Source organism: Bacillus sp. V26 (genome assembly GCF_034296245.1).
Classification (GTDB): Bacteria; Bacillota; Bacilli; order Bacillales; family Bacillaceae; genus Bacillus; species Bacillus halotolerans.
Genome location: NZ_JAXKQF010000002.1, coordinates 454,367 through 511,012, shown reverse-complemented (window position 1 = coordinate 511,012; position 56,646 = coordinate 454,367). Strand labels below are relative to the sequence as shown.

At 40.9% G+C, this 56,646-nt stretch carries 60 protein-coding genes, 1 pseudogene and 3 riboswitches (2 of these 64 only partly in view); of the genes and pseudogenes, 19 read left to right on the top strand and 42 right to left on the bottom strand.

The genetic code is table 11. The features are described from left to right. From UJ203_RS10020 to UJ203_RS09975, 9 genes are all read right to left on the bottom strand, one after another. Positions 1 to 26: the beginning of an HK97 family phage prohead protease gene (locus UJ203_RS10020; RefSeq protein WP_106020518.1), read on the bottom strand. 571 nt of this gene lie to the left of the window's left edge; only the first 26 of its 597 coding nucleotides appear in the window; its start codon is at positions 24 to 26; the stop codon falls past the left edge of the window. After that, complete coding sequence (locus UJ203_RS10015) at positions 19 to 1,263, bottom strand: phage portal protein (RefSeq protein WP_322010389.1); 1,245 nt, start codon at positions 1,261 to 1,263, stop codon at positions 19 to 21. Before UJ203_RS10015 ends, UJ203_RS10020 begins: the two co-directional genes overlap by 8 nt. A gap of 4 nt (positions 1,264 to 1,267) precedes the next feature. Continuing rightward, positions 1,268 to 1,471 (bottom strand): hypothetical protein, encoded by a 204-nt coding sequence (locus tag UJ203_RS10010; protein ID WP_322010386.1) that lies wholly within the window; start codon positions 1,469 to 1,471, stop codon positions 1,268 to 1,270. Positions 1,472 to 1,482: 11 nt separating this feature from the next. Continuing rightward, on the bottom strand, positions 1,483 to 3,186 hold the full coding sequence (locus UJ203_RS10005; RefSeq protein WP_322010385.1) for a terminase large subunit: 1,704 nt from the start codon (positions 3,184 to 3,186) through the stop codon (positions 1,483 to 1,485). Next, a complete protein-coding gene (locus UJ203_RS10000; RefSeq protein ID WP_017696961.1) occupies positions 3,183 to 3,656 on the bottom strand; it encodes a phage terminase small subunit P27 family in 474 nt (157 codons plus the stop codon). Before UJ203_RS10000 ends, UJ203_RS10005 begins: the two co-directional genes overlap by 4 nt. A gap of 285 nt (positions 3,657 to 3,941) precedes the next feature. Further along, positions 3,942 to 4,556: a hypothetical protein gene (locus tag UJ203_RS09995; protein WP_322010382.1), complete on the bottom strand. Its 615-nt coding sequence runs from the start codon at positions 4,554 to 4,556 to the stop codon at positions 3,942 to 3,944. A gap of 410 nt (positions 4,557 to 4,966) precedes the next feature. After that, entirely contained in the window at positions 4,967 to 5,248 is a 282-nt protein-coding gene (locus UJ203_RS09985; RefSeq protein WP_322010380.1) for a hypothetical protein, read from the bottom strand. Further along, positions 5,245 to 5,424, bottom strand: a complete 180-nt coding sequence (locus UJ203_RS09980; RefSeq protein ID WP_322010378.1) for a hypothetical protein — start codon at positions 5,422 to 5,424, stop codon at positions 5,245 to 5,247. The genes UJ203_RS09985 and UJ203_RS09980 overlap by 4 nt, the downstream gene beginning before the upstream one ends. Positions 5,425 to 5,585: 161 nt before the next feature. Then, positions 5,586 to 5,981: a hypothetical protein gene (locus tag UJ203_RS09975; protein ID WP_322010376.1), complete on the bottom strand. Its 396-nt coding sequence runs from the start codon at positions 5,979 to 5,981 to the stop codon at positions 5,586 to 5,588. Positions 5,982 to 6,070: 89 nt separating this feature from the next. Between UJ203_RS09975 and UJ203_RS09970 the strand changes: the two genes are divergently transcribed. After that, the gene (locus tag UJ203_RS09970; protein WP_322010375.1) at positions 6,071 to 6,238 is read left to right on the top strand and encodes a hypothetical protein; all 168 of its coding nucleotides are present in this window, start codon (positions 6,071 to 6,073) and stop codon (positions 6,236 to 6,238) included. 85 nt (positions 6,239 to 6,323) lie between these two features. On the opposite strand, the gene UJ203_RS09965 is transcribed toward UJ203_RS09970, so the two are convergent. The 3 genes from UJ203_RS09965 to UJ203_RS09955 all read right to left on the bottom strand — a co-directional run bounded on the left by UJ203_RS09965 (position 6,324) and on the right by UJ203_RS09955 (position 7,619). Further along, complete coding sequence (locus UJ203_RS09965; protein WP_322010373.1) at positions 6,324 to 6,578, bottom strand: hypothetical protein; 255 nt, start codon at positions 6,576 to 6,578, stop codon at positions 6,324 to 6,326. A 333-nt stretch (positions 6,579 to 6,911) separates the two neighbouring features. After that, positions 6,912 to 7,079: a hypothetical protein gene (locus UJ203_RS09960; RefSeq protein WP_322010371.1), complete on the bottom strand. Its 168-nt coding sequence runs from the start codon at positions 7,077 to 7,079 to the stop codon at positions 6,912 to 6,914. Positions 7,080 to 7,082: 3 nt separating this feature from the next. Beyond that, a complete protein-coding gene (locus UJ203_RS09955; protein ID WP_227598177.1) occupies positions 7,083 to 7,619 on the bottom strand; it encodes a hypothetical protein in 537 nt (178 codons plus the stop codon). A 2,525-nt stretch (positions 7,620 to 10,144) separates the two neighbouring features. Between UJ203_RS09955 and UJ203_RS09950 the strand changes: the two genes are divergently transcribed. Further along, positions 10,145 to 10,312 carry a hypothetical protein gene (locus UJ203_RS09950; protein ID WP_322010368.1) on the top strand — a complete coding sequence of 56 codons (168 nt, stop codon included), beginning with the start codon at positions 10,145 to 10,147 and terminating at the stop codon, positions 10,310 to 10,312. Positions 10,313 to 10,473: 161 nt separating this feature from the next. On the opposite strand, the gene UJ203_RS09945 is transcribed toward UJ203_RS09950, so the two are convergent. From UJ203_RS09945 to UJ203_RS09935, 3 genes are all read right to left on the bottom strand, one after another. Beyond that, entirely contained in the window at positions 10,474 to 10,608 is a 135-nt protein-coding gene (locus tag UJ203_RS09945; protein WP_322010366.1) for a lysogeny pheromone AimP family peptide, read from the bottom strand. Positions 10,609 to 10,654: 46 nt separating this feature from the next. Further along, positions 10,655 to 11,617, bottom strand: a complete 963-nt coding sequence (locus tag UJ203_RS09940; RefSeq protein WP_322010364.1) for an AimR family lysis-lysogeny pheromone receptor — start codon at positions 11,615 to 11,617, stop codon at positions 10,655 to 10,657. 164 nt (positions 11,618 to 11,781) lie between these two features. Further along, entirely contained in the window at positions 11,782 to 12,615 is an 834-nt protein-coding gene (locus tag UJ203_RS09935; protein WP_322010361.1) for a phage antirepressor KilAC domain-containing protein, read from the bottom strand. Positions 12,616 to 12,826: 211 nt separating this feature from the next. Here UJ203_RS09935 and UJ203_RS09930 point away from each other — a divergent pair, with 211 nt between their 5' ends. Next, positions 12,827 to 13,540, top strand: a complete 714-nt coding sequence (locus UJ203_RS09930) for a helix-turn-helix transcriptional regulator (protein WP_322010359.1) — start codon at positions 12,827 to 12,829, stop codon at positions 13,538 to 13,540. A gap of 249 nt (positions 13,541 to 13,789) precedes the next feature. Here the strand turns inward: UJ203_RS09930 and queF are convergent, their stop codons facing one another. The 5 genes from queF to UJ203_RS09905 all read right to left on the bottom strand — a co-directional run bounded on the left by queF (position 13,790) and on the right by UJ203_RS09905 (position 17,557). Beyond that, positions 13,790 to 14,287, bottom strand: a complete 498-nt coding sequence (gene queF, locus UJ203_RS09925; protein WP_003218613.1) for a preQ(1) synthase — start codon at positions 14,285 to 14,287, stop codon at positions 13,790 to 13,792. Positions 14,288 to 14,304: 17 nt separating this feature from the next. Then, positions 14,305 to 15,036: a 7-carboxy-7-deazaguanine synthase QueE gene (gene queE / locus UJ203_RS09920; RefSeq protein WP_322010356.1), complete on the bottom strand. Its 732-nt coding sequence runs from the start codon at positions 15,034 to 15,036 to the stop codon at positions 14,305 to 14,307. After that, a complete protein-coding gene (gene queD, locus UJ203_RS09915; protein WP_101860649.1) occupies positions 15,029 to 15,469 on the bottom strand; it encodes a 6-carboxytetrahydropterin synthase QueD in 441 nt (146 codons plus the stop codon). Before queD ends, queE begins: the two co-directional genes overlap by 8 nt. Before the next feature lies 1 nt (position 15,470). Beyond that, positions 15,471 to 16,130, bottom strand: coding sequence for a 7-cyano-7-deazaguanine synthase QueC (queC, locus tag UJ203_RS09910; RefSeq protein WP_024121180.1), 660 nt, complete (start codon positions 16,128 to 16,130; stop codon positions 15,471 to 15,473). Between the two features lie 128 nt (positions 16,131 to 16,258). Further along, a riboswitch (PreQ1 riboswitch) is annotated at positions 16,259 to 16,303 on the bottom strand. Positions 16,304 to 16,516: 213 nt separating this feature from the next. Beyond that, positions 16,517 to 17,557: a hypothetical protein gene (locus UJ203_RS09905; RefSeq protein ID WP_101860648.1), complete on the bottom strand. Its 1,041-nt coding sequence runs from the start codon at positions 17,555 to 17,557 to the stop codon at positions 16,517 to 16,519. A 365-nt stretch (positions 17,558 to 17,922) separates the two neighbouring features. Between UJ203_RS09905 and clpE the strand changes: the two genes are divergently transcribed. The 3 genes from clpE (at position 17,923) to motB (ending at position 21,956) form a co-directional block, all read left to right on the top strand. Continuing rightward, positions 17,923 to 20,022: an ATP-dependent protease ATP-binding subunit ClpE gene (gene clpE / locus UJ203_RS09900; RefSeq protein WP_151174976.1), complete on the top strand. Its 2,100-nt coding sequence runs from the start codon at positions 17,923 to 17,925 to the stop codon at positions 20,020 to 20,022. 361 nt (positions 20,023 to 20,383) lie between these two features. Then, positions 20,384 to 21,199: a flagellar motor stator protein MotA gene (gene motA / locus UJ203_RS09895; protein ID WP_024121174.1), complete on the top strand. Its 816-nt coding sequence runs from the start codon at positions 20,384 to 20,386 to the stop codon at positions 21,197 to 21,199. Then, a complete protein-coding gene (gene motB / locus UJ203_RS09890) occupies positions 21,171 to 21,956 on the top strand; it encodes a flagellar motor protein MotB (protein ID WP_024121173.1) in 786 nt (261 codons plus the stop codon). The genes motA and motB overlap by 29 nt, the downstream gene beginning before the upstream one ends. Positions 21,957 to 21,995: 39 nt before the next feature. Here the strand turns inward: motB and mhqR are convergent, their stop codons facing one another. Then, positions 21,996 to 22,433, bottom strand: coding sequence for a MarR family transcriptional regulator MhqR (gene mhqR, locus UJ203_RS09885; protein WP_024121172.1), 438 nt, complete (start codon positions 22,431 to 22,433; stop codon positions 21,996 to 21,998). 192 nt (positions 22,434 to 22,625) lie between these two features. Between mhqR and UJ203_RS09880 the strand changes: the two genes are divergently transcribed. Continuing rightward, entirely contained in the window at positions 22,626 to 24,146 is a 1,521-nt protein-coding gene (locus tag UJ203_RS09880; RefSeq protein ID WP_105955529.1) for a PAS domain-containing sensor histidine kinase, read from the top strand. Positions 24,147 to 24,173: 27 nt separating this feature from the next. Here the strand turns inward: UJ203_RS09880 and UJ203_RS09875 are convergent, their stop codons facing one another. Both UJ203_RS09875 and UJ203_RS09870 read right to left on the bottom strand, forming a co-directional pair. Next, positions 24,174 to 24,605 carry a hypothetical protein gene (locus tag UJ203_RS09875; RefSeq protein WP_024121170.1) on the bottom strand — a complete coding sequence of 144 codons (432 nt, stop codon included), beginning with the start codon at positions 24,603 to 24,605 and terminating at the stop codon, positions 24,174 to 24,176. A gap of 86 nt (positions 24,606 to 24,691) precedes the next feature. Continuing rightward, positions 24,692 to 24,949, bottom strand: a complete 258-nt coding sequence (locus UJ203_RS09870) for an aspartyl-phosphate phosphatase Spo0E family protein (protein WP_024121169.1) — start codon at positions 24,947 to 24,949, stop codon at positions 24,692 to 24,694. A gap of 202 nt (positions 24,950 to 25,151) precedes the next feature. Here UJ203_RS09870 and UJ203_RS09865 point away from each other — a divergent pair, with 202 nt between their 5' ends. Continuing rightward, on the top strand, positions 25,152 to 25,472 hold the full coding sequence (locus tag UJ203_RS09865) for a YkvA family protein (RefSeq protein ID WP_044156130.1): 321 nt from the start codon (positions 25,152 to 25,154) through the stop codon (positions 25,470 to 25,472). Positions 25,473 to 25,512: 40 nt separating this feature from the next. Here the strand turns inward: UJ203_RS09865 and UJ203_RS09860 are convergent, their stop codons facing one another. The 5 genes from UJ203_RS09860 to UJ203_RS09840 all read right to left on the bottom strand — a co-directional run bounded on the left by UJ203_RS09860 (position 25,513) and on the right by UJ203_RS09840 (position 29,993). After that, a complete protein-coding gene (locus UJ203_RS09860; RefSeq protein WP_322010342.1) occupies positions 25,513 to 26,049 on the bottom strand; it encodes an acireductone dioxygenase in 537 nt (178 codons plus the stop codon). A gap of 15 nt (positions 26,050 to 26,064) precedes the next feature. Next, positions 26,065 to 26,694 (bottom strand): methylthioribulose 1-phosphate dehydratase, encoded by a 630-nt coding sequence (locus UJ203_RS09855; RefSeq protein ID WP_322010340.1) that lies wholly within the window; start codon positions 26,692 to 26,694, stop codon positions 26,065 to 26,067. Then, positions 26,652 to 27,359 carry a 2-hydroxy-3-keto-5-methylthiopentenyl-1-phosphate phosphatase gene (gene mtnX, locus UJ203_RS09850; RefSeq protein ID WP_322010339.1) on the bottom strand — a complete coding sequence of 236 codons (708 nt, stop codon included), beginning with the start codon at positions 27,357 to 27,359 and terminating at the stop codon, positions 26,652 to 26,654. The genes UJ203_RS09855 and mtnX overlap by 43 nt, the downstream gene beginning before the upstream one ends. Beyond that, positions 27,356 to 28,573 (bottom strand): 2,3-diketo-5-methylthiopentyl-1-phosphate enolase, encoded by a 1,218-nt coding sequence (gene mtnW, locus UJ203_RS09845; protein WP_322010336.1) that lies wholly within the window; start codon positions 28,571 to 28,573, stop codon positions 27,356 to 27,358. Before mtnW ends, mtnX begins: the two co-directional genes overlap by 4 nt. A gap of 84 nt (positions 28,574 to 28,657) precedes the next feature. Then, positions 28,658 to 28,758, bottom strand: a riboswitch (SAM riboswitch). 38 nt (positions 28,759 to 28,796) lie between these two features. Then, entirely contained in the window at positions 28,797 to 29,993 is a 1,197-nt protein-coding gene (locus tag UJ203_RS09840; protein ID WP_322010334.1) for a pyridoxal phosphate-dependent aminotransferase, read from the bottom strand. 93 nt (positions 29,994 to 30,086) lie between these two features. Between UJ203_RS09840 and UJ203_RS09835 the strand changes: the two genes are divergently transcribed. The 3 genes from UJ203_RS09835 to mtnA all read left to right on the top strand — a co-directional run bounded on the left by UJ203_RS09835 (position 30,087) and on the right by mtnA (position 33,471). Further along, positions 30,087 to 30,866 (top strand): carbon-nitrogen family hydrolase, encoded by a 780-nt coding sequence (locus tag UJ203_RS09835; protein ID WP_322010332.1) that lies wholly within the window; start codon positions 30,087 to 30,089, stop codon positions 30,864 to 30,866. Positions 30,867 to 30,949: 83 nt separating this feature from the next. Next, positions 30,950 to 31,104, top strand: a riboswitch (SAM riboswitch). A 104-nt stretch (positions 31,105 to 31,208) separates the two neighbouring features. Beyond that, positions 31,209 to 32,402 (top strand): S-methyl-5-thioribose kinase, encoded by a 1,194-nt coding sequence (gene mtnK, locus UJ203_RS09830; RefSeq protein ID WP_322010330.1) that lies wholly within the window; start codon positions 31,209 to 31,211, stop codon positions 32,400 to 32,402. A 7-nt stretch (positions 32,403 to 32,409) separates the two neighbouring features. Further along, positions 32,410 to 33,471 carry an S-methyl-5-thioribose-1-phosphate isomerase gene (gene mtnA / locus UJ203_RS09825; protein ID WP_322010328.1) on the top strand — a complete coding sequence of 354 codons (1,062 nt, stop codon included), beginning with the start codon at positions 32,410 to 32,412 and terminating at the stop codon, positions 33,469 to 33,471. 35 nt (positions 33,472 to 33,506) lie between these two features. Here mtnA and UJ203_RS09820 read toward each other — a convergent pair whose 3' ends face one another. The 3 genes from UJ203_RS09820 to UJ203_RS09810 form a co-directional block, all read right to left on the bottom strand. Then, positions 33,507 to 33,632, bottom strand: coding sequence for a hypothetical protein (locus UJ203_RS09820; RefSeq protein ID WP_024121158.1), 126 nt, complete (start codon positions 33,630 to 33,632; stop codon positions 33,507 to 33,509). Between the two features lie 89 nt (positions 33,633 to 33,721). Next, on the bottom strand, positions 33,722 to 34,219 hold the full coding sequence (locus UJ203_RS09815) for a methylated-DNA--[protein]-cysteine S-methyltransferase (protein WP_322010325.1): 498 nt from the start codon (positions 34,217 to 34,219) through the stop codon (positions 33,722 to 33,724). Next, a complete protein-coding gene (locus tag UJ203_RS09810) occupies positions 34,216 to 36,432 on the bottom strand; it encodes a PAS domain-containing sensor histidine kinase (protein WP_024121156.1) in 2,217 nt (738 codons plus the stop codon). Before UJ203_RS09810 ends, UJ203_RS09815 begins: the two co-directional genes overlap by 4 nt. A gap of 253 nt (positions 36,433 to 36,685) precedes the next feature. Between UJ203_RS09810 and UJ203_RS09805 the strand changes: the two genes are divergently transcribed. Further along, positions 36,686 to 37,708, top strand: a complete 1,023-nt coding sequence (locus UJ203_RS09805; RefSeq protein WP_322010322.1) for an acyltransferase family protein — start codon at positions 36,686 to 36,688, stop codon at positions 37,706 to 37,708. 41 nt (positions 37,709 to 37,749) lie between these two features. Here the strand turns inward: UJ203_RS09805 and UJ203_RS09800 are convergent, their stop codons facing one another. The 4 genes from UJ203_RS09800 to htpX all read right to left on the bottom strand — a co-directional run bounded on the left by UJ203_RS09800 (position 37,750) and on the right by htpX (position 40,653). After that, a complete protein-coding gene (locus tag UJ203_RS09800; RefSeq protein ID WP_024121154.1) occupies positions 37,750 to 37,920 on the bottom strand; it encodes a hypothetical protein in 171 nt (56 codons plus the stop codon). 2 nt (positions 37,921 to 37,922) lie between these two features. Next, positions 37,923 to 38,078, bottom strand: a complete 156-nt coding sequence (locus tag UJ203_RS09795; protein WP_010333992.1) for a hypothetical protein — start codon at positions 38,076 to 38,078, stop codon at positions 37,923 to 37,925. A gap of 155 nt (positions 38,079 to 38,233) precedes the next feature. Continuing rightward, positions 38,234 to 39,583 carry a Ktr system potassium transporter KtrD gene (gene ktrD / locus UJ203_RS09790; RefSeq protein WP_095713444.1) on the bottom strand — a complete coding sequence of 450 codons (1,350 nt, stop codon included), beginning with the start codon at positions 39,581 to 39,583 and terminating at the stop codon, positions 38,234 to 38,236. Between the two features lie 173 nt (positions 39,584 to 39,756). Then, complete coding sequence (htpX, locus tag UJ203_RS09785; protein ID WP_322010319.1) at positions 39,757 to 40,653, bottom strand: protease HtpX; 897 nt, start codon at positions 40,651 to 40,653, stop codon at positions 39,757 to 39,759. A 171-nt stretch (positions 40,654 to 40,824) separates the two neighbouring features. On the opposite strand from htpX, the gene UJ203_RS09780 reads away from it, so the two are divergent. Together UJ203_RS09780 and sspD are read left to right on the top strand one after the other, a co-directional pair. Then, on the top strand, positions 40,825 to 41,526 hold the full coding sequence (locus UJ203_RS09780; RefSeq protein WP_322010317.1) for a DUF1836 domain-containing protein: 702 nt from the start codon (positions 40,825 to 40,827) through the stop codon (positions 41,524 to 41,526). A 133-nt stretch (positions 41,527 to 41,659) separates the two neighbouring features. Continuing rightward, positions 41,660 to 41,854, top strand: coding sequence for an acid-soluble spore protein SspD (gene sspD / locus UJ203_RS09775; RefSeq protein ID WP_010333988.1), 195 nt, complete (start codon positions 41,660 to 41,662; stop codon positions 41,852 to 41,854). Positions 41,855 to 41,864: 10 nt separating this feature from the next. On the opposite strand, the gene UJ203_RS09770 is transcribed toward sspD, so the two are convergent. From UJ203_RS09770 to UJ203_RS09755, 4 genes are all read right to left on the bottom strand, one after another. Next, positions 41,865 to 43,001, bottom strand: a complete 1,137-nt coding sequence (locus UJ203_RS09770) for an anti-sigma factor domain-containing protein (protein ID WP_322010316.1) — start codon at positions 42,999 to 43,001, stop codon at positions 41,865 to 41,867. Further along, positions 42,998 to 43,753: an RNA polymerase sigma factor SigI gene (gene sigI / locus UJ203_RS09765; protein WP_024121148.1), complete on the bottom strand. Its 756-nt coding sequence runs from the start codon at positions 43,751 to 43,753 to the stop codon at positions 42,998 to 43,000. Before sigI ends, UJ203_RS09770 begins: the two co-directional genes overlap by 4 nt. Before the next feature lie 263 nt (positions 43,754 to 44,016). Further along, positions 44,017 to 44,811 (bottom strand): TerC family protein, encoded by a 795-nt coding sequence (locus UJ203_RS09760; RefSeq protein ID WP_044156151.1) that lies wholly within the window; start codon positions 44,809 to 44,811, stop codon positions 44,017 to 44,019. A gap of 256 nt (positions 44,812 to 45,067) precedes the next feature. Beyond that, positions 45,068 to 45,736: a DedA family protein gene (locus UJ203_RS09755; RefSeq protein ID WP_322010314.1), complete on the bottom strand. Its 669-nt coding sequence runs from the start codon at positions 45,734 to 45,736 to the stop codon at positions 45,068 to 45,070. A gap of 189 nt (positions 45,737 to 45,925) precedes the next feature. On the opposite strand from UJ203_RS09755, the pseudogene UJ203_RS09750 reads away from it, so the two are divergent. The 3 genes and pseudogenes from UJ203_RS09750 to UJ203_RS09740 all read left to right on the top strand — a co-directional run bounded on the left by UJ203_RS09750 (position 45,926) and on the right by UJ203_RS09740 (position 51,140). Further along, positions 45,926 to 48,327, top strand: a pseudogene (locus UJ203_RS09750) (EAL domain-containing protein). A 38-nt stretch (positions 48,328 to 48,365) separates the two neighbouring features. Then, positions 48,366 to 49,301: a Ku protein gene (locus UJ203_RS09745; protein ID WP_181185736.1), complete on the top strand. Its 936-nt coding sequence runs from the start codon at positions 48,366 to 48,368 to the stop codon at positions 49,299 to 49,301. 3 nt (positions 49,302 to 49,304) lie between these two features. Continuing rightward, positions 49,305 to 51,140, top strand: a complete 1,836-nt coding sequence (locus UJ203_RS09740) for a DNA ligase D (RefSeq protein ID WP_322010310.1) — start codon at positions 49,305 to 49,307, stop codon at positions 51,138 to 51,140. A gap of 27 nt (positions 51,141 to 51,167) precedes the next feature. On the opposite strand, the gene UJ203_RS09735 is transcribed toward UJ203_RS09740, so the two are convergent. Beyond that, a complete protein-coding gene (locus UJ203_RS09735; RefSeq protein ID WP_106294338.1) occupies positions 51,168 to 52,181 on the bottom strand; it encodes a glycosyltransferase family 2 protein in 1,014 nt (337 codons plus the stop codon). Positions 52,182 to 52,193: 12 nt separating this feature from the next. Then, positions 52,194 to 53,885, bottom strand: a complete 1,692-nt coding sequence (locus UJ203_RS09730; protein ID WP_322010305.1) for a DUF6044 family protein — start codon at positions 53,883 to 53,885, stop codon at positions 52,194 to 52,196. Between the two features lie 238 nt (positions 53,886 to 54,123). On the opposite strand from UJ203_RS09730, the gene UJ203_RS09725 reads away from it, so the two are divergent. Further along, on the top strand, positions 54,124 to 54,897 hold the full coding sequence (locus tag UJ203_RS09725) for a metallophosphoesterase (RefSeq protein WP_265103694.1): 774 nt from the start codon (positions 54,124 to 54,126) through the stop codon (positions 54,895 to 54,897). Between the two features lie 22 nt (positions 54,898 to 54,919). On the opposite strand, the gene UJ203_RS09720 is transcribed toward UJ203_RS09725, so the two are convergent. Further along, a complete protein-coding gene (locus UJ203_RS09720; protein WP_268508692.1) occupies positions 54,920 to 55,471 on the bottom strand; it encodes a YkoP family protein in 552 nt (183 codons plus the stop codon). Between the two features lie 92 nt (positions 55,472 to 55,563). Between UJ203_RS09720 and UJ203_RS09715 the strand changes: the two genes are divergently transcribed. Next, a protein-coding gene (locus UJ203_RS09715) for an MGDG synthase family glycosyltransferase (RefSeq protein WP_322010300.1) crosses the window boundary here: on the top strand, positions 55,564 to 56,646 show its 5' portion. The gene runs 39 nt beyond the window's last position; the window shows 1,083 of its 1,122 coding nt (coding positions 1-1,083); it begins with the start codon at positions 55,564 to 55,566; its stop codon lies beyond the right edge, outside the window.

Genomic DNA, 56,646 nt, shown 5'->3' with positions numbered 1-56,646 from the left:
AATAATCTGATTTCAGTTTTACTCACTTCCCTCACCTCCTTCTGATGCTGAAGGTATAGGCAGACTCTTTGCTTTTGCTTTCTGAATCTCGTCCATGATTTCAATATCAACGTAATTCAGGCTCATGAATCGCTTATCTCCATTTGGAACTGATGCTATGCCGTATTGAGCCAGAGCATCGTTAAGAGAGTAAATGCCGTTCTGCAGTAATGCAATGACATTTTCTCGCTTTGTTTTTGCATCTGTTTCCCTAAATTTTCTTGTATCAAATTCAAATGTATATTGGTTATACAGAGGATAAGATAAAAGCTTATAGTTCAACTCAGCAGAGATTGCGTTAAAGTAATTTGAAAGGGTGTTGGTTAGGTAATCAAGGTTTGCTTGTTCAATTGAAGTATTGGTTTGTTCAATTCCAAGCTTATGAGGGGGTAATCCAAACGCTTTAGCAATTTGTTTTGTTCCATGATTATAATTATTGACGATTTCAAGCACCTTTGTGTTAACTTCTAGTTGTTTAAAATCCATCGTGTCATCAAGTACTAAAATGCCTTGTTGATTTTGATCACCAGAATACGTGCTTTCAAAATTCTTCTTCATGTTTTTCCTTGCAATATCATCTAATCCTGACTTTTGAACCTTTAGAATCCCACTTAGATTAGCTCCTCGTCTAAAGAAATCAACATAAAGCTTCTTACCGGCTTCTTGGCTTTCGATCTCTCTTTTAAGACTACTCAATGGTGAAACACCTGTAATCCCATTTAATGAAAAGAACTTAATGTGCAACATATTCTCTCTCTTAATGATCCGTTGTTTCCCATTACTAGGGGTATATGTGTAAATAATTTCATTTGTTCCGTTTGGTTGATCATAAGATACCTCACTATTACGCAAATGAACCAGGTCAAGAGGATTACCGTTAGAATCTCTAATGATTTCTGCATACGATTGAGCGTTCAATAAAGCATTAGCCACGAGAATGAACTTCAGAAAATATCCCGAATAAAACTCATTCGGTCTTTCATTCAATAATTTATAGAGTATGTTCATTTCATCAGCAATACCGTTATTCTTCACCATAATTGGAGAGGATGCTATATCTGAAGCAAGCGTATGAACTGCTGTAAAAATATCGCTATTCTTAATCGCATTAATTGTGGTGTATGTTTCACCATCTGCACCCATAATGATATCTATAAAAGCTTGTTCCTTTGCGCTTACGACATCTGACTCCCCTCCTGTATTCATTGATCTAAAGAATGCCAATTAATCACTTCCTTTCTTCTTTAGGATTAATGATCATTGCAATCAACACTAAGAGGACTCCCGTTGATAACAAACCCAGTAATTCAGAAAATTTATAGGCTGTGATATTAACGAATACTAGCCCAGCTAAAAATAAAAGAGTGTGCAAGTTCATAAAGATAAACTTGACCACACTTATTAATGCCGCCGTAACTTTTTCAAGCTTCATGTTTTCCTCCTTTACAAAGCAAAGTTGTAATTCGCATAGTAATCTTGATCATACTCATCTGAGTAATGATGCATCGCTTCATAATGAGCAATGATTCCAGCTATAATTGGATCAATTTTGTTTCTGTTCTTTTCTTTAACTAACCTTGTTAAATCGTTAAACTCTTTTACAATTGCGTTATTCACTGCTTCTGTTAACAATGGGTTATTATTGTGAATCAAACGCTGATCATAGACACATAACCTCAAATCCTTAACAGGCGCATTTAACTTTGTAGCTACCTGCCCTACTTCAATCTGAGGATAATCTTCTAGCTCATTTAAAACTAGACCAACTATATGTGGGTCAAACAGCAATCCTCTCACTCTCAAGTCATTTTCCTGAATATGATTCTTTATGTAGTCAATAACTTGTTGTTGATTTATGATTCCAGTTTGTTTGTCTGTAATTGTGCAATATCCTTCTACAGCCAGCTGCTTGTAATCGATTTTATCCCTTTGACACTTGGCTTCAATTCCACCTTTTGTTCCAACAAAGGAATGGCTGTCAATGTAAAAACGTTTCTTTTCATCTTCCAATGGATAAATCCATGAAACTGCAGCTAAGTCCTCAACTTTTGCCATATCCAGACCAATGTATACTTCTTTGCCCCTGATATCCGGCGCTTCTTCAACTGCACAAGCATTCCAATCATCTAAAGGAATATAGCTTTGTTCGCTTGCTTGTCTCCATACATTGAAAGTTTTTACATAAAGGGAGTTTAGATTGCGTTGTACTTTAGCTGCTTGAACATCAGTCTTAATATTATCAACCATAAAGGACGCAGCTTCTTCATCTTCTAAGCGAGGGTTTGATTTGATCCATGTCTTAGGCATATCAATTTCTTTTTCAACGTCATCTTGTTCATAAATGGCTATGAAATAATCATCCATCGTTAAATTGCCTTCTAAGACACGATCAAGCATTTGGATTTCCTTATACATAGGAACATTGGGGTTAAGTCCTGCGGTGCTCACAATAGCTAATAAGGAGCTTTTAAGACCTACTTGTCCAGTTTTCAAAACGTTGTACATTTTTAAGTCTGGACTCTCGTGGAATTCATCTATAATAGCAACAGTGGAAGCGAAACCATCCAGTTTACCGGTATCTGAAGCTACAGGATAGGCTTTGCTGTTCGAGGATTTATCTTCTATTGAATCTTTTAAAACTTTTACACTTCTTTTAATTGATTTAGACTGCTTTGATAGGATTCTAAATTGTCCTTGCATGTACTCAAAACCATGTCTAGCCTGTTTCATGGCGTTAGATGCAAACACAATCTTTCTGTTCATCTGTGGTGAGTCACCTAAAATAAACTCTTTACCACCAATTGCAGCTACAATTAAGCTTTTTCCATTACGTCTGGCCATTGAGATCATTGCACGTTTAAAGCGTCTATGACCATTGTCTTTTCTTATCCATCCAAATATAGATCCAATAATCCATTTCTGAAACATCAACAATTCTAAGCCTTCACCAGTCTCAGGATTGGATAAAGTCTCAATAAAACTAATGCTTTCTTGTGCTTCTTCAACATTAAAACAATAGTTGAATGAATCTGTTTTGGATTTCTCAATGTCATCTAAATGCCTTTGACAAGCAAGGATTATTTTTCTACAGGCAATTATCTCACCATTAACAACTTTCCTTGCGTACAGTGTAGTTTCATCAATCATGATTTACCACGCTTCTTGAACTTTTGCATTGGATCTTCTTGTTCATCATCTTCATTATTGAGTCCGACTAATCTTAACCTAGAATCCAATGATAAACCCATCTGTCCAGCAATACCCCGAATTTCTTTAGACATTGCATTCATAATTTCAACTGACGGATTTTTCTTTTTCACTTCAACGCCTTGACTGTTTGTTTCAAACATAATCTGACCATTTTGAGCAATATCCTTTAAGGCTTCACGATATTGAGCAAAACTATTACAATACATAGCTAACAATGTCCTATCAAGCTCGCTTATAGGTAGAGCTTTCAAATATGGATACAGCCTAGTCCATTCATTCTTACCCATTGTAGACAGCCAGTGTGGTGGCTTTGCGTGCAATGGTTCAAAATCCTTCAGCTTTTCCTCATTCTCTTTTCTTACTTCTTTTTGTTCATTGGTAATCTGACCTTTGAGAGTATCAGTCATCTGTTTCCTTCTCGCCAGTGCAGCCACCTCCTTTCGTCTAATTTTGAAAACGAATACTTTAGTTAATTAAAGAATTGATTCCATAAAAAATAAGCTGCCGATAAATCCATATGGAACAAGGAATCTGACAACTTTCACTTCATCAGTTATTTAGTTTAATTTGAGTCTAAAAAGCAAATTTCAAATTTCCAATCTAACAATTTTTATAAAGAAGAGGGGACGCCGATGTCTAAAAAAAATTTTGGGGAGCCCGTTTAAAGTTGGGGGGACTTATTTAATTTCCCCCTAGTTCATTTTATAAAGATCACGTAAAAACTTTTCTACTACATCAATAAATTCTACACAGAAATCTTCGTTCAATAAAATTTTATTATGTCTTCCTTCTATTACATTTTCTAATTCATTTACAGCATTCCTTACTCTTTTTGGGTTTTTAGCTTTATCTATATCACCTCCACAATGGACTATACAATTTCTTATTTGATTGGCATTCAGAATAAAGTGCCATTCCTTTGTGTCATCAGGAAAGTCATCTTTCAAAACTTTCTTTATAAACAAAGATGCTCTTTTAATACCATTCCCCTGTAGGTCTTCTAATTTGATGCTAGTCTCATCAGGCTGATCACATAGATCAATAACCTTTTCTTCTAAAAAAGAATAAACGCTGATGAATAAAGAGTTTCTCATAATAGAAGGAAAGTCATCTCGGTATTGTGATATTTCATCATAATGCCAATCCACAAACTCTTCTATTTCAATATCACTTAGTTCTTTAAACGTCTGTTCATACTTATAAAGCTCTCTTCTTAAATTGCTCTCAACATACTCCGCATATTCTTTAAATGTTTGTAGCTGTCCACTAATAAAAAAATGAAATCTAATTCCTCTAATTTCAGTCATAACCATATCTCCTTTGTTGCCAATTATAACCTATTAGGTTCCAAATGTAATCTGGTTATGATGTGTCTGACATAATACCTCAAGGTTATTCAAATCAGTCCTAGCTTCATAGTTATGTAATACTTCACTTAACTCCTTATGTTTATGGTGAACAACTAATCTTTCACTTAGGTTTCTTTTTCCTTCAGCTGCACACATAGCACATCTATAGTTTGATTCACGTTTCTTTTCTTCCCTAAGCAATCGCCATTCCTTGCTCTGATAATAAGAATACAATTCTGTGTTATCCTTGTTGTACCTTACATTCTTATTGTATTCCTTGTCCGAATGTCCTTTATGCTTATCACAATAGGACAATGACCAATCAATCAAAGCACGACATCCAGGAGCATTACAACGTTTCAAAGGCATTAAAGATCAACACCAAAAACTTCATATGCGTACTGTTGTTGATCAGTATTCAACATTGCTGTCACATTCTTTACTGTTTCCTTATAGGTTTTACCAAGCATTGAAGCTGGAAAAGGTATGCGGCCATCAGTTTTAAATTCATGTTTATCATTATCCTTTAATGACATTGTTGAGTATTCAATCTCATATCCAGCAATAAATGTTTGAAATATCTCTCCATCTTTAAGATTGGTTTCAAATATTGGATATACCTTACCTAAAACAAATTCTCCATTGTTCATTCATCTTCATCCCTTTCGTTATGCGCTTTAATCACTTTTGTCATATATACACCGATTCCACTGTCAGGATCTTCTTCAATCCGACTTTTAAATTCCTTTGAAGCTTCTTCTTCAGTATCAAAAAACAATATGAACGGATCACAATAATCATCAAACACAACGTATTTTGTTTTCATTCACTTTTGCTCCTTCTTAAATACTTGCATGTCTTCAAGTCCACATCTGTTACAAGCCATAATGATAAGCCTGTCCCCGTTCTCAAGAGTCTCATCAAGTTTTTTATTACAGAAACAGTGGTGATGGTCAAATAAAGACTTAAACAACTTTGTTAACCATTTCATACTTTTGATTTCCGATCTCTAATTGATTTAACCAACAAATTGTATTCATCAATCCATTCAGCTGAAACTTCACGATTATTGTCTAAGTATCTATTAATAGCTGCTTTAAGATCTTTTACTCTATGTTCATCATGTAACCATTTGGGTATAACACCTAAAGGCGGCTCAAAAATTTTGGATTTTAAATGATTCTGCCATTTATCAAATAACTCAACTGGAATAGCATATTGTCCTGTATATTTCTTTCGTAAGACATACTCCTTATTTTTATTATCATAAAACCATAAACAACCCTCGAATTCTTTTTTTGTTAATTCTGTTTCATCTTTCTTAAAGTACCAAGTAATAAACTCATAAGCGCTTTGTTCATCAATGTAGGTATCTTCCCTCAATTCACTGTCTCCTATTCTCTTATTATTTTTGAAACTTTTGTCATCCATTAACCGTATCTAACTTACCAACCTAAGAGGAGGTGATACTTATGGCGGGGAATACTGGAAAAAACTACAGAAAAGGTTCTGTAAAACAGAGATCTCAATTTAAAGGGCCAAATGGCAACTTTATTAAACGAGATAGTAAAACAGGGCGTTTTATGGATCAAAAAACATCTCCTGGTGGTAAATTCAAGGGTGTTAGAACAGAAAAGTAAGATTTATGAGAGCACTCAAATGAGGCTCTCTTTCCTAAAATAAAAAAGAAGATACCAGATAGCATCTTCTTAATTAGTTGATTATTTACTTTTGTAAGGTTATTTCCTCACCACGAATACTACGAATTAAGTACTGTTCATTATAAGATGCACGACTTCCATCTGTATCTTCAAATCTAATTTTTGTTATAATTACTTCTTGATCTAACAAATCATCAAATACATCTTTGATAATAGAGTCCGAAGCTTTAACAATTAATTCATCATCAAACTTTTCATAGTATCCCTCACCAATAACTTCATTGCCTTTGTTAATGACCATTTTGCTAAACTTCTGCATAATTATTCCCCCATTGCTGTTATTACTTAAATTGTAGCAGGTCTATTATCCATTGGGAATATTAGGGGACTTGAATTACTTGTAAAAACGGTTTCATCCATTTTTTTCATTAATAACCTTGATATTCATTTAATCTCAGTTTATAATTAGCCTCAGAAGAGATTTAAAAGAAGAGACCCAGCTTAGTGCTAATTATGGTCTCTTTAAAGGGTGAAGCAATTTGAAAATCACCATTGAAATCTCGGGTGAGACGGTTGTTGCAATCGTACTCACTACACTGAACTTCTTCCTCTAAGGGAGAAGTTTTTTGCTATGTATGTAATTTAAAAATTCTCACCCACCAAAATTCCTCAATTGACGTTCGATCTCTTCAATATCTTCCATTGTTTCTCTTCGTCTCTCAATCAAATAATCAAGTTCACTCATTCTGCTGTTAATGTGAAAAAGCCGTGTCTTAGCATCACGCAATTCCTCTTTAAGCTCTTCAATCTTATCGTTCATAGCCTACTCAGCCTCCACCTTGTGAGTTTTGTTATTAATGATTGATTGTACTGTCTGAAACGCACATCCATAAACACTTGCCATCTGCTTACAGAAAGCCAATTTTGCATCTTCCCAATATGTAAATGCTTCTCGAATTTCTCTCACTTGATCTTCAGTAAGCAATTTCCTCTGACTCATCTTCTCTTTAACTCGTTTATCGTACTGTAATGCCCGTGTAGTGAATTTAAGGTTTGCAAATGAGTTATTTGATTTATCCATGTCAATATGGTCAATCTCAAGATTCTTTTCTCTCCAAAAGTCCTTTGTAACTTCACACGCAGCCATCATTACAATCTCATGCATGTAATACGGTTTATTTTTTCCTGCGTCAGTTTTAAGTGCAGTCATCACATATCCAATATCATTTGGCTTTGGATTTAACCATCTATTTGAAACGGTGCTATATACTTTACCTGCTTCAATATCACAAAAATACTTAGTATGTCCTGGTACAACCTTTAGTGTGCTTAAGTCTACTTTCTCTGAAACTTTAATCAAATTTGTTTTCCTCCAATAATTTTAATTTTGTGTACAAGCAGAAAAAGCCCTTCAACCTATTCAGGCGGGCTTCATCTCTTGTATCATCTCAACTAAAATTCAATTGGAGAGGTGTCGTCACGACATGCTCATAATTCCAATTTCCAGTCACCCATTAAAAATTAATGAGTCAATGCAAAGCAGAATTGTTCTTTTGATCATCATAAGTTATAATCAAAATTAAAAATGGCATAAGTATGCTTAAATTTAGAATAAACGAGAGGGATTAAGACTGTTTAAAGGTTTCCCTTCCCCCTGAAACGTTCCTTTCCTCCAATGTTCATGTGCACCTGAACACCTTTGGCGGTCTGCAACTACCCAATAAAAAGCTTAAGGGAGATAGCGTACCGATCAATTGACCAGCACGCTGAAGATAATAAGAGGAGAAATGAATTTGAATTGGAGGTCATAGTAACCCTTCATGTGTAAATTAAGCTTTCGACCTCCCTTAAGCTTTCCTTTATGACGTTTATCTCTGAAACACTGTTGAGCCCAGTCACAGCAAGGCTTAAAGCCACCTTTTTCACTAAACTATTTCCGGCAAAACTGCTGTATCGCTTACCAGGCAAGGGATTGACGGGTTTCTAAAGGTGGTAGCAGACTTTGTTCCCTTATGACGATTATCCAAAAAAGTGCTATAACATCAGTTATGACAAGGCTTCAAGCAACCTTTTCATAACTACAAAATTTGATAAATCTTCTCTATCCCTTGGGGGAGTAAGGCTCAGGGCACTTTCTATTCTAGGACATTCTTTGTTTTCTTTTGCTATTCCCTTATGACGATTAACTATAAAGAGGCTGTCAGCCCAGTCGTATCAAGGGTTCAAAGTACTTTTTTTGATAAAATTTTTCCGATGAAAACGCCGAATCCATTGATACAACTGGGTTCAAGACACTTTTAAAACCGTTACATTCATTTCTCTCCCTTATGGCGATTATCTCCCGAACCCCCTTCAGCCCTTACGGGGCAAGGGCTCAGGGCACTTTTTCCAGCAATATTTTTTCGGTAAAATCGCTGTACCCGTTGGCGGAGTAAGGACGAAGGCAGTTTCTATTTGTCTACTTTCGATTTTTCGATTCCCATTAAATACATTTATTGTATATTTTGTTGCTATTCTTGTTCATTCCCTTATGACAATTATCTCGAAATCACCCACGAGCCTATATGTGACAATGGTTCAAGGTGCTTTTTTGTTAATTCTTTTTTGCCGAGAAACTCTGTACACTGCACCACGTAAGGCGTGAGGACTGTTTCTATTTCGTCATTTTCGTTATCCACTCTGATAAATGACGTCCTGTTTTCCTCTATACCATAACTAGAAAATTTATAAATGTCCTTCAAACCCAGTCGTATCAAGGGATTCAGCGTTTTTCTATTTCGCTACTTTTTCTATTGGCGGACATTATCCCCTCTACCATAACTAAAAAATAAATATCAAGCTTCAAAACCCTAACCAGTCAACAATTTCAGCGTTTTTCTATTTTATTAACATTTTTAGAGCGAGTCTTTCTCGTTGATTCTCTAGCCAAATTTCGTACCTGTATAGATTTAATTTCTTTAGCACAACTGGAGCAATACTTTTTCATTCCCTTAAGGTTACGTTTAGTTTGTTGATGAGCTCAGTAATACGTATCAACTATCACTCAAACATCACAGAATCCATTCTGAGAGCCCTAAATTTATTTTAGATGTATTAGGTATCTATTTAGTTAGAACCACTCAGAAACAATTCTGAAGCTATTTGTTTATCAAAAACATTATCCTTCAAGTACAAAAAATAAATGAAACATCGTGCAGGCCAGCTTGCTGGACAAACCGGACGTAAAGCGCCCTTCTTTACGGACGTATATTCTTAAAAATGTACCCTCTATTTATAAATAATTTATTTACTCTTCTCTTAAAGACTTAGGCTCTGAAAACGTTGATATGACTGGCTTTTTTTCGAAGTTTAAGAGGTTTGTTCTATTAACCATGTAGAGATGAGCCAATTTTACACCTCGTTATCTGAGATAGATGAAGACCTTGGGATGCTGACAAACGATTAACCCAGCTACGCTGTCTTAATCGTTTTTTGTCTGCACCATCCCAAACCCTTCACAGACGATTTTTTGTTATCTTTTTTATTACTTTTTAATAACACCTTTTCTTCTACAAGAGACCCCTAAAAAACCCAGTCATATCAATACTTTCAGAATCCGTTTATTGCTTTTGTTTTCATACCACCTATAAAAAAGCTGCTTATTTTTGATTCATTTTTCTTTATTTAATAAATACCCTTCCCCTTTAAGAGACAGACCCATTAAGCCCTTGATACATCTGACTTTTTTTAATGGTTTATTGCTTACTTTGCAATTAGGGTTATTTTTCACCCACTAAAGGGGGAAGGCTATTTGAAATTTTTTTCATAGTTTCCAAAGAAATTGTTATAGTTTAGCATAAAGTGAATATAATAGTAGTAGAAGACATATAGAAGGCGGTGATTATAATGCAAATGAGCGAAGCAGCTGAGTTAAGAAAAGCTTGGAAGGAAAAAGGTAATCCGCCTTGTGACCATATAGTTAGAGTGACGGAATACAATCTAGGTTCAAGTACAGGTGATAAAGTATGTGTAACATGTGGCTATGCAGATCATCCAGATGCCTTTAAGAAGTAATAAAAAGAGGACGGGGAATTATCTCCCTGTCCTTTTCTTTAGATTAATCTCCCTTAAAATAGGTAGACATCAATTTGACATCTGCCCTTCTTCATTATGTATTAGCCTAAATAACCCAATAGAAAGGAAAGCCATTGAAGGCTCCCCCTACTATGTATGACTTATGCTCCACGACCAAAACCAGCTACGTGGAATGTTTCGTCACCTGATGCAGAGTGGATACCACTTTGTTGACCAGCTACAAAACCAATTGCAAGTGCAGCTACGATTGTCAGACCGATAAATACTTTTTTCATATAGTTTTCACCTCCTTTCAAGTGATATGGTTTGACATCAAACCATTTAAAGAGCAAGCAAGTCCAATATCTGTTGATCCTCACCCATTTCCCTTAATTGATCCAAAGGTAAGCGAACACTAAATAAGTCACCGGATAGCTTAAAATGTTTAATCGATTCATAAAAGTATCTCTTATCCTGGTAAGCGAGTCCTTTTAGATAGAAATGGATACCATAATCGTTATCGATACTTGGTTGCTGCTCTAAGTTGTCCAATATTTCTTTTGCCTGTTGTAAGTTGTTTCTTTTGATGTGATAGTGTGCAATTTCTTGAATGTCTGTAATTTCATTCGAATCAGGGTTTAACCAGAAGTTCTCTTTGTTCCAATGGTTCTCCAAGAAACAAAGGCTTCTAGTTAGCTGTATCTTAGCTAAGGGGTTATTCTCAACGTGATTCAAACCTTTTAAGAAGTATTCTTTTGCTTTTTCATATTCATCAAGCAAATAAGTATTTCCCATCGTTAAATAGCTGTAAGCAATCAGTCTATCAATATTCGTTAAATTAATGCCGTAGGAGCAATAAAAACGAGCTTGAGTCATTTTATTTTGACTGAAAGCAGAAGCACCAAGCAGAGCCATCAGACGGTTATAAAAGGAGCTTTTAATTTCTTCATTGTTCTCGATTAAATCAAGATCTACAATGGTCGACATTTCGGACAGATTTGAGTATTCTGCGTTTCTGAGGTAGTAATACAACGGAATTATGTACGTAAACACTCGCATTTCTTGTGTCTTAGGATCAAGTTTCCCAATTGCTTTAAGCGCCTGATGTGCGTTTATTTCGCCTTTGTCTTGCTTGCGTTTAATCTGATACATTGCAGCCCATTCACGTTCAATTGGACAGCTACTGCTGATTAATTGTTCGATTAATGTGTCAGTCAGTTCATACTGTTCATTAATATCTGACATTTCAAGTTGCACTTTTACATCTACATTCGTTTTTTCAACTTCTCTCTCTTTCGCTAACATCTGAATAACCCCCTATTTGTCACTAATCCAGAGCAACAGGCAGTGGCAAAAGCCACTATCCTGAATCTGAAAATTCGATCTCTTTTGGTTCCAAAATAAGAACATATGATCTCATTATAATGCATCCTCCGATTGAATGATAGGTATTTTTTACTGGTTATGTATTATGCTGACTTACGAATAAGATCGGCAATGAAGTCTGCACCTTTAGCTGTGACAAGGGTAACTGATTTATTTCCTACCGGAGTAGTCTTAGTGATTACTTTGAAATAGCCACTATTTACATATCTCTGATACGGTGCATTTCCTTTCATTAACACTTTTTGTTCTCTCAGGAATCTGAAGAGTTTGATCTTACCCATTCCACAGTTCAGATTCTTAGCGAGTGTACCCATGTCCATTAGTCCATCAGCGTCCAAGAATTGATGATATTTTTCGACTTTAGGCTGATACTCAGTTACCTTCTTCTCTAATGCCTGTGACTTGTCCTGAAGCTTATTTACATTTACAAAGAGGTGTTTAACAGCTGTTTTCTGATGATCCTCTAACTCACCAAAGTATGTATTAACCATCATGTCAGCATTGGCAACATATCCACCAGTCTTGCGGATTGTTTTTAGAATTTGCTTTACTTCCTTTTTGAACTTTTTGGCAATTGATTTCCTTGACTGCATTAACACTTCGTAAAGACCGTCTTCAGTTAGAAACCATGAGTCCTGATCTCCACCAAGGGTCGAAACATTCTTTCGAACCTTTTCATCTTCGTCAACACTTTTAACCATCATATGAGTGGCAGTATGTCCAATCCAAGTTGCAACATCTTTAGCTAAGAATAAAGGTTCTTCATATGTTCCGTAAATTTTAAATTCGTGTCCAAGTAATTCTCTTTGGTCAATAATTTCGAGATGCTTATCCTCTTTTTCTTCAAGCATTGCACCTAGTAGCAACTCATGATCTCCAGTAATCCCTGTGAAATTGTCAGCATTGTAAATTGTCAAATAGCCTTCCCCCTTTTAATTTGTTTTTATGATCCTCGTTTCTTTCGAGGATATTCAAATAATATCATGAACTATAATATATGTCAAGATATTTCATTATAATATATCATGAAATATGATATTAATGAGGGTTATTATAGAAAAATGTATATTTACGCATTATTTACACCACTATATATGATATGATATTATAGTTATGAGGTGAGCAACAATGAATAGATATGTTCTTAATTTTGATGGCACAATTGGTGATTTTATAAAAGCATGGAGAAAAAGAAAAAAAATTAATTCTATTGAATTATCAAAAGAAGTTGGCAAATCAGATGCATACATTAGCCAAATTGAAAACAACAGGAATAAAAAGCCTGATTACGATACTTTGTATAAGATTTTTCAAAAGTTAGGAATTGAAGAAGACCGAATAGAAGATTACCTTGATCATTTCGGGTATTGGTCTCCTGAAAAATGGGAGCATGCAGAGGCTGAAGCTGAAGCTCAAGAAGAAAGACAAAAACAACTTTACAACGATCCAAGCTACATTGAAAGAGAGCTTAAATATTTAGATAATGATGTTGTAAGCAGTAATAGGAGTAGAATTTCTAACAATGGATTTGATTTAATCAAAGAAAAGTCTAATGAATATGTGGGAGAAGTTGCAGAAGTACTCGAAAATATTGTTTATGAACCATCAGGTAAGGGATTTGAAATTGTTAGTGGATTAAATAAACTTACCGGTGAAATGATACTTAATAAACAACTATTCAATTTTACATCAAAATTGTTCAACAGTGATTTACCAAGATTAGATGAACAGGGAATGCTAAAAGTTTTAAATACAGTCATTGAGGAAACGAATCGTATTAACAAAGAAAAAACTGCATTTGGGAAACCTAAAATAATTAAACCAGTTAAAAGTCTAGACTAAAAGTGATGTCCTTTGCAGGGCATTTTTTTGTGGATAAAAAAGAAAAGACGTACTAAATCGTACGCCTTTATCTGCTTCCGTACTATCAATTTTAGCTGCATAAAAGTCACACTTCAGGTTGCACCTCAGGTCACACTTTTTGATACAGTTCCCATGAATAGAGCCATTTTCAGGTGTGACTTTTCCCACTTTTCACTGCATAAAAGTCACGCTAGGTCATACTTTTATTGGACTTAGTGTGGGTTCTCATTAACGATTATCAATCGTCTCCGGATACAAGTCATGATTCATCATGCGGTACTCGGCCATTTTCTCATACTTCGTGCCAGGTTTTCCGTAGTTTGTGTACGGATCAATGGAAATTCCGCCTCTTGGCGTGAATTTGCCCCATACTTCAATGTAGCGCGGGTCCATTAATTCAATCAAGTCATTCATGATGATATTCATGCAGTCTTCGTGGAAGTCTCCATGGTTTCTGAAGCTGAACAAGTACAGTTTGAGTGATTTGCTCTCCACCATTTTTTCATCAGGAATATAGCTGATGTAAATTGTTGCAAAGTCAGGCTGCCCTGTTTTCGGACATAAAGATGTAAATTCAGGGCAGTTGAATTTTACAAAGTAATCACGGTTTACATGTTTATTCGGGAAGGATTCGAGCACGTCCGGCGCATATTCGAATAAATAGTTTGTTCCTTGGTTGCCAAGCAGTGTTACACCTTCTAATTCTGATTCTTTTCTTGTCGTCATGTTTATCTTCCTTTCTATTAAACTCCTCGTTTGTTGCCCCATAACAGGGTATGCAGCTGCGGAAGCACTCTGACAAGATTCAGGTCCGCATCGGCAGCTACCTGATCAACTAGCGCTTCATATTTGCCAAGCAAATGTGCAATGAGTGATTTGTCGTCTGCCGTATGCACATCATCATTACCGACTTGCAGATAAAACGGTATCCCCGGGTAGCGTTTGTGTACAGTTTTGGCAAACTCGAGATCTTCATCATTAAAAATGACAACCTTCAAGCTGACAGCATGCTGTCTGTTATTCTCTTTCAGTGATGTCAAAATGTGATCCAGCTTATTAAAATTCGTCACCATTTTCGAGCTTGGCGGTTTTGGTGAAATCGTCAGATCATCGATCAGTGTAAACCAATCCTGATAGACTGTCCCCTGTGTTTCGAGAGCTGCACGGATATTTTTTTCCTTCAGCAGCTCTATCAAAGCATCCAGCTGTTTTAACAGCGCCGGGTTTCCGCCGGAGATTGTTACGTGGGAAAACGCGTCTCCCCCAATCTCCTTAAGCTCTGAAAAAATCTCCTCGGCTGTCATCCAGCGAATATCTTTTTTAGCAGATCCGTCCCAAGTGAACGCGGAGTCACACCAGCTGCAGGAGTAATCACAGCCGGCCGTGCGGACAAACATTGTCTTCTGTCCGATCACCATGCCTTCCCCTTGAATCGTCGGGCCGAAAATTTCTAATACAGGAATTCCTTTAGCCATTCAAACCACCCTTTTTCGGACGGTATACACAATAACTGGTCGGTGTTTCACGGACAAACACCTGCACACAGCTTGGTTTATTCTCAAGTGTGTTTAAATAAGCCTGCACTTTGTCATAGATCGTTTTCGCCACGACTTCAGTTGTCGGCAGTGAATACCGGTCTTCCTTAGAAAATTCTTCATGATCATTTAAAAGCGTATGGTCATAGGAGCCGTGAACCAGCTTTTTGAGCACACTGAAATTCACGAGAAAGCCGGAATTGTCAAGCTCATCACCGGCAACGGTAATATTTACGGTATACGTATGCCCGTGAACCCTGCTGCATGCTCCCGCACTTTCCCGTGGAATAAAATGAGCAGCAGAGATTTGCATGTCCTTATTCAATTCAAATGAATAAGGATGCTGGACCTGTGGATATATTTGAGATAACAATTTATGCCCGCTCTCCTTTCATCGCCATATATTCTTCATAGCCTCTGGAGCGAAGATGACATGCCGGACATTCGCCGCAGCCGTCTGCGATGATGCCGTTATAGCATGTAAGCGTGTTGTTTTTCACAAAATCAAGCGCGCCAAGCTCATCTGCAAGCTTCCACGTTTCCGCCTTATTCAGCCACATGAGCGGTGTATGAATCACAAATGGCTTCTCCATGGCCAGGTTAACCGTCACATTGCAAGATTTAACGAATTCGTCACGGCAGTCAGGATAGCCGCTGAAATCCGTTTCGCAAACGCCCGTGATAATATGGCGGGCGCCAATTTGGTACGCCAGAATAGACGCAAAAGATAAGAACACTAAGTTACGGCCTGGAACAAATGTTGATGGCAGCTCGCCGTCTTTTGCTTCAATTTCTATATCATTTCTCGTCAGGGCGTTAGGCGCAAGCTGGTTCAAAAGTGACATATCAAGCAAATGATTTTTCACACCAAGCTTATCCGCAATCCCCTTCGCCACTTCAACTTCCTGCGAATGCCGCTGATTATAATGAAATGTTACAGTTTCCACCTCTTCAAATTCCTTTAACGCCCACAGTAAACATGTGGTACTGTCTTGGCCGCCGCTGAATACGACAATTGCTTTTTCCTTTTTCATGATTCCTCTCCTTCTCCGCTATAAAAATCTCGGCGAGAGACATCGCTACAACTGTTAAATATAAAAAAACACCTTTTCGGAAAGGTGCTCTAGAAAAACATAAAAAAGGCCGTATCCAAGGATACAGCACGTCCTTAGTTTTTTATAGAGGGTGTAGCTAGAACCTCTCCCGCATATCGAACGGATTTTCTTCAATTTTTCACTTCTGCTATCTTACCATAATGTTGTTTTTCTTGACAATAAAAAAGATAGCCGAAAAGCCTGTCTCATTTTTTCCGCCTTGATCCTTTTACACAGCGAAAATACCTAATTAAGATCCGTTTCGGGCTGGCGCAGGGTCTAACATAAACGTTTGCTTCATTATTATATATGTATCAATATTGTGATTACAAACTGCGCCGGGGGAGCTTTTTACAGACCAAAGCGCCTATGAAAGCCAGGCTCACATAGCCAAACAGTGGGTAAATGGTTGAAATGAGCTTGCCGTAGCCGATTTGACTCGTGATATAAGCCGTAATCATTATGGCCGCAAAAATATATTTACTTTTAATAGGAAGAAAGCTCTTCACTTGTTTTTCCAGCCCATAAAGGTTTCCGATCACCGATGTGAACACTTCGCCGAATATAATCAACAAATAAATCAAATGTACAGATCGCGCGAAGAGGTAAACCACTTGAGCCATCGGAATATCGTACAAAAATACATCCGGGAGCATCGACAAAGACAAAAAACTTGCGGAAAGCACAATTGTCAGCATTGTACCGCCGATGAAAGCGCCTTTTTTTATCACCTGTTCCGAAGACATTTCATTCGCCAGCGGCACCAAAACAGCCTGGGCAAGCGATAAATTCAAGGCTCCGTACGACACTGCTGATAATAGCCAGTCCCATCGATGCGGCCACACCCACTGAGCTGTATTCCGCGTCTCACTGAAAATAAATGAATCGGCCACCACAATCATAGAAAAGATAATCAAAAGCGGTACAACAAACACATTCACACCGAAAATGCCTTTTACTCCTCTTGTCATCACAATCAAACTTAATCCAATTGTGATCAGCATTCCAACCTGAGCGGACATCCCAAGCTGTTCCTCAAAAAGCGCCCCTGCCCCCGACAGCATGACAGAAGTGACACCGAGAAGAACGAACAGCATAAAGACATTGATAATCCGTCCGGCAGCCGCCCCGAACAAGTATATATTCATTTCCTGATAGGACTTGGCATTGATTCGCTTTGAAATGATCATCAGCTTTGCGCCTAAAAACGTGAACATCCCGCCGCTTATAATAATACCAAGCAATCCGAACCAGCCGAACTTCAGAAAAAACTCAACAATTTCCCTGCCAGTTGCAAATCCCGCTCCGACTACTGTGCCTACATACACAAAAGCGAGCTGATGTGCAGACCCTTTTGATTGTTCCATTTCTCCCCTCCGAACCAACCGCAGTATTGTCCTTTTAGCCTTTTTATAGCCTATGAGACAAGTTCCTTGAAAAGACGAACAAAACATGTTTTACTGTGTAAACAATTCAAAAATATTTTTGAGCAAAAGCCTTGAAAGTCAAAAAAGGTCAGAGTATACTATTAATCAAAGAAGGTCAAACCAGCCGTCTTTTTATATTATTTCATTGGTCAAAGTTAGTCAAAAACAAGACTGCTTTGAGCAAATGGTTTTGAAAGCCAGTGAACCTGGCGTATACTAATAGTCAAAGAAGGTCAAATAAGTCGGCCTTTTTTTCTGAACCGATTGGTCAAAAATGATCAAATTTTATAAGGAGGTTTTGGCAAATGCGTTGTCAACACTGTCATCAAAACGAGGCGACGATTCGCCTTAACATGCAAATAAATTCTGTTCATAAACAAATGGTTTTATGTGAAACTTGCTATCACGAACTGACCCGTAAACCTTCAATGAGCATGGGTCCTCAATCTTTCGGTTTTCCGTTTGAACAAGCATTCCAGCCGAAAGAACAAAGCGCAGCTAAGCAAAGCGAGAAAAAAGGATTGCTTGATGAACTGGCGCAAAATATTACAAACGGCGCAAAAGCCGGTCTGATTGATCCCGTCATCGGCCGTGATGAAGAAGTTGCGCGTGTGATCGAGATTCTTAACCGCCGCAACAAAAACAATCCGGTTCTGATTGGAGAGCCTGGTGTAGGGAAAACAGCAATTGCAGAAGGACTCGCTTTAAAAATCGCTGAAGGCGATGTTCCAAATAAATTGAAAAACAAAGAGCTTTACTTGCTTGATGTCGCATCCCTTGTTGCAAACACTGGCATCAGAGGTCAATTTGAAGAAAGAATGAAACAGCTGATCACTGAGCTGAAAGAGCGCAAAAATGTCATTCTTTTCATTGATGAAATTCACCTTCTCGTTGGGGCAGGCTCTGCAGAAGGCTCAATGGATGCAGGTAACATTCTCAAACCCGCTCTTGCCAGAGGCGAGCTGCAGGTTATCGGAGCGACAACACTGAAAGAATACCGCCAAATTGAAAAAGATGCTGCGCTGGAAAGACGTTTTCAGCCTGTCATGGTGCAGGAGCCCACAATTGAACAAGCGATCAGCATTCTGCAAGGAATTAAAGACAAATACGAAGCATACCATGGCGTGACATTCAGCGATGAAGCACTGAAAGCCTGTGTCACTTTATCATCACGCTACATTCAGGACAGACATCTGCCGGACAAAGCGATTGATTTATTAGACGAAGCTGGATCTAAAGCCAACCTGTTAATTGATGATTTGAATGATGAAGATGCAGCTGAACGGCTGACTGCAATTGAAGCAGAAAAAACAAAAGCGCTGGAAGAAGAGAATTACGAATTGGCAGCAAAACTCCGTGATGAAGAAATCGCACTGGAGAAAAAACTGAACAGCTCTTCTTCACATTCCGCCGTCACAGTGGAAGCTGAGCACATTCAGGATATCGTCGAACAAAAAACAGGCATTCCTGTGGGAAAACTGCAGGCAGATGAGCAAACAAAAATGAAAGAGCTTGAAGTAAAGCTTCACGAACGCGTCATCGGACAAGAAGCGGCTGTTCAAAAAGTGGCCAAAGCGGTCAGACGCAGCCGCGCCGGCTTAAAATCAAAAAACAGACCAGTCGGCTCCTTCCTCTTTGTCGGACCAACCGGCGTAGGGAAAACAGAGCTTTCTAAAACCCTGGCGGATGAATTATTCGGTACGAAAGATGCCATTATCCGTCTCGATATGAGTGAATACATGGAGAAACATGCCGTATCGAAAATCATTGGTTCACCGCCGGGATACGTCGGTCATGAGGAAGCCGGACAATTAACGGAAAAAGTGCGCCGCAATCCATACAGCATCGTGCTGCTTGATGAGATTGAAAAAGCGCACCCAGATGTTCAGCATATGTTCCTGCAAATTATGGAGGACGGCCGCTTAACGGACAGCCAAGGCAGAACCGTCAGCTTTAAAGACACCGTCATTATTATGACAAGCAATGCAGGCACTGGTGAAAAACAAACGAAAGTCGGTTTCCAATCAGAAGACAGCGTGATTGAAGAACAAACATTAATTGATTCACTCAGCATGTTCTTTAAACCTGAGTTTCTCAACCGATTTGACAGCATCATCGAATTCCGTTCCCTTGAAAAAGAGCATCTGGTCAAAATCGTCAGCCTTCTTCTTGGAGAATTGGAAGAAACATTGGCAGAACGAGGCATCAGCTTGAGTGTTTCAGATGAAGCGAAAGAAAAAATCGCTGAGCTGGGTTACCATCCTTCATTCGGTGCGCGCCCGCTCAGAAGAACGATTCAGGAATGGGTTGAGGACGAAATGACTGATCTGCTGCTTGACAATAACGAGATTGCAAGTTTTCACGTCACAGTAGAAAATGATAACATCAAAGTTCAGGCAAAATAAAAATCAGCGGCTTCCTTTTCAGGGAAGCCGCTTTTTATGTGAAATCCTTCTCTCGTCCGAGAACATGTCATTCCATCCCCTGAAGCGCTCATCTCCTTCTTTCTTAACACTTTTCATAAAGAGGGATGGAACATGATGAATATTTATTTCTATTGTTATACGAAAGCACTTTAGAGAATCAGATACGCACGTTAAAAACCGCGGCCTTTCCCCTGCTGAAAAGCCTGCGTTTGTTTATTTCTCCCTTCTATGTATCTTCCTTGAATATTTCATGAACAATTTCACAATGTCCCTAAAGTTCCAGACACTGATACCGATATTAACCATAGACAAGCTAGTAAAAAAGGATTTGGTGAAAATTATGGATAAAACTTCGATTATCGGTATTATTCTTGCTTTTGTTGCATTGAGTGTGGGAATGGTTCTGAAAGGCGTCAGTTTCGCCGCTCTTGCAAATCCCGCTGCCATTTTAATTATCATCGCCGGAACGATATCAGCGGTAGTCATTGCGTTCCCAACGAAAGAAATCAAAAAAGTGCCTGTGCTGTTCCGTGTGCTATTTAAAGAAAACAAACAGCTGACAATAGAAGAACTCATTCCTATGTTCTCTGAATGGGCTCAGCTTGCACGCCGTGAAGGCCTGCTGGCTTTGGAAGCAAGTATTGAAAATGTAGATGACGCGTTTCTGAAAAACGGTCTCAGCATGGCTGTTGACGGGCAAAGCGCAGAATTTATCAGAGATATCATGACTGAAGAAGTTGAAGCGATGGAGGAAAGACACCAGGCCGGAGCCGCTATTTTTACACAGGCGGGAACTTACGCGCCGACACTTGGGGTGCTCGGTGCTGTTATCGGACTGATCGCCGCACTTTCTCATATGGACAATACAGATGAGCTTGGTCACGCCATCAGTGCAGCCTTTGTAGCCACCCTTCTCGGTATCTTTACGGGATATGTATTATGGCATCCTTTTGCAAACAAATTAAAACGCAAGTCAAAACAGGAAGTCAAGCTCCGTGAAATTATGATTGAAGGCGTCCTGTCCGTTTTAGAAGGACAGGCACCGAAAGTGATCGAGCAGAAACTTTTAATGTACCTTCCTGCGAAGGACCGTTTGAAATTTGCAGAACGAGAAGGAGAGGCGCAAAATGGCGAGAAAAAAGAAGAAGAAGCATGAGGACGAGCACGTTGATGAATCATGGCTGGTTCCTTACGCCGATATCCTTACCCTTCTCCTAGCATTGTTTATTGTGCTGTACGCGAGCAGCTCGATTGACGCAGCTAAATTTCAAATGCTTTCAAAATCATTTAATGAAGTCTTTACAGGCGGGACCGGCGTATTGGATTATTCCAGCGTCACCCCTCCTAAAAATGAGTCAGACGGAATCGACGAAGTGGAAAAGGAAAAAGAAGAGAAAAAGGAAAACAAGAAAGAAAAGGAAAAAGCAGCTGATCAAGAAGAACTTAAAAACGTGCAGAGCCAGGTGGAAAAGTTCATTAAAAATAAAAAGCTGGAGCATCAGCTGGAAACAAAGATGACTAAGGAAGGCCTGCTGATCACGATTAAAGACAGCATCTTCTTTGATTCAGGAAAAGCGACCATCCGCCAGGAGGACATTCCGCTTGCAAAAGAGATTTCAAACCTTCTTGTGATTAATCCGCCGAGAAACATCATTATCAGCGGACATACAGACAATATGCCGATTAGAAATTCAGAATTTCAGTCAAACTGGCATTTAAGTGTGATGAGAGCCGTAAACTTCATGGGGCTTCTGATTGAGAACCCTAAGCTTGATGCCAAAGTGTTCAGTGCCAAAGGCTATGGTGAGTATAAACCGGTGGCCTCCAACAAAACTGCGGAAGGCCGAAGCAAAAACAGGCGGGTTGAGGTTCTCATCTTGCCAAGAGGCGCAGCGGAAACAAATGAAAAATAGTAAAAAAGGAAGCCTGATCTATCACAAGGCTTCCTTTTTTTACTTATTATGAAACTGTTTTGCGTTTAATCCTACTCTTTTTAACATTTCAGTGCACATTTCAACTTCTTCTTCGCTTAATACGCTGATCATTTCATCAATTTCAGCTGCATGATCAGGGAAAATATCATCCAAAAGACTGATGCCTTTTTCGGTAATTTGTGCAAATGTTACTCGTCTGTCTGTAGGCGACGCTTTCCGAATAAGGAGCTCTTTTTGCTCAAGCTTATCTACGACGTAGGTGATGCTCCCGCTAGCCAAGAGTATTTTATCCCCTATCTGCTGCAGCGGCTGATCACCTTTATGATATAACAGCTCCAGCACAGCAAATTCAGTAGGATTCAGTCCATGCTTATGAATATGCTTATTCATATGATCATTAATAGACCGATACGCGCGTGACAGCACGATAAATAACTTCAGTGATTTTTCTGTCATGTCTCAATCATCCTTTTAGAAACCGTTACAGAGAAACATTAATAAACAAATACCGAAATGTCAATAAAAATCTTTCCAATATTTCTCTTCTTTTTTATTATTCATGTGAACAACATATTTTTCTTAATTATTTTGGTTATTTTTTCTTATTAAACAAGAAGAAACAATGATATAATACCTCTAATCAGGTGTATGTTGGAGCGATGCAAATTGAAAATACTAAAAGGCGCCTGCGGGAGAATTAAGCTTTATATTGCACTAGTAGTGATTCCGGCACTCGTCATAAGCTTTTTCGTCTATGAAAAAGAAAAAGAAACAATAGCTGCAGAACATAAGCAAGAAGCCAGTGTTATGCTGAACCTTCACCGCAACAAAATAAATTATTTAATCGGGGAAACAAAAGCGAGAATGACGTCCTTGTCTATCGCTATCGACAGACCGATAGATATGAATAAAATGAAAACTGTTTTGGAAAAAACGTTTGATTCCGAACCAAGGTTTTCCGGTCTTTATTTTCTCAATGCTAAAGGAGATGTCACTGCCAGCGCAACAGAATTAAAAACTAAAGTCAATCTGGCCGACAGATCCTTTTTTACAAAAGCGAAAAAAACAAAAAAGACTGTCATTACAGACAGCTATTCAAGCAGGATCACAGGCCAGCCGATTTTTACAATTTGTGTTCCCGTGCTGGATGAAAAGAAAAATGTCACAGATTATCTTGTGGCAGCTATACAAATTGACTATCTGCAAAACCTGATTAACTTGCTGAGCCCTGATGTCTATATTGAGGTTGTGAACGAAAATAACAAAATGATTTTCTCAAGCGGACAGGCTTCTTACGCAAGAGATCAAAAACCTGTCAGCGGTTATCTTGATGATATCAGCTGGAATATGAAAGTATATCCGAATCCTGTCACAATAGAGGAGCTGAGTAAAAGCCTTGTGCTCCCTCTTTCCTGTATTATAGTCTTGCTGAATATTCTTTTTATTCTTGTACTTTATTATTTGCTGAAGCGGCGGACCCAGCTGGAGCGCACGGAAAATGAGCAGCAAAAATTAGAGCTGATCGGAACGCTTGCTGCCAGCACAGCTCACGAAATCCGCAATCCGCTCACCGGCATAAGCGGTTTTATTCAGCTGCTGCAAAAGAAATATAAAGGTGAAGAAGACCAGCTTTATTTTTCAATTATCGATCAGGAGATTAAACGTATCAACCAAATTGTGAGTGAGTTTTTAGTTCTCGGAAAACCGACAGCTGAGAAATGGGAGCTTAACTCGCTTCAGGATATTATCGGAGAAATTATGCCGATCATCTATTCTGAAGGAAATTTATATAATGTGGAGGTAGAGTTAAAATTTTTAACTGATAAACCTCTAAAAGTAAAATGTACAAAAGATCATATTAAACAAGTCATTTTGAATGTTGCGAAAAATGGCCTTGAGTCTATGCCGGAAGGCGGCAAACTCACAATTTCCTTAGGAGCCGTTGATAAAAAGGCCATTATAAAAGTGATGGATAACGGTGAAGGGATATCACAGGAAATGCTGGATCATATCTTTCTTCCATTTGTCACTTCTAAAGAAAAAGGAACCGGCCTCGGGCTTGTCGTATGTAAACGGATCGTGCTGATGTACGGAGGTTCCATTCATATAGAAAGTGAAGTACGAAGAGGAACCGAGGTTACCATTACCCTCCCCGTCTCCTCTTCCTAGCCCCCTGACAGTCTCAGGAGGGCTTATTTATTTTCGTGAACGGGTATTTTCATTCTCCTTGCTTACTGCTCCTCCTGAAAAGAAGAATCGGATCAAACGCAAAAGCATTTTCAAAAGCAAAAAGATGAAAAAGAACACCAAAAAGCCTTTTAACCCTTCCGTTGCATCCAAAAACTCCATATTTCCTCGTCCGGTCACTTTTTGCTGAATCTCAATTGCAAATACAATAACAATGATGATCGTTACGGTATAGATAAAGGACAAAGCCGTCAAGCTCCATTTAGAAAGCCATGTAAATACAGCGTGAGTGACAGCGAAAAAGAAGATGCCAAATATTCCAATTACCCAAAAATGCATTTCTTTGTCGGTTAATTGAATGCCAAGCATCCCGCATATCGAAATAAAAGCATCATGAAATTGGTTTATCATTTCAGTAATGACTACCGCCAGTTCTTTCATCAGTTCCCTCTTTCGTATGAAATTTTCCCAGAAAAAAAGAGCGCTTCTGAAAAGCTCTCTCTTTATATATGCATCAGATAGCGCCGCTATTTATGTGCATCATATGCAGGCATGACGTCTCTTCGGGGCCACAAGCCTAATTTCTTCACAAGGCCTTGAATTCCTTTGGAATGTTCGTTTTCTTGCATGAGCTGGTGGTATTCGTTCATTAAAGAATCCAGCTCCTGACTGTGCCTGATTGTGTCATGCCCTGTAAATCCCTGCTTACTAGCGGCGTCTATCATTAACTTTCTTTTTTCATCAATAGACACCAGCAATCTTTCTTGTTCAGAAGAACAGCCCATTCAATTCACCCCTCGCCGCTAAGAAATAGGAAACAAGTTTGATTGGGTTATTGTGCATTATTACAGATTATACTTTATTTGTAAACATATTTTTATTAAATAACTTAATTTTTCATTTATAATAGATATATTGATAGGATTAGAAGAACAATACCCAGACGAAGACCATCTTAAACACACCGGCAGGCAGGAGGAATGCTAAATGAAGAAAAAAAAAGCGATAATGCTCGGTGCGGCAGGCGGAAAAGCTATTCTAAAAAGGAAAACCCGCAAAAAATTAATCAACCATATCACGATCTTTTGTCACATGCTTCGCGATTGGCGAAACGGTGACTATCCCCGTTCACAGATTAAAACACTGTTGCTTCTGACAGCTGCTGTCTTTTATATCATCATGCCGATTGATATGATTCCGGACTTCGTGCTCGGTTTAGGAATTCTTGACGATGCTGCCGTTCTCGGTTTGATTTGGACGCTGGTCAAAAAAGAAATGTCCCAATACGAAGAATGGCGTTTACGATAAGCAAAAAAAGCCCCGCCTTTATGGACGGGGCTTTTTCTTCTTATTGGTTCACGCTGTCTTTTTCATAAATCGGAACCCAGCCTTCAGATGTAACAAAGATCCGCACCGCCACAACTTTTCGATCCTCTTGAAGCGTGAAATAATGGCGGATATTTTCAGGTACTGAGATTAAATCTCCAGGGTTTAAACGGACATCAAAAAATGTACCGTCCTTGCCTTGAATGACGAAAATTCCGTGTCCGCTTACGATAAAACGGACTTCATCGTCTGTATGGTGATGTTCTCTTTTAAAATTTTTAAGCAGTTCATCCAGTTTCGGATTAGCGTCGGACAGAGAAATAACATCTTGGGCTTTGTAGCCGCGGCGGGCTGAGATATCTTTAATTTCAGCGTCGAAAGTGTCAAGAATTTGCTGTTTTTCTTCTTCAGACAGGTCATATTTTTCTGAAAGCTGTTCAGGGAGCTTGGCGATATCCCATTGCTCATAGATCACCTCTTGGCTGTCCAGAAAGCTTGCCACTTCCTCTTGATTTTCAATCGTTGTATTTGCCTCATCATGAATTCGAATTGTTGCCATTTGCGGTTCCCCCTTTTATTTAACCAGCTGATGCTGGAGAATTTTCAGCTTCAAATGATAGCTGAATAAAAATTCATATGCTTCAAGCACTCTTTTCGCTTCAAATGCTGTTCTTCCCCAAGCAGTAATGCCATGGTTCCGGATCAGGACAGCTCCTGAATCTCCAGTAACCTGATCCGCGAAAAGCGCTGCGAGAGTCGGAATATGAGCCGGATTTTCTATAATTGGAATGGACACTTCTGCATTCTCTTCCCACAGGCCGAGCGCTTTTATAATTTCTTGACCTTTAAAAGTGATTTGGTTTTGATCTCCATACAGCTCTGAGATGACGTTATTGTTGACCGTATGAACATGAAGACAGCATCCGGCATTTGTTTTATTGTACAGATGTGTATGCAAAAGCGTTTCTGCTGACGGTTTCAGATGATGTCCGCTTTCGGCAGGCTCTCCGTTCTGATCTACCAACAGGAAGTCTTCATCCGTTTCTTTTCGTTTATCTTTTCCGCTCGCCGTTACGAGAAATTGCAATGGCTCATCAGAAACCTTGATGGACAGGTTGCCGCTGGTCGCCGGAAACCAATCTCTTTCTGCCAATTCCCGTTTTACTTCGGCAAGCTCGAGCCAGCGCTCTTGTTTTGCAGCCATTTCTTTACCTCCGTTACGTCTTCAATTGCTTTCTTTATTTCGTGAAAATCATGGTATGGGATATGATTCAGATGATGCTCCTTGCATTCATTTAATAAATAATCCCTTGCAAAGCAAAGATCAGACAGCTTTGCCGCCTCTACATCGGTAACGGAGTCACCGATCATGATGATATATTGATCAGGCTCAGAAAGCTCTTTAATAACAGTCGGCTTGCAGCACCCGCATTGATTTGTGCATGTGCCTTTGCAAGTATGAGGCCAATCAATATGAATGAATTCGTTCACAAAGGACGCACGGTTGCAATAAATATGATCTTTCTCAACAATTCCTTCAAGCAGCGGATAGACAAAAAAGTCCATCCCCCCGCTTACGACATAAAACGGGAGTTCATGCTTGTTAATAAATGCGACAAATTCTCGAAAGCCGTCCCGGATTTTTGCGTCTTCTAATACGAATCTTGTAATCTCCTCTTTTAAGCTGCTCGGCAGAAGGCCGAACATTCGTCCGACGCCTTCTTGGATCGACATCGTTTTGGAGAGGACGCCGTCTTTTAAAGCCGTCCATTCCGGCGGAGCGAATGTTTTCATAATGTTTATAATGTTGTCGTTCATCGTGATGGTTCCATCAAAATCACATATCATTAACGGTTTTTGAGTCGTCATACGGCTTCAGCCTTTCCCCATTTATCAAGCGCAAGCTTCAAATCTTCGCATTGACCGGCTTTTTCTTCAATCGGCTGCGCCTCCAAAACCGCATCAATAATGGCTCTGAACGCTTTGCCCCCGCCTTGGGCGCCGTTTGGATGTCCGTGTATACCTCCTCCGGCGTTAATAATATGATCAATGCCAAAATCACGCATGAGAAGCGGAACCATACCAGGGTGAATACCGGCGGATGGAACGGCAAATGTCTGGTTAAAGGCATCTTCTCTTACGCATTCTTCATGAATCGCCAGCGCGTCTTCTTTCGGAAACGCAACTGAGCCATATGGAGAAGGAAACAGACTGAAGTCAGCGCCGCAATATCGGTTTAATTTTCCGAGCAAAAGGGCATGGGAAAACCCGTACAACGGTGAGGATGTAAATGCCCCGCTGACTGCCGGATGCGCCATAATGGGGATTGATACGTCCGGATCTTCCGCAAGGCTTTGCATGACGTCCAAACCGTAAGCGAAGACATTCAATAAAAGCGTATCCGCTCCCAACTCAGCGGCGCGTCTTGCTTTATCTCTAAGCTCAGCCGTTCTTCCAGTCAAATTCACTGCATACAGCGTTTTATGGCCGGTCTGCTCGTATGTTTCTTTCAAAATTTGTTTTCCCTCTGTAATTCTTGTTTCAAAAGGTGCTAAACCCGTCTCAAAGAAAATTTCATCATCTTTGATTACGTCAACCCCGCCGAGCGCCTGCTGCCTGAGCTGTTCTTTAATATCACTCAGGTCCCTTCCGATGACCCCTTTAAAAATGCTCATTAACAGCGGTCTTTCAAACTCTCCAAGCATCTTCCGGATGCCGTATACGCCAAACTTCGGGCCCGGGAGTGTCTGCTTAAACGCTTCAGAGAATTCGAGATCTATTAACTTGATTTTTCCGTCCAGCGACAGCTTGCCAAACACAGTTGTCAGCAATGCCGGAATATCCTGTGAGAAATTTACCTCGGGATAGGCAATTGTGATAACCGCTTGTTTTCCTGATGCAAGATGTCCCTCTCTCTCCTCGACCTTTACAACCCGTCCCTTATGCTTTTGCATCTGCTCCTGCTTCACCAGAGGCAGATCAGTCCAAGAGCCCACCGTCAATCCTGTTGCGATTTGTTCTGCTTTTTTCTCCGTGTCGGCTCCCGGCTCGGTCAGGAGATATGTTGCTAATAATTCACTCATGCCAGAGCTCCTTTCATTTTTTAACCCATAAAAAAAACCTCTTCAAACAGCAATGCGTCTAAAGAGGTTTCGTTTCTCGTCCGAATCTTATCTCTCAGCCGCCAGCTGCAAGAATTAGCACCGTGCTTTACAAGTCGGTTGCCGGGCTTCATCGGGCTCGTCCCTCTGCCTGCTCTTGATAAGAAAATATAGATTTTATAAATTATTTTGAATTATCCCACCGTTAAAGAATCTTGTCAATGCTTTTTTGGGTAAACAGGTTTAGTTTGCCAATTCGATGAGCTGCTTCTTTAAGCCTAGCTTCACTTGTTAAGAGCCCCACTCTGACATACCCCTCGCCATATTCACCAAAGCCGTTTCCTGCTGCAACCGCCACATTCGCTTTTTCAAGCAAGAGATCTGAGAATTGCTCAGAGCTATAGCCTTCAGGCACCGGCAGCCACGCAAAAAATGAACCCGCAGGCGCTGTGACATCCCAGCCGATTTCCCGGCATGCTGCTATCCAAGCGTTGCGCCTGCTTTCATACCGGGCATTTTGCTCCGCTACGCATGTCTGCTCAGATAAGAGTGCCGCCTCGGCAGCCTGCTGGGTTGCTTTGAAAAGACTGACAAACATATGGTCTTGATAAAGATTGATCGCTTCTATGACCGAAGCGTTACCAACTGCAAAACCGACCCGCCAGCCCGCCATATTATATGTTTTGGACAGCGTGTAAATTTCTATTCCGATATCCTTAGCGCCTTCAGTCTGCAAAAAGCTTAAAGGCTTGTGTCCGTCAAAGCCCACTGCACCGTAAGCAAAATCATGGACCACACAGATTTCGTTTTCTTTCGCAAAACTCACCGTTTCTCCAAAAAATTCTGCGGTAGCGACGGCTCCAGTCGGATTATTCGGATAATTCAAGTACATCAATTTCGCTTGTTCTCTTACGTCAGGGGAAATGCTTGCGTATTCAGGAAGAAACGCTTTTTCCTTAGTGAGCGGCATTATTTCCATTTTCGCTTTCGCAAGCGTGACACCGGACCAATAATCTGGATAGCCGGGGTCAGGAACCAAAATCGTATCCCCCTGATTTAACAGGCATTGCGGGAGCTCGACAAGACCGGCTTTCCCGCCGAATAATACGGCTACTTCAGTTTCCGGATCAAGCTGAACGCCGTATTCTCTGTTATAAAATGCCGCCGCTGCTGATTTCAGGCTGTGCGAACCTCGAAATGAGGAGTATTTATGATTTTCAGGCTGAGCAACGGCTCGCTTCATTTCCTCCACAATATGCTCGGGCGTCGGCTGATCCGGATTTCCCTGCCCCAAATTGATGACATCATGTCCTTCCTTCAGCTTTCGGTTCACTTTCTGCACAAGAGAAGCAAAGAATTGTTTAGGCAGTTCCTGCAGCACTTGAGAATGTTCAAATTTCATCTGTTTTCACCTTCTAAAAAAATCTTGAAATGATAGTCCAGTATCATATATGGTTAAATGAAAAAAGTAAAGAAAAATATGGGGTGTTAAAAAATGAAATGGACCATATCTTGTCTTCAATTTGATATTTCATACGGAAAACCTTCAGAAAATATAAAAAAGGCTGAATTTTTAATCGAAAAAGAGAGTAAAAATGCTGATGTTCTTGTTCTCCCTGAATTATGGACGACTGGTTACGACCTTGCCAATCTTGATCAGCTTGCTGATGAAGACGGGCACACTGCTCAAAGCTGGCTGCAAAAAACCGCAAAAAAACACGGGGTTCATATTGTCGCAGGATCTGTTGCTGTCAGAAAAGGTTCTGATGTTTATAATACAATGTTCATCGCAGATAAGGAAGGACGAATCATTAAAGAGTACAGCAAAGCCCATCTTTTTCAGCTGATGGATGAGCATGTGTATTTATCAGCCGGTTCCGAGGACGGATACTTCGAGCTTGAAGGCGTCAAAAGCTCAGGACTGATCTGTTATGATATCCGTTTTCCGGAATGGATCAGAAAACATACGACAAAAGGCGCTAACGTGCTGTTCATTTCTGCGGAATGGCCTCTGCCCCGTCTTGATCATTGGAAAAGCCTGCTTATTGCGAGGGCCATTGAGAATCAATGCTTTGTCGCTGCCTGCAATTGCACAGGATCTAATCCCGATAATGAATTCGCCGGGCACAGCATGATTATTGACCCTTGGGGACGCATATTGGCCGAGGGCGGCCGTGAAGAAGGCATTGTCAGAGCGGAAATTGACCTTCAAGAAAGCGTTGAGGTGCGGGGAAAAATTCCTGTTTTCAATGATATCAGAAAAGATTTATATTAAAAAATATATTGACAATTCAATCACACACCTGTTACTATGTTCATCAACTGATAAATTAGAATTGTTTAACAAGTGAATATATTCTCTTATCGAGAGTTGGGCGAGGGATTGGCCTTTTGACCCCAACAGCAACCGACCGTAATTCCATTGTGAAATGGGGCGCATCTTCTTGGCGCCGAGACTGAGGTCTCGTAAGGCACGGTGCTAATTCCATCAGATTTGATCTGAGAGATAAGAGAGGCGGGACATGATTGTTAAGCCTCCTTCTCTCTGAGAAGGAGGCTTTTTTACGGCCATTCGCGGCACACATAACAAGATAGTACATAACTGGAGGTAATGACGATGGCAGTCACAAAAACACCTTTATACGAAACGTTAAATGAAAGCTCCGCTGTCGCACTCGCGGTGAAACTCGGCTTATTTCAAAGCAAAAGCACGCTGACATGCCAGGAGATCGGCGACGGAAATTTAAACTACGTCTTTCATATTTATGACCAAGAAAATGACAGGGCTTTGATCATTAAACAGGCGGTTCCTTATGCAAAAGTTGTCGGGGAAAGCTGGCCGCTGACAATCGATCGGGCAAGAATCGAAAGCAGCGCACTGATCCGTCAGGGTGAACACGTCCCTCACCTCGTACCGAGAGTTTACTATTCAGATACTGAATTGGCGGTTACGGTCATGGAGGATCTTTCACATCTGAAGATCGCTAGAAAAGGACTTCTTGAAGGTGAAAATTATCCAAATCTGTCACGAGACATTGGCGAATTTTTAGGAAAAACGCTTTTTTACTCTTCTGATTACGCACTTGAGCCTAAGGTGAAAAAACAGCTTGTTAAACAATTTACAAATCCTGAGCTCTGCGATATTACCGAAAGACTCGTTTTTACAGATCCTTTCTTTGATCATGATACAAATGAATTTGAGGAAGAGCTTCGTCCATATGTTGAAAAGCTTTGGAAAAATGACAAGATCAAAGTTGAAGCAGCTAAGCTGAAAAAGTCATTTTTAACATCTGCCGAGACGCTGATTCATGGCGATCTGCATACAGGAAGCATTTTTGCCAGCGAGCTTGAGACAAAGGTGATTGATCCTGAATTCGCTTTTTACGGACCAATCGGTTTTGATGTTGGCCAATTTATCGCCAACTTATTGTTAAATGCACTCAGCCGTGACGGTGCTGATCGAGAGCCATTATATGAACATGTAAAACAAGTTTGGGACACGTTTCAAACAACATTCAGTGAAGCCTGGGAGAAAAACAGTCTCGATGTGTATGCCAAAATCGACGGTTATCTCGCTGATACGCTCAGCCATATTTTTGAAGAGACAATTGGGTTTGCCGGCTGCGAACTGATACGCCGCACCGTTGGTCTTGCCCATGTGGCAGATCTGGATACAATCGTACCGTTTGATAAACGAATCGAAAGAAAGCGGCTGGCGCTGGAAACCGGTACTGCTTTCATCGAAAAACGTTCACAATTAAAAACCATAACGGATGTTATTGAATGTTTTAAGTTACTTGTAAAGGAATGATTCACCCATGACCAATTCATTTGCTGTTCCGCGTTCTGTTGAATGGAAAGAAACAGCCATTAAGATTTTAAATCAGCAAAAGCTTCCTGATGTTACGGAATATTTGGAGCTGACAACGAAAGAAGAAGTATTTGACGCGATTGTCTCACTTAAAGTTAGAGGAGCCCCGGCGATCGGCATTACGGCAGCATTTGGGCTCGCGCTGGCGGCAAAAAACATCGAAACTGATAATGTGGCGGAATTCCGCTGCGAATTGGATAACATCAAAAATTATTTGAACAGTTCAAGGCCGACAGCAATCAATTTATCATGGGCGCTCGAGAGACTGAGCTATTCAATTCAAAACGCCATTTCTGTAAATGAAGCAAAAACCAATCTTGTCCATGAAGCGATTCAGATTCAAGTCGAGGATGAAGAAACGTGCCGTATGATCGGCCAAAACGCGCTTCAGCTTTTCAAAAAAGGCGACAAGATTATGACAATCTGCAATGCCGGTTCTATCGCGACAAGCCGCTATGGAACCGCGCTTGCCCCGTTTTATTTGGCGAAACAAAAGGATTTGGGGCTCCATATTTATGCTTGTGAAACCAGACCGGTTCTTCAAGGTTCACGGCTTACTGCTTGGGAACTGATGCAGGGCGGTATTGACGTCACGCTGATTACGGACAGCATGGCAGCCCATACGATGAAAGAAAAACAAATTTCTGCCGTCATCGTCGGCGCGGACCGAATTGCAAAGAACGGAGATACTGCGAATAAAATTGGCACTTACGGACTTGCTATTTTAGCAAACGCCTTCGATATTCCGTTTTTTGTAGCAGCACCTTTATCTACTTTTGACACAAAAGTAAAAAGCGGGGCTGATATCCCGATAGAGGAACGGGACCCCGAAGAAGTCAGGAACATTTCCGGCGTCCGAACCGCTCCGGCTGAAGTGCCTGTCTTTAATCCTGCTTTTGATATTACACCACACCATCTTATTTCTGGGATCATCACCGAAAAAGGGATTATGACCGGTTCCTATGAAGAAGAAATTGAACAGCTGTTTACAGGCGAAAAGGTTCATTAAAAAACCGCTGAAGACTTTGCTCATATTGGGCCGAGTCAGCGGTTTTTTTGTTTGCTCATATTCATATCGATTATTTCATCTTTTTGAGCGCTGGATAAGATATGCAGTTTTACAAGCAGCTCGGCAAAAACGGCAATTTTCTCAGAGCGGCTCGGCTTCAATTGCTTTGTCCTCCTCTTTCATCAGACCAACTTTTTTAACTTAGTAAAATCATATGTCGGCGGCGAAAAAAGGGAACGTGCCATATGTTTTATTTTTCTTTATAGGAGATTTGCTCGATGCTAAGCAAATAAGCTTTGATGTCAGTTTTGCTTCCGGCATACCCTGTTAACGTGCTGTTTTTGCCGATCACTCTGTGGCACGGGACAAATATCGGCAGGTCATTTCGTTTATTTGCCTGTCCGACAGCGCGCACTGCTTTCGGACTTCCGACCGCTACGGCAATGTCAGCATAGCTTCGTGATTCGCCATACGGAATCATGGCAAGCGCCTCCCATACTTTTTGCTGAAAAGGCGTGCCCTTTTGGCTCAATGGCAGTGAGAATATCTTTCTTTCTCCCGCAAAATATTCGTGAAGCTGCTTTTTCGCTTCTGCCAAAAAAGCCGTCTCCACCTGCTCCGTATTCTCAACAGATTCTTTCCACTGCATCAAATCTTCCTTACTGAGGAAGAGACGGGTGATGCTGCCTTCTTCCTCGACAATTGCGAGCTCCCCGAGCGGCGTTTCCGCTGTCGTATAGTAATTCATTCGTCTAACCTTCTTTCTTCAAAATTCTGCCTGACGGGAAGTGTAAGATGAAAAACAGTCCCCTTTCCTTCTTCACTTTCCACCATTATTTTGCCTTGATGTTCTTCAATAATTTTATAGCTTACCATAAGCCCGAGTCCAGTTCCCCTTTCCTTTGTTGTATAAAACGGTTCTCCTAGACGCTTTAATTTATCCTCTGTGATTCCGACTCCTTCGTCTTTCAAAGATATAAGAATATGATCCTGATCAGCTTTTTTGATCGTCACATAAATATTGCCGCCATCAGGCATGACTTCGATGGCGTTCTTTAATATATTGATAAAAACCTGTTTCAGCTGATTCGGTTCACAGTATATCGGCGGAATGTCGCCGACTAAATCCAGATGCATTTGTACATTGCTGAGATTGGCTTGCGCGTTAAGAAGGTCTAATGTGTCTTTCATAATTTGTGTCACATGTTTTTCCTCATACATGATAGCCTGGGGCTTGGCTAAAATTAAAAACTCTGTGATGATGGATTCGATGCGCTTTAATTCTGAGGTGATGACGTTGAAGTAAAGAGAATAGTCTCCCTCCACACTCCCTTTCAGGAGCTGAATGAAGCCTTTAAGAGCTGTCATTGGATTTCTGATTTCGTGAGCGATGCCGGCAGCGAGTTCTCCAACGACATGGAGAGTATCAGATTTGCGAAGACGCTCTTCCAGTTCTTTTCGCTCTGTGACATCTTTAAAGATAGCCAGGTTCATATTTTGAATAATATTTCGTTTAAACGAAAATTCTAGTTTTCGATTATCATTGCTGCTCAGCAAAAATGGAATCTCATTGTCCATTTCATCGAAATTAATCTGCCTTGCCGGCGATGCCAGATTTTCTATTTCATAGGAAGAAATAATATCAAGCAGGCTGTGTTTTTTCAGTTCTTCATGCGGCAGGCCCAAAATATTGCTCGCTAACGGGTTGGCGTCGATGATTCGGTACTGATTGTCGAATAATACGTTGCCGTCCATTGAGCCGTTGAACACTTTTCTGAATTTGAGCTCGCTTTCCCGAAGCTCCTTTTCCATCCGCTTTCGGTCACTGACATTTCTTAAAATTGTTAAGTGCTGGTTTTCAAGTATTGTCCTCTTTGAAGTAAATTCAAGCTCTTTGAACTGCCCGTTGCCCATTTGAAACAGCATCTCTTCTCTGATCTCACCGTATTTTGCATATTTTCTCTTCGTCAAGCTGTATTTCTGCTGAGAGTCTACGAGAAAATCACACAGCTTTCTTTTTAACAGCAAATTCATCGGCAGCTCAAAAATTTTACAGGCTGACTGATTGGCCTTAACGATTCTTCCGTCATTCGACCAGATGATAATGGCGTCCATGGCGTTTTCAAAAATTTCTCTGAAGCGCTCCTCACTTTTAAATAGCTGGAGTTCCATGGACCTCTTCTCTGTGATATCCCGCATAATCGACATATAAAAACCGCTGATGATGTTAGACGTAATCGTAAATTCAAACAGCTTCTGATCTCCTGAACGAAGCCTGACAGGCAGCTCGCCTTTTGCTTTTCCCTTTCGATAGAGCGTGTGCCAAATGTTATCGAAATCTTTTCGCGATCCGCTGTCTATGAATTGATACAGCGACAAATGTGACAGCTCATTCTGGTCGATTTCAAAGCTTTTGCAAAAGGACAGATTGGCATCAATAAAGCCGCCGTCTTTATCAAATAAAACGATTCCGTCGACAGCTCTGTCAAACAAGTCCTTAAAAAGCTGTTCATTCATGGAAAATTCCCGCTCCAAAATTTTCTTTGAAGAAATGTCTCTCATAACGACAAAAAAGAAATCCTCGCCAATCCCTCTTTTGGCAAGAAACTCAATATATTTTGTCGCTCCGCTGTCCAGCCTGATCGGAACCTCCTTCCACAGAAAACCTTTCTTAAAAAACTTCTTCACGGAAAGGTCCAGCTCATCCTTTGGAATAGAAAACAAAAAATCAAAAACGGAACGCTTTTTCAAACCTTCCGCATCTACTTGAAGCATCCTCGCTGTTGCTTCATTTGCCTGCACGATTTTCATTTCATTATCGCATATAAAAATAGCATCGAGCGTATTGTTCACAATCACTTGATGCTGATGTAATTCTTTTTTCAGCCGATCATTTTCTTGTTTGAGGCGCTTCAGTTCCTCTTTCAGATCTGAATTTGTCTCGACATCGAGAGTTTCCATGCGTAAACACTCCTTCTTCAAAACCTATCCCTCAATATTTCTACATATTGCATGAACTTCCTTCATTCGCCCTATACATTTCAGAAAATTTCAGCGTGATTACATAAAGAAGACATTTTCAACGATCCTTACCGTCACTTTACATCGTCCTAACAATCAGACATTTTTTCAAATCCTTTTTGATCTTTTATTTTAAAATAAATACCAACAGGGAATAATCTTTTAGTGACTGATTTAAAGAGAAGGTGATGCTATGAGTAAATCGCGAGACAGTTATTTTGACAATGCAAAATTCTTATTGATATTCCTTGTTGTATTCGGTCATATTCTTCGATCTTTTATTCATGATAACAATTTTATGCTCTACCTCTACAAGTTCATTTACACGTTCCACATGCCTGCCTTTATTCTTGTATCCGGTTATTTCGCCAAAGGTTTTAAACGCGCCGGATATGTGAAAAAGCTGGCGGTCAAGCTGATTATTCCATATTTGATTTTCCAAAGCATCTATTCCGTCTTTTATTACATTATTCAAGACGAAAGCATGACAAATGTGAATCCGATTGATCCGCAATGGTCGTTATGGTTTCTGGTAAGCTTATTTTTCTGGAATATCCTGCTCTATCCTTTTTCAAAGCTTTCTAAGCATTGGGCGCTGTTTGTCAGCTGCGGCATCGCCGTGCTGATCGGCTATCTCGACTTTGTCAGCAGCACACTGAGCCTGTCCCGGACATTTGTATTCTTGCCGATGTTCCTTGTCGGATTTTACTCGAATAAACATCACTTTGATTTACTGCGATCAAAACGAGGCAAACAGATTGCGCTCGGTGTGCTCGCCGCCGTATTTGTCATCTGCTGGGGCATCGATTTTGACTATTCATGGCTGTTCGGCTCTAAGCCGTACTCATCATTTGGCGATGTCACCTTGGCAAGCGGCCTCTCGCGAATCGGCTGGTATGTACTTGCCTTTGCGGCAACCTTTAGCTTTTTAGCTCTTGTTCCGCAAAAACGCTATTTCTTTACTAAGTGGGGAACAAGGACATTTTACGTATACCTGCTCCACGGATTTATCATTAAAACACTCAGGCAGGTCGGGCTTGAGGATGGACTCACTGACTATCAAAACTTAGTCATCCTGCTGCTCTTAACTGCAGCACTTACCTCCATTCTCTCAAGCAATTTCGTCAAAACGGTTGCTCAGCCGTTCATTGAACTGAGAATGACAGGCTTGATGCAGCTAGTCAGAGGAAGCAGCAAAAATGCCTATTTAAAATAGCATAACACCTCTTAAGCGGCATGCCGCCTAAGAGGTGTTTTTTATTTTTGTTTTTTCTCTTTTTTCTTTTTCGGCTTTGTTACTTCAAGGGTTTCAATGATTTTCCCGGCGTTGTAATCCCCAAGCTCACTTGAGAATTCTTCCTCAAGCACCTTCTTATTCATCGGCTTTTTATGATTCTGCATGTCTTTGCTGTGCTGGTTCTTTTTCATGATCACGCGCCTCCTTGCTGACCTTGTTTGGAATTGCGATTGGCCCCTCGGAAATTCGGGTCGTCGTGATATTGAGTCTTATATGCATTTCTGTCCATACTCTCAGTCGGTGTATTGTTATTTTTTATGGCTTCATTGACCTCAGCCTTACGTTTCATAGAAATCCTCCTCGCCAGTATTTTTAATTTTTATTTCGCTTGAAAATGCAGGCCAGCTGATTAACTGCAGCTGATTGTGTTAGGTTCTCCAACTGGTGCCGGGTCACACATCTTTTTTTTGGCAATAAAAAAAACACCGCAAATGCGGTGTTTCATTATCCGATAATCACTCTTTCCTTCGGATAATGGTAATTTGCTTCAATTTCTTTTCTTCCGATCAGATAAAGGAAGGTCAATATTCCGATCCGCCCGATAAACATGACGATCATAATGACACATTTTCCTACGTTGCTCAAATCAGCGGTAATGCCAAGGGACAGACCAGTCGTTCCAAAGGCCGAACATACCTCAAACAAAAGCTCCAGCAGAGAATGCTTTTCTGTCACTGTAAGGATCAGTGTCGCTCCAAAAACGAGCAAAATCGCCATCATTGTGACCACAAGAGACTTCATCAGATCTGCTGGGTGCAGCTCCCGTTTGAATACTTTTACCGCTTTATTGCCGCGTGCAAAATGAAACAGCGCAAGCAGATTCAAGGCAAAAGTTGTTGTCCTTATGCCTCCTCCGACTGAGCTTGGTGACGCACCGATAAACATCAGCGCGCACATAAAAAACAACGTGGGATCCGACAGCTGGCTGATATCAATTGTTGCAAGCCCGCCGCTTCGGGTAGCTGTTGATTGAAACAAGGATAGAAACAAAATATCATGCCATGCCTTCCCTGCAAACGAGTGGCTTGCTTCCAGCGCATAGATGCCGATGGCGCCAAACACTACGAGTGAGCCAAACATAATGGTCGTGATTTTTGTAAAAAGCGTAAACGGATATCTCCGATGCTTCGAAAACAAGAAGTCCTTTACTTCGACAAGCACCGGAAAGCCGATCGCTCCGAATATGATCAAAAGCATCGTAATAAACTGCACAAAATAATCATGGCGGAATGGAACCATGGAATTTCCTGTAATATCAAACCCGCCATTTGTGGTTGCGCTGACACTTGCAAAAAACCCGTGTAAATAAGCTTCCTGAAAGGAATCATAGTAGGTTAAAAAATAAGTGCCAAGTATGATTCCTCCAAAAAATTCAATCCACAATATAAGAAAAAGAACCTGCTTCATTAAATTGACAATACCTGAAAACTGGGATTGGTTTTGGTCTACCATAATCAATTTCCGTTCTTTAAGGCCGATTCTTTTTCCCATGATCAGCCAAATAAACGTTCCGAGCGTCATAATCCCGATTCCGCCAAATTGCAGAACAAATGCCAAAATAAAAATGCCTGTAGTGCTGAATGTATCAGCTGTATCCACAACCGTCAGCCCCGTGACGCTGACTGAACTGACAGCCGTAAAAAGCGCGTCAATAAAAGTCCAATCCGCTCCCTGCTTATGGGCAGCCGGCAGGCTCAGCAATATCAGGGCCACAGTTACTGCGAGAAAGTAATATAATGCAATCAGCTGGGCCGGAGATAATGCCTGTATCAATTTTCCAAGCTTTACTCTCATGTGAAATCCTTCTGCCTCTCTTTTAAAGTACGGTAATTATTCTAAAGATATTAGATCCATTTTTAAAGGCTTTTGCGAAACATTTTCTTAACTTGCATATTTTTTTATTATTTTAGTCAAAGTGAAACAGAAAAAAAACCTCTGAGGGTTCTCAGAGGAAGGATGTTTTTAATTTATTTTGCTTCTAATCGTCTGATTCTTTCATCTAAATCAGGATGAGTAGAGAAAAGCGATGACCGCTTCTTGCCATTAATCTTTAGTGTTTGGACAGCTGTCTGATCTTCTTCCATGATGCGGGAAGAATAGCTCTTAAGCGTTCGAAGAGCATGAATCATCTTATCCTTGCCGGCAAGATCCGCTCCTCCCCGGTCAGCATGGAATTCACGGTGGCGTGAATACGCAAAAACAACGAGGCTTCCGAGAATTGAAAAGACAATCTGAAACACAATCATTGCGATAAAATGAACAATCGGAGCAAGATCTTCCTTAACAAAGCGGCTCGCGATCCATGCAGCAATCCGTGATAAAAAGACGACAAAGGTATTCACAATACCTTGTAAAAGCGTCATTGTCACCATATCACCATTTGCAATATGAGCGACCTCATGGGCAAGCACACCTTCAACCGCAGCATCATCCATTTGATCAAGCAGGCCTGACGACACAGCGACAAGAGAGCGGCGTTTTGAAGGGCCAGTCGCAAACGCGTTCACTTCGGATGAGCGGTAAATTCCGACCTCCGGCATCTTCGTTAAGCCGGCAGAGCGGCTTAATCTATAAACACGGTCAACCAATTGCTGCTCTTCATGGCTAAGTGTATGTTTTTCCGGATTCAGTACTCTGACGCCCATCATTGTCTTTGCCATCCATCTGGACATCGCAAGAGACATAAAGGAACCGACAAAACCGACGACTAAACTGAATACAAGAAGCGCAATAGGATCTATACCGCCATCAGCTGTAAAGTACGTCCCAACTCCAGTGACAGAGCTTATGACAGATAAAACAATTCCGATCGTTGTAAGCACCAAAATATTCGTTAAAATAAACAGAAAAATTCTTTTCGCCATAATAACCTCCGTTATTTTTAAGATCAAATGAACCTGTATATTTAAATTATAAAACATCTGTTTGAAAATGCAAGGATTTAGACGTATGATGTTAATGTATTGCGGACGCTTTAATAGTGCATTTATACATAGAAATTATATCCGCGTCAAATTGTCTTGAAGAGGTGAACAATGAATATTTTTAAACTCACTCGAATGGAGATGGTACGGCTGCTCTATTCCCTTAAAGGCCTGGGAGACATGAGCCCGCTCGACATCCTCGTTAAATCGGCGAATATGTCAGCGGAAGAAGCGGCAAGCCATCTTCAAATTCCAGAATTTCTTACAAGATATGAACGAAAAAAACAGAAAAAAGAATACGGCCTGTCAACCAACGAAATCGTTGAGCTTGGCAATTTATGCGAGCTGACTTCGTTAAAGTCAACCGCGATTCAAAATTGGGTGAAACGCGATATCAAAGATCTCATTGGCCATCCTGAGCTGGGTAAAAAGTATTCAGTTGAACAGGCAGTGATTCTTTTAATTGTACGTGACCTAAAATCCATTTATGACTTTGAACACATACGAGCTATCTTAAAAGTTGCTTTTAACACTATCTCAGACAGATCTGATGATGTCATCAGCCCGTTAGCGTACTATGAAAGCTGCGCGCATGTGCTGCATGCCATTTATCACCAAGATACTCCTTCCATGAAGGAATCAAATCTCCAGCAGATTGTCGAACAGGAAACAGACCTTCTTCGTCACCATTTTGAAGAGCTGAGTGACGCTCAATGGGTCAAAATCAGGCAGATTATTGCCATTACAGTTCTCTCCATTTTGACGTTCCATATTCAGGCGACCGCGAACAAAATGACCGCTGACATACTGTAATCAGGATGTACCCCCGGCAAATTGCCGGGGGTTTCTTATTCCCCCACAACAATTGCCAGCATAAATAAACCCCGTACATTTCAAACTAAATACGCGTTAAGAATTTCTTAATAGAAAAAGGAGATGAAAAAAGATGGCGAGCAGAAATAAACTCGTTGTTCCAGGGGTGGAGCAGGCACTAGACCAATTTAAACTTGAAGTGGCTCAAGAATTCGGTGTGAACCTTGGTTCTGATACAGTTTCACGCGCTAACGGCTCTGTAGGCGGGGAAATGACAAAGCGTCTGGTTCAGCAGGCACAATCACAGCTAAATGGCACAAATAAATAAACTCAGGACTCTATTCGCCGGGGGCACTCGGCGAATCTTCTGTTTGAGCTGATTCATTATTGCTGCTGTAGCCATTTGGGTTACGGTGGTAAGAAGCATTATCCCGATTAGATGAGGAATGATCCTTTCCTTTTTCACCGTTATTCCAATTTTTGCGATTTTTGCTATTCTGTTCACCATTGTCTTCTTCTTCATTTCCGTTATCTTGAGGAACTTGTGTAGGGGTTTGCTCAGTATCCCCATCTTTTTCAACTTTCGTGTTTTCATCTGATTCCTTTACATCTTTATTCTGTTCACTATCATCATTCTGCGTGTCAGTTGTATCTTCTTTCTGTGAATCCGTATCATCCAGCTGTTCATTTTCTCCTTGTTTGCTGTCCTGATCGTCTGTCTGATCCGTGTTTTCTTCCTCGCTGCCGGTATTTTTTTGATCCTCTTCCCCGGATTTTTGAGAATCTTCATTTGGATCTTTCATGTTATTCTTTTCATTCGATTTTATGTAGCTGCCTGTTGATACGCCTTCCTTTTTTGCTTTTTCTCTCGTTTTCATATCTGTTTCGAGAGATTCCATGCGGTATGTCGTTTTATATTTTTCCGTTACATCATTCAGCTGCTTTTTTACTCCTGATTTATATGTATCGTCATCCGTATTTTCATAAACAGTGGAAATCAATATTTCTTTCGATTCCTTTACATATCCATGCTCGCTGCAATCCGTAATAATATCGTCTATCACCTTTTTAAAATCAGTCTCCTCCCAATCATCGATGTCACTGATAACCTTCTTGCCGTCATCATTTAAGGGCGTCAGTTCGATCACTTCGTAATCGCTGTTTAACGCCATTTCGAAGCTTGGATTGATATCTATTGTCATATACGCATAGGCCTTGTCATTAGAGAAAACGGGGAGAATAATAAAAATAAAAAGCATAATAGCAGTCATCGAAAAAATCCCCATTTTGAAAGGGCGCAGTCTTAAAACATCAAAAAAGCTGGCCCTTCTGCCCATGCGTGTCTCACTCGGAAGCATGATTTCTTCTCCGATTTCATATGTTTGGCGATCATTTTTTGCTTTTAAAAATTGTCCGTCAGGGGTCAGCAACGTGACGAATTTTTTATTTTTCTCTACTATGATCCCTCTTCTCATGAGTGCAGCACCCCTTTAAGATAATCTTTTAAATAAATATAATCACCGGTAATGATAATGCACATTGCAATGATATATTTTCTGTTTCGCTCAATCGTTTTTCTGCTTACTGAAACGAGCTGTTCGAGCTGTTTAACAGGAAGCTGTTTCTTCGTATAAAGAATCGCAGCTAATTCTTCATGCTCGACAAGGGTGAGCGCCACCTTTATGGCGTTTTGCCTTGCGTCCGCATGCTTTGGAGAATGTTCAAGCAGCTCTTGAAATGAAAGACCGTAGTCTCTGAGCTGCTTTTGAAAATACAGAATTTCCTCCCGCCTCTGTTCCTGTTCTATCTGGCGGCGGTATTCATCAATAGAAAGCTCGGCTTCAATCAGGCTTTGTGAGGATTCCTGATCGTCACCCTCCTGTAAGTCCATATTAATATTTTGAGCGGTTCTTGCTTCTTTTCTAATGTAATCAATGACTTTTCTTTTTATAATAAGCTCTGCGAATGCGAGCAGCGAATTTCCTTTTTCAGGTGAGTACTTTTCAATAGCTTCGTTAAATGCAATCAGTCCGATGCTGAACTCATCGTCTTTTTCATCTATATATCGTTTACAAACGGATGAAACCGTCTTTGCGATAAATGGCTTATATTGCTGTATCAACTCGTTTTGCAGATCTTTATTGCCTTTTTGTATGCTTTCAACAGATTTTTCAAGCGTTTGCTTCTTTTTTCCCAATTTAAACAAAAGGCTAAGCACTGGTTTCACCTCAGTTCCTCCCTATAACTACTCATTAATGATAGCTAATTTGATAGGGAATCGCAAAGGAGAAAAAGAAATATTGATTTCCAATGTCTCAATTATGACAATCCATTCTCACGTACTATACAGGTTTTCGTGCCTTTAAAGAGAATTTTGGGGGTTTTAAAAGAGGTTTTTGTAACAAAGCTGTTATAAAAATGTTATTTTATTTCGTCTGTGAAAACGCTTCAAACATGAAAAGACTCTGCTTTTCAGCAGAGTCTTTATGATTAAGCCCTTTCTTGGCTTCTGTCATTTTGTTCGTTTTGTGCGTCTTCCGCCTGTTTTTTTGAGCCTGACATAAACCAGCCGCAAACTGCGATCGCCGCTAAGACACCCCAGAAAATCAGCTTCCATGTCCCTGAGTGGATAAAGTGCGAGGACACTATGGCGATGTCATCATGTGCGAGTGTATATAAAGCAAGCTTTACCCCGACCCATCCGACAATAACAAAAGCTGCGGTTTCTAGGCTTGGACGTTCCTTTAAAAGCTTAACAAACATCGATGCTGCAAACCGCATAATCACCAGTCCGATAATGCCTCCGGCCAAAATAACGAAGAATTGTCCTCCATCAAGTCCGCCGATCTTTGGAAGTGAAGTTCCCGGCAGCGTAACCGCCAGAGCGACGGCCGCTAAGATGGAGTCAACAGCAAAAGCGATATCTGCCAGCTCAACCTTTAATACAGTCGGCCAAAATCCGCTTTGCTTCGTCACCTTATGATTGTCTTCTTTCTTAAATACATATCTTTTGAGCAAGTGGCTTGCTGCAATATACAGCAAGTAGATCGCGCCAATGGCTTGAACCTGCCATACGTTCACCAAAAAAGAAATAGCGAATAAAGAGCCAAATCGCAGAACAAAGGCGCCTGCCAGCCCGTAAAACAATGCCTTCTTTCTTTGCTCCTCCGGCAGATGTTTTACCATAACCGCCATCACTAAAGCGTTATCGGCGGCTAAAATACCTTCCAGCCCGATCAAGACGAGAAGAACCCAACCATACTCCAATAATAATGCTGCATCCATAAATGATACCCTCCCAAAAAAGTTGTTTTCTTTCTCTTCATCCGATCTTATGCCGGCCGGACATGCAAAAAAGACCTTTGCCGACATAAGGCAAAGGTCTTGCTAGACATGAATTCAGGCATGCCAACAAAGCCGATGGATATCACTATCCATGAAATGACGACTTTGTTTCCGGAACATTCCGGACGCTACTCCCCTTTGGGATTTCAAGAAATATCATATTATATGTCAATGATATGCGGAGAGAGCTTATTTGTCAACGCTTATTTTTTAAAAAAACTGAAAAATGTTCAGACTGAATTCGTTTTTTCCTCTTCTTTATCAGTAAATAAAGAACAAACAAGATCAAAATGGCGATCCCGATCGGAAGCATATATTGGTCTAGAATAGAGCCAACGTCTTTCCAATTCTCTCCGAGCTTCACACCGAGATATACATAAACAAATGTGATCGGAAGCATGGCGATAAACGTGTAAAGAGAAAACAACCAGACATTCATTTTTGCGATGCCGCATGGTATAGAAATCAGTGTGCGGATCCCCGGCAGGAAGCGGCCGCTGAAAGCGACAAAACCGCCATGTTTTTTAAAAAATTCATCCGATTTGTCAAGAGCCTCAGGCTTTATAAAGAGGTACTTTCCGAAACGTTCAAGAAACGGCCTGCCTCCATAGCGCCCGATCCAATACAGGGTGAGCGGACCGGCGACTCCCCCTAATGATCCTGCCAGAACAGCGCCGGCAAGCGTCATGTCACCTTTCGATACCCAATACCCAGCAAGCGGAAGGACAATTTCGGCCGGAATAAATTCAATACAGAGCGCCAGAAAAATTCCGAAATAAGATAAGCTTTTAAATGCTTCTATCCAGGACATAACCAATTCTTCGATCATCTTCACTTCCCTTTTCCCTGATCTATGTATACACATTTTTGTTTTTCACTCAAAACATCAAAATGATTTTAACATATTTTTGACGGTCAGCAGAACTAAAAACAGAGAATCTTCATTTCAAGCGTTTTTCTGACAATTCCTCCAGGCATATAGACTGAAATTCTTTAGCTGGCAGCCGATATTAAGGAGAGTCAACAAGACAGGAACACACGGGGGAATCTCCATATGGAATTACACGCAACGTATAATACAACACTCATATGTTTATCTATTCTGATTGCTTGCGCAGCATCGTTCACTTCCCTTGAACTTTCACGAAAAGTCACCATTCATACAGGATTAAAAAGCAAGGTGTGGCTGATTGCAGGCTCTATCATTATGGGCTTTGGGATTTGGTCCATGCATTTTATCGGCATGATGGCTGTTCATACGGAGATGCCGATGCATTATGAACTGGCGCCTTTAGTTGCCTCGATTGCAGCTGCTGTTTCTGGATCATTTGTTTCTTTATATATCGTCAGCCGTTATATCCTAACCTTTTACAGACTGCTTACAGGATCGGTGGTGCTGGGTGCATCGATTTCATCTATGCATTATATCGGAATGTCTTCCATTTCCCGGGTAATGATGATGTATGAACCGCTGCTTTTTACATTATCCATTGTCATTGCCATTGGAGCATCTTTCGTCTCACTAAAGATTTTCTTTGACTTGTCCATGAAAAAACCTGCAGACCATTTGCTGATTTATAAAATAATCAGTGCCTTAATAATGGGAATTGGCATATCGGGAATGCATTATACAGGAATGATGGCCGCTACATTTTATGAGGATGTTGCACCTCCCAATCATCATATGGAAGTCCATACATTCGATTGGTCTATTCTGATTGCCTTAATCGTCTTCTGTATTCAAACGTTATTATTATTCAGTTCTCATACTGATCGAAAATTCATGAAACAAAATGAACGCATGAAGGATAACGAACAGCGGTTTCAATCTTTAATCATTCATAATATTGATGCGATCTTTATCCTGTCATTAAAAGGAGATATTATTTCTTCTAATCATGCTGGTGAGGATATGATGAATAATTTCGGCCTAAACCATCAAAATTGGAATCATTATATGTCGCCAAGAATCAATGCGCTTTTTAAGCAGGTCAAAGGCGAAAAACAAGCCATTAACAGCGATACCAATCTCATGACGGACAAAGGCCAGTTTCATTTGAATATTACGTTTATTCCTGTTGAGGTGAACCAAGAACTGGACAGCATATATGTCATCTGTAAAGATGTGACAAAACAGTACAGAGCCGAAAAAAAATCCATAGAATGGCTCATTATGACTCACTTACAGATTTACCCAACAGAAGACATGCGATCTCCCACCTAACAAAGGTCTTGAATCGCGAGCATGCCTTGGATTATAACACCGTGGTATTTTTCTTAGATTTGAACCGGTTTAAAGTGATAAATGACGCATTAGGCCATAATGTCGGCGATCAGCTGCTCCAGCTCGCGGCTAAACGGCTTTCATCCGTTATACCTGATAATGGATTTATCGCACGGCTTGGGGGTGACGAATTCATTATTATTTTGACTGACTCCAATACCGGAACGGGAGAAGCCGATGTTTTGGCTAAAAAAATCATTCAGCAATTCAAAAAGCCATTTAAAATTCAGGAACACACCCTTATTACATCCGTCAGCATCGGAATTGCGATTTCTCCTAAAGACGGAACAGACGGCCCTGAATTGATGAAAAAAGCAGATATGGCAATGTATGCGGCCAAAGAGCGAAACAAAAGCAAATACAGATACTACTCTTTCTCAATCGGCAATAAAGAAACCGTCAAGCTTAATCAAGAAATGGAGCTGAGGGAAGCGATTAATAACAAGAGATTTGTCTTGCATTATCAGCCGCAATTCAGTACAAGAGATCAAAAAATGACAGGTGCTGAAGCGCTCATACGCCTTGTCACTCCCGACGGCAACCTGCGTCCGCCTGGAGAATTCATCGGTGTTGCCGAAGAAACCGGCCTTATTATTGATATTGGAAAGTGGATTATTGATGAGGCGTGCAGGCAGGCAAAAGTCTGGCACGACAAAGGATTTGATCTTTCTGTCGCCATTAATATTTCCGCCAGACAGTTTCAATCGGAGGAACTGATTCCGCTCATCAAGAATACACTTTCTAAATACATGCTTCCCCCTCGCCTTCTTGAAGTTGAAGTAACAGAAAGCATGACTATGGATAATCTTGACCACTCCAAAAAGGTTCTATCTTCTTTAACCAAATTAGGCATCAGGATCAGCATTGACGATTTTGGCACGGGGCATAGTTCTCTAAGCTATTTAAAGGACTTTCCGATCCACAGGCTGAAAATCGATAAATCATTCATCGATGATATTCAGACACACCCGAAATCAGAACAAATTACCGGCGCCATTATTGCCATGGGCCATCAGCTGTCTTTACAAGTCATTGCCGAAGGCGTGGAAAACTCCGGCCAAAAACAGCTGCTTGACGAAAAAGGCTGTGACCATTTACAGGGCTTCTTTTTCAGCAGGCCGATACCGCCCGAACAGCTTGAACACTTGATATTGAACCAGCCGCCGCGTTAACAGCGCCGGCTGTTTTTTATACCCATAAGTTACTACACATGAATCACCCCTCTCATCTCCACAATAATGAAAAAAAGGGGTTCATCGATATGCATACAATGTGGAAGGGATCCATCAGCTTCGGTTTGGTGAATATCCCCATCAAGCTTTATGCCGCCACAGAAGACAAAGACATCAAACTGAGAAGCCTTCATAAAGAAGATCATGCGCCAATAAAATATGAAAAAATGTGCACCAACTGCGAAAAAACGCTCAGCCCTGACGAAATTGTGAAGGGATATGAATACGTAAAAGGAAAATATGTCGTGCTGACTGATGAAGATTTAAAAAGCTTAAAGCAGGAGCATGAAGAGAAAGCGGTTGAAATTGTCGATTTTGTTCAGCTGCAGGAAATTGACCCGATATATTTTAACCGCTCCTACTTTGTCGGACCCGGAGATAACGGTACGAAAGCCTATACTCTTCTTCGCGAGGCGCTTCGATCCACCGGAAAGATCGGGATCGCCAATATGACGATCAGGTCGAAACAGCAGCTTGCCATTCTCCGCGTATATGAAAATTGCATCGTAATGGAATCCATCCATTATCCCGATGAGGTCCGTAGTGCTGCCCACGTACCCGGAGTGCCTGATCAATCAAATGTAAATGATAAAGAATTGCAAACCGCCATTACACTGATAGATGAGCTGACAACTGAATTTCAGCCGGAACAATATGAGGACACGTATCGAAAAGCCTTGCTGCAAAGAGTCAATGATAAGCTGGAAAATAAAGAAACAGCCGTCACTCCTGACAAAGCGCCTCCTCGTGAGGATGTGATCGACCTGGTCAGCGCACTTCAAGCCAGCATCGATCGAACCAAAAGGCCGAACCGAGAAAAACCAGCGGCAGCACCTGCCGAAGACGGAGAACCGAAAGGAGCCGGAGAAAAAAAGCAGAAAACCACTAGAAAAAAAGTCTCCGGCACATCATAACCAATGGCGTTTACCATGCAGCCCGTCCTTACTGCGTCACCTCCAAAAGGAGCGGAATGGCGTTACGAAGTAAAATATGACGGGTTTCGCTGTATTCTCCGCATTAATACGTCAGGCGTGACATTAACGAGCAGAAATGGCTTAGAGCTTAACAGCACCTTCCCTGAAATTGCTAACTTTGCCGAAACTGCTTTTCAGCATATAGAAAAGGAACTTCCGTTAACACTTGACGGAGAAATCGTGTTTTTGGCGAATCCATTCCGTTCAGATTTTGAACATATTCAAGTGCGGGGACGTTTGAAACGGCCGGACAAGATACAGGAATCCGCAAACTCTCGGCCTTGCTGCTTTCTCGTATTTGACCTTTTGGAACGAAGCGGAGAAGATGTATCGACTTATTCCTATATTGACCGAAAAACATCGCTGCATGAGCTGATGTCTGCTGCAAAGCTCCCTGCTGAGCCAAATCCTTATGCAAAGGAAACCATTCAGTATATCCCCTCCTACCAGCACTTCAATCCGATTTGGGAGAAGGTAATAAAGTATGACGGAGAGGGAATTGTAGCGAAAAAAATCAACAGCAAATGGCTCGAAAAAAAACGGTCATCTGATTGGCTGAAATATAAAAACTTTAAACATGCCGATGTTTGTATCACAGGATTTAATCCTCACAATGGATTTCTGACGGTTTCTGTGTTAAAAAACGGTGTAATGACGCCTGTCGCCTCTGTATCACATGGGATGAGCGAGGAAGAAAAAAATGCAATACGCGCGATTATGGAACAGCACGGACATAAAACAGCATCAGGTGAATATACGCTCGAACCATCGATCTGCGCTACTGTCCAGTACTTAACGATTTTACAAGGCACGCTAAGAGAGGTTTCGTTTGTCGAATTTCAATTTCAAATGGACTGGACCGACTGCACCTTTGCACAGCTTGTGCGCCGCTCAAAGCCGGTTCATCCAAAACTGCAGTTTACAAGCCTGGATAAAATCATATTTGAAAAGCATAAAAAAACAAAAGAAGATTTCATCCAGTATATGATTGAAATCAGCGACTACCTGTTCCCGTTTCTCAAAGACCGTGCTGTCACGGTTATTCGCTATCCGCACGGATCAAGGGGCGAATCCTTTTTCCAAAAAAATAAGCCGGATTATACACCGGACTTTGTCCAATCCTTTTTTGACGGTAGCCATGAACATGTTGTCTGTAAGGACCTGTCCACCTTATTGTGGCTTGCCAATCAGCTCGCTTTAGAGTTTCATGTTCCTTTTCAAACGATTACAAGCAGAAGGCCGGCAGAGATTGTCATTGATTTAGATCCCCCGTCCCGAGATGACTTTCTGATGGCTGTTCAGGCAGCAAATGAACTCAAACGGCTCTTTGAATCCTTCGGCATCACATCGTATCCGAAGCTTTCCGGCAACAAGGGGATTCAGCTTTACATTCCCTTGTCACCAGAAGCATTTACGTACGAGGACACACGCCAATTTACACAGCTGATTGCCGAATATTGTACCAATGCATTTCCGGATCTATTTACTACCGAACGCCTGATCAAAAACAGGCATGGAAAATTGTATCTCGATTATTTGCAGCATGCTGAAGGAAAAACGATTATCTGCCCCTATTCCACCAGGGGAAACGAGCTTGGCACCGTAGCGGCGCCGCTGTATTGGCACGAGGTGCAGCCATCTTTGACACCGGCGATGTATACAATCGATACCGTCGTTGACCGGGTCAAGAAACACGGATGCCCGTTTTATGAATTTTACCGCAATCCGCAGGATGAACCTCTTGCCGCTATTTTGAATCAGCTGAAGAAAAAGAGCTGACTTATCCGGTCAGCTCTTTTTGTTGTTTCAACTGTATTTTTTCTCCAAACGCTCACTTTCCTGGCGCTGCAGCGGGCTCAAGGGTTCATTATACAAATCGATATCAACCGCATACTTCGGCCGTCTTTTCACTTCAGAGAAAATCGTTCCGATATATTCGCCGATAATCCCGATACCCATGAGCTGCAATCCGCCCAGAAACCAAATGGAGATGATGAGAGATGCCCAGCCCGCATTTGTGTGGCCGAGCATTTTTTGAATGACTGCTCCAATCCCCGCCATGGCGCTTACCAAAAATAATAGAAAACCCAAAAGCGTAAAAAAGCGAATCGGGGCCACACTGAAGGATGTAATTCCGTTAAATGCGAATGAAAGCATTTTTTTCAGCGGATATTTCGTTTTTCCGGCAAAACGTTCTTTGCGGTCATACAAGACTTCGGCTGACCTGAAGCCGATCATAGGAACGATGCCCCTTAAAAACAAATTGGCTTCCGGATAGCGCGCGAGTTCTTCAAGCGCCCTTTTATTCATTAAGCGAAAATCGGCATGATTGTAAATTAACTTAATCCCAAGCTTATTCATGAGCCGGTAAAACCCTATAGCGGTCGTGCGCTTAAAAAAGGTATCGGTTTTCCGGCTGCGGCGCACGCCGTACACGATTTCAAAACCATCGTGATATTTCAGCATAAATTCTCTGATAACAGAGATATCATCCTGCAGGTCGGCATCAATCGAAATCACGCAGTCTGATTTTTGCTTTGCTTTATGCAGACCTGCTAAAAGCGCTTTTTGATGACCGACATTGCAGGCTAATTTTAAACCGGTTACCTTCTTGTTTTTCACACTTTCCATGGCAATCAAAGACCAGGTGCGGTCTTTGCTGCCGTCATCAACAAATAAAATTTTACTGTCTTCTGATATCATTTTTTCTTCCATTAAGCTGTTTACAACCTCCGTCAGCTGACGGCTTGTCTCTTTAAATACTTCCTCTTCATTGAAACACGGAACGACGATGGTTAACACTGGCTGTGGCTGTTTCAATCGATATCCTCCTTATTTTGTTTCGTATAAATAAATGCGCCAGGCGGAATCTTTATGGTCAAATGTTTTCACGAGCGCCAGGTGGTTTTGGTCAGCGTTCATAATGGGAACCGAAGAAAAAATATATTGTCCGCCCATTTGTTTAAACACATCTGTATTTAATTCAAGATGATTGATTGTTTTTTTCGAATTCTTTTTAAAGTCATATCGTTTGCCAAGCTCATCGACGAACAGATAGCAGCGGCTCCCCCATTCATCAAAGTACCGTTTCAATTGGGCGTTTTTTTCCAGCTCTTTTTCAATGATTTTTCTAAATTCATATTTATATGAGAGCGGGTACAGGTTGTTATATGTATCTAAGGTGTAAAAACCGTTGTATTGGGCAATAGACGGATGCAGACCGATACTCGCCACCCTGTACGAATCTTGCGGGCGCCCGATATACTCCTTAATCTCTTTAAATTGGTCAGATGCGTAAAATTCACGAAACGTCGGCGCGTTGTAGTGAACGCCATACGTATACTCCTCATTAAAAGGCGCAAGGACCATCAGCTGCGCAGTAACTGCCGCATACACAAGCCATCGCCACTTTTTCCCCATCCGCCAGATGAGGTACAAAGCGAGCGCAAAACTCATGTAGATCACCAGCGGGCGCAAAAAATGAAAACGGGCAAAATTAAATTCGGCTAAAAATGCAAATTTCTGCTTTGGAACAGTCCATATTTTGTTGAACCAAAACGCATACCACAGTGACAGCGCATAATTCAGCACGCAGAGAAAAAGATAAACGTTTTCTTCCCTTGTCCGATTTCGTTTGAACAGCACAGCAAAAAATACGAGTAATAAGATTGGAAGAATCACAACGGTATGAACTGTCATGACATGGTTGTGTCCGTAGACAAAGTTTTTGACGGACAAACGCAGAGAGTGCCAAACATCATGCCTTGATGAAATAAATTCAATCCGGTGCATCGGCGCATGTGAAATCAACATCGAATAGACAAGCCGGTACTCGACAAATAGATAAATACTTGTCATAAAAGCAATGCTGCCTAAGAAAATGAAATTCCATTTTCTTTTTGTGATGACATCATACAGCCAGAAGCATGCCATCCCAGCCAAGAAAAAGAAGAAGCCTAATACAAAGCTTGAATACAACGGCAGCAAACCGAGCGTCAGCCATTCTCTCCATGAGATATCCCCTTTTCGGATATTCAAAAAAGCCCACAGCGCCAAAGGGTATCCAAGCGTGCTCAGCATTCCAGAAGGCCAAAAAGGCGTTAAGGCAAATGCGAGCGATACGCCAATTCGGATCAATGCCGCTTTCTGCTCCGGAATCACATGTTTCTTCAGCAGCACATACATTCCGAAGAAAGCGACAACTCTCGTAATGGTCTGGCTTACCGCATAGGCGGTCATAGAAGAAAACAACGCGTGAAGCCAAACAATTCCGCTCCACTCAGTGCCAAACGCGTCCCGGGGCAGTCCGTTAATGATTTGCGGAATGGCCGCATCAACTTTGCCGATGATTTCTCCGCTGTCGGCCAGCACCTTGTACCAAGCGATATTAGAATCCAAATTATCGTGTACGCGAATATGGGCGTCTTCCTTCAAAATAAAAAGCGGAGATACATACAGCAAAAGGAGAAATAAAGCCATCAAAAGATAATATGTTTCTTTTTTGTGTTGTCTTAATCGTAACATCCCTAACACATCCATCTGTTATTCTGACTTCTATCGGGCATGATCTGCCTCAGCTGTCAAAATTTATTATCCCTTTTCCCTTCTAAAACATTCATCAAATGACAATCCTTTCTGCATTTTTCAAACTGGTCTTCAACCCATTAATTCCCGCTATCCATAAGGCTGGATCACTTACTATACTGGTAGAAGGGAGGGGATACATGTGTTCATCTTACTTTCATTGGTCATACTTGCTGTTATGCCATTTATATATAAAGCAAACCGCAACACAAAAGATGTGAAGGTCAACACGATTTCAATTGATCAGCAAGACGGCCTTCCAGCAAGAAAAAAACTGAATATCCTTCATTTATCGGATCTTCATTTAGAAAACATTTCTGTTTCGCCTGATGAGCTGTATCGTTTAACAAATAATCAACCTGTAGACCTCATTGCGCTTACCGGAGATTTTCTTGACCGGAAACGAAATATTCCAAAGCTTGCCGGCTACTTGCAGGCACTGCAACAACTGAAGCCTGCGTATGGCATGTACGCGGTGTTTGGCAATCATGATTATGTATTAAAAGATAAGGACTTTCAAAGATTAAAGCGAGTGCTGGAGGAAAACGGCTGCATTACGCTGCAAAATGAACATGTTCACATCAATACTGATGCAGGGCCTGTTAATATTATCGGAATTGACGATTACAGCACGAATCGCAGTAAAATCACAAACTCTTATAAAGGTCTTCAGAATGGCTATCATCTTGTACTGACACATGATCCGAATATTATTTTAGAGATGCAGGATATTCATTTTGACTACCTGTTATCAGGCCATTTTCACGGAGGGCAAATCCACTGGCCAAAGCCGTATCATTTGGTGAAAATGGGCAAGCTTGTACGCATGAATATGATTAAAGGCCTTCATTATCACCACGATAAACCTTTTTATATCAGTGAAGGTTTAGGACAAACTGGCGTTAATATCCGTGTAGGAAGCCGCCCCGAAGTGACTTTCCATCAAATTTAAAAAGACTGTGCTGACCATGGCATCAGTCTTTTTTTTGATAGGTGTGCTGAAGCTTTTCTTTCGAGATAAACAAATAGGATGAATTCGGCAGATTTCGCAAGCTCACTGGCTTTGACGTTAAATATAAAATCGGCATATGGGTGATTTTTTTAAAGGATCTGTAAAAAGGATTGACCGGGGTTACCACGTCAAAGCCGAGCCTTTCTACCCCTTTATCAAGCATTGTAATGCCAATGATCCCTTTGATTTTTTCGCTTTTTTTATGATTGTTGATATAATCCAGCAGCATCGGCATGGATTGATATACTTTTTGATAAATGATGATCCCTTTTCTGACCGCGCTTTCAATGCTTTGCAGCTCCCTGACCAGCTTGATGTTGTGCAGATGGATTTTAACGAGCACATCGTTTTTTCTTATATGCGTTCCGTCACTCAGCACAACATGATGCCCTTTGTATTTCGTCAGTCTGACTCGAAAGACGCATTTTCGCTCATCGTCAATCAAGGTCAGCCTCGAAAAAAAGAAATAAATCGGGTCAATCACTCTCCAAATGGAAAGGAAACAGGTTTTCATCTCTTCACCTTCCTTATCATCAAAAAAACACCCTTATATTTTGTGATGATTCTCCCCAAAATATAGTTGCCATATTTTTAAGGAGGACAGACATGACAAACATTCTCATTTTTCCTTTTTTAAGCATTTCCACCGGGCATCATCATGTTGCTGATGCCCTGACGGCTGATCTGGAATCTAAAGGGCTGCATTCAGAAAAAATTGATATCTTTTCACATACGTATAAACGCTTAGAACAACTGTCCTCCTCAGCTTATTTAAAATGGATTCAATATTTCCCGAAAACGTACAGCGGAATATACAAGCTTCTCGCTTGCGGAGAGTGTAAAAATGTCAAACGCTATGCCATGTATGAATGGCTGTTTATGCAAAGCATGAGACAGATTCTCAAAGAAAAACAGCCTGATATCGCCTTCTGCACACACGCCCTGCCTTCTTACCTGCTAAACCGGCTGAAACCGGAATATCCAAACATGACCATTGTAAATGTCTACACGGATTTTTTTGTGAATCAGGTATGGGGGCGGAAGAACATTGACTACCACTTTGTCCCGATCATGGATATCAAGAAGCAGCTCATGTCCGAAGGAATCAGCCCGAAAAAAATATTTTTGACCGGCATTCCCGTTCACCGGGCTTATGAAGCAGGAACCGCAGACACCTGCCAGCATCGTCCGCCTTATACCGTCATGATCACAGGCGGCAGTATGGGAGTCGGAGGTATTTTTAAGCTGGTCCAGGAGCTGTCGCCAGGCGGAAACATCTTATACAAAATATTATGCGGCAGAAACGAAAAGCTCTACCGCTATGTCAAAAGTTTACAACATCCTTTTATCGAAGCGATCCCATACCTTCACAGCAAAGCAGAAATGAACCGTCTGTACGCAAAGGCCTCAGGCGTCATGACAAAGCCAGGAGGCGTAACCATCAGTGAATGCTTAAAGAAAAGGCTTCCGGTATTTATCTATCATGCGCTGCCGGGACAGGAGGAAATGAATGTGAACCTGTTAAAAGAACGGCAGCTTGTTACAGATATAAGAAACTGGGATATGAAGCGGGCAGAAGAGCGTATTTCCGCATTTTTTCAATCGAATGAACGGGCAGCAGCAGAGAAGCAAGTCAGGGAGTATCTTGGCCAAATGTGCGACCGGGAGATTGGGGAGGTTTTAAAAAGG

Excerpts from the sequence above, each read along its gene's own strand:
- UJ203_RS10010 (WP_322010386.1), bottom strand. The coding sequence starts at position 1,471 with ATGAAGCTTGAAAAAGTTACGGCGGCATTAATAAGTGTGGTCAAGTTT.
- UJ203_RS10005 (WP_322010385.1), bottom strand. The coding sequence starts at position 3,186 with ATGATTGATGAAACTACACTGTACGCAAGGAAAGTTGTTAATGGTGAG.
- UJ203_RS10000 (WP_017696961.1), bottom strand. The coding sequence starts at position 3,656 with ATGACTGATACTCTCAAAGGTCAGATTACCAATGAACAAAAAGAAGTA.
- UJ203_RS09995 (WP_322010382.1), bottom strand. The coding sequence starts at position 4,556 with ATGACTGAAATTAGAGGAATTAGATTTCATTTTTTTATTAGTGGACAG.
- UJ203_RS09985 (WP_322010380.1), bottom strand. The coding sequence starts at position 5,248 with ATGAACAATGGAGAATTTGTTTTAGGTAAGGTATATCCAATATTTGAA.
- UJ203_RS09980 (WP_322010378.1), bottom strand. The coding sequence starts at position 5,424 with ATGAAAACAAAATACGTTGTGTTTGATGATTATTGTGATCCGTTCATA.
- UJ203_RS09970 (WP_322010375.1), top strand. The coding sequence starts at position 6,071 with ATGGCGGGGAATACTGGAAAAAACTACAGAAAAGGTTCTGTAAAACAG.
- UJ203_RS09965 (WP_322010373.1), bottom strand. The coding sequence starts at position 6,578 with ATGCAGAAGTTTAGCAAAATGGTCATTAACAAAGGCAATGAAGTTATT.
- UJ203_RS09960 (WP_322010371.1), bottom strand. The coding sequence starts at position 7,079 with ATGAACGATAAGATTGAAGAGCTTAAAGAGGAATTGCGTGATGCTAAG.
- UJ203_RS09950 (WP_322010368.1), top strand. The coding sequence starts at position 10,145 with ATGCAAATGAGCGAAGCAGCTGAGTTAAGAAAAGCTTGGAAGGAAAAA.
- UJ203_RS09945 (WP_322010366.1), bottom strand. The coding sequence starts at position 10,608 with ATGAAAAAAGTATTTATCGGTCTGACAATCGTAGCTGCACTTGCAATT.
- UJ203_RS09940 (WP_322010364.1), bottom strand. The coding sequence starts at position 11,617 with ATGTTAGCGAAAGAGAGAGAAGTTGAAAAAACGAATGTAGATGTAAAA.
- UJ203_RS09930 (WP_322010359.1), top strand. The coding sequence starts at position 12,827 with ATGAATAGATATGTTCTTAATTTTGATGGCACAATTGGTGATTTTATA.
- queF (WP_003218613.1), bottom strand. The coding sequence starts at position 14,287 with ATGACGACAAGAAAAGAATCAGAATTAGAAGGTGTAACACTGCTTGGC.
- queE (WP_322010356.1), bottom strand. The coding sequence starts at position 15,036 with ATGGCTAAAGGAATTCCTGTATTAGAAATTTTCGGCCCGACGATTCAA.
- queC (WP_024121180.1), bottom strand. The coding sequence starts at position 16,130 with ATGAAAAAGGAAAAAGCAATTGTCGTATTCAGCGGCGGCCAAGACAGT.
- UJ203_RS09905 (WP_101860648.1), bottom strand. The coding sequence starts at position 17,557 with ATGGAACAATCAAAAGGGTCTGCACATCAGCTCGCTTTTGTGTATGTA.
- clpE (WP_151174976.1), top strand. The coding sequence starts at position 17,923 with ATGCGTTGTCAACACTGTCATCAAAACGAGGCGACGATTCGCCTTAAC.
- motA (WP_024121174.1), top strand. The coding sequence starts at position 20,384 with ATGGATAAAACTTCGATTATCGGTATTATTCTTGCTTTTGTTGCATTG.
- motB (WP_024121173.1), top strand. The coding sequence starts at position 21,171 with ATGGCGAGAAAAAAGAAGAAGAAGCATGAGGACGAGCACGTTGATGAA.
- mhqR (WP_024121172.1), bottom strand. The coding sequence starts at position 22,433 with ATGACAGAAAAATCACTGAAGTTATTTATCGTGCTGTCACGCGCGTAT.
- UJ203_RS09880 (WP_105955529.1), top strand. The coding sequence starts at position 22,626 with ATGTTGGAGCGATGCAAATTGAAAATACTAAAAGGCGCCTGCGGGAGA.
- UJ203_RS09875 (WP_024121170.1), bottom strand. The coding sequence starts at position 24,605 with ATGAAAGAACTGGCGGTAGTCATTACTGAAATGATAAACCAATTTCAT.
- UJ203_RS09870 (WP_024121169.1), bottom strand. The coding sequence starts at position 24,949 with ATGGGCTGTTCTTCTGAACAAGAAAGATTGCTGGTGTCTATTGATGAA.
- UJ203_RS09865 (WP_044156130.1), top strand. The coding sequence starts at position 25,152 with ATGAAGAAAAAAAAAGCGATAATGCTCGGTGCGGCAGGCGGAAAAGCT.
- UJ203_RS09860 (WP_322010342.1), bottom strand. The coding sequence starts at position 26,049 with ATGGCAACAATTCGAATTCATGATGAGGCAAATACAACGATTGAAAAT.
- UJ203_RS09855 (WP_322010340.1), bottom strand. The coding sequence starts at position 26,694 with ATGGCTGCAAAACAAGAGCGCTGGCTCGAGCTTGCCGAAGTAAAACGG.
- mtnX (WP_322010339.1), bottom strand. The coding sequence starts at position 27,359 with ATGACGACTCAAAAACCGTTAATGATATGTGATTTTGATGGAACCATC.
- mtnW (WP_322010336.1), bottom strand. The coding sequence starts at position 28,573 with ATGAGTGAATTATTAGCAACATATCTCCTGACCGAGCCGGGAGCCGAC.
- UJ203_RS09840 (WP_322010334.1), bottom strand. The coding sequence starts at position 29,993 with ATGAAATTTGAACATTCTCAAGTGCTGCAGGAACTGCCTAAACAATTC.
- UJ203_RS09835 (WP_322010332.1), top strand. The coding sequence starts at position 30,087 with ATGAAATGGACCATATCTTGTCTTCAATTTGATATTTCATACGGAAAA.
- mtnK (WP_322010330.1), top strand. The coding sequence starts at position 31,209 with ATGGCAGTCACAAAAACACCTTTATACGAAACGTTAAATGAAAGCTCC.
- mtnA (WP_322010328.1), top strand. The coding sequence starts at position 32,410 with ATGACCAATTCATTTGCTGTTCCGCGTTCTGTTGAATGGAAAGAAACA.
- UJ203_RS09815 (WP_322010325.1), bottom strand. The coding sequence starts at position 34,219 with ATGAATTACTATACGACAGCGGAAACGCCGCTCGGGGAGCTCGCAATT.
- UJ203_RS09810 (WP_024121156.1), bottom strand. The coding sequence starts at position 36,432 with ATGGAAACTCTCGATGTCGAGACAAATTCAGATCTGAAAGAGGAACTG.
- UJ203_RS09805 (WP_322010322.1), top strand. The coding sequence starts at position 36,686 with ATGAGTAAATCGCGAGACAGTTATTTTGACAATGCAAAATTCTTATTG.
- UJ203_RS09800 (WP_024121154.1), bottom strand. The coding sequence starts at position 37,920 with ATGAAAAAGAACCAGCACAGCAAAGACATGCAGAATCATAAAAAGCCG.
- UJ203_RS09795 (WP_010333992.1), bottom strand. The coding sequence starts at position 38,078 with ATGAAACGTAAGGCTGAGGTCAATGAAGCCATAAAAAATAACAATACA.
- ktrD (WP_095713444.1), bottom strand. The coding sequence starts at position 39,583 with ATGAGAGTAAAGCTTGGAAAATTGATACAGGCATTATCTCCGGCCCAG.
- htpX (WP_322010319.1), bottom strand. The coding sequence starts at position 40,653 with ATGGCGAAAAGAATTTTTCTGTTTATTTTAACGAATATTTTGGTGCTT.
- UJ203_RS09780 (WP_322010317.1), top strand. The coding sequence starts at position 40,825 with ATGAATATTTTTAAACTCACTCGAATGGAGATGGTACGGCTGCTCTAT.
- sspD (WP_010333988.1), top strand. The coding sequence starts at position 41,660 with ATGGCGAGCAGAAATAAACTCGTTGTTCCAGGGGTGGAGCAGGCACTA.
- UJ203_RS09770 (WP_322010316.1), bottom strand. The coding sequence starts at position 43,001 with ATGAGAAGAGGGATCATAGTAGAGAAAAATAAAAAATTCGTCACGTTG.
- UJ203_RS09760 (WP_044156151.1), bottom strand. The coding sequence starts at position 44,811 with ATGGATGCAGCATTATTATTGGAGTATGGTTGGGTTCTTCTCGTCTTG.
- UJ203_RS09755 (WP_322010314.1), bottom strand. The coding sequence starts at position 45,736 with ATGTGTATACATAGATCAGGGAAAAGGGAAGTGAAGATGATCGAAGAA.
- UJ203_RS09745 (WP_181185736.1), top strand. The coding sequence starts at position 48,366 with ATGAATCACCCCTCTCATCTCCACAATAATGAAAAAAAGGGGTTCATC.
- UJ203_RS09740 (WP_322010310.1), top strand. The coding sequence starts at position 49,305 with ATGGCGTTTACCATGCAGCCCGTCCTTACTGCGTCACCTCCAAAAGGA.
- UJ203_RS09730 (WP_322010305.1), bottom strand. The coding sequence starts at position 53,885 with ATGTTACGATTAAGACAACACAAAAAAGAAACATATTATCTTTTGATG.
- UJ203_RS09725 (WP_265103694.1), top strand. The coding sequence starts at position 54,124 with ATGCCATTTATATATAAAGCAAACCGCAACACAAAAGATGTGAAGGTC.
- UJ203_RS09720 (WP_268508692.1), bottom strand. The coding sequence starts at position 55,471 with ATGAAAACCTGTTTCCTTTCCATTTGGAGAGTGATTGACCCGATTTAT.